Here is a 57,671-nt window from a genome sequence, read left to right on the forward strand (position 1 = left end):
TTCCTCGATCCACCATTGCGGAACAATCTGCTCTCCATTCCACTCCCCCTTCTGCAAGTAAAGCTGACCGAATCGTGCCATATCTCTTGCTGAGAGCTGAAATAAGTATGAGGGATGACGTGACCGGCGGTTCTCATATTTATAATTAGTATTGGCCAGATCAAAATCTTCCATTCCGAGCGGTTCCGCAATGCGGTCATTGAAATCTGCAAACACATCACGTTCGGGAATAGCGTTGTAAATCGTCCCAAGAACATTAAAATCCCAATTATTGTAATAATAAAACTCTCCAGGAAGATGACTCCCCCGGGATGGCCTTGCAAAGCGCATTCCCCAGGATTCTTCTCCTGCAGGCAGGTATACTCCAGAGCTCGAAGACATCAAATGCGACAGCTGCGCCTGTCTTTCAATTGTCGTAAGCGGAGGCTGATCATCGATTTCCAGCTGCTCGAGCGTATCAGTCAGAGCAGCATTTCCTCGATCAATTTCAATTCCGAACAAAGCTGATAGAAAGCTTTTACGGACAGAGTGCGCATTCGTATTCTTCGTTACATCTCCCCAGCTTAACAGCACTTTCCCCTCAGAAATCACCATTAGCGAGGTGCTGTTAATCGAATCGTAATAAATTCTTGCCTGATCGAGCGCCTCTCTGCTGAAACCTGCTTCCTCAACAGAATCGTGATACTCCCAGGTTGACTCTGCTCCTTCTTCGATTGAATAATATACGTACATAAATAATCCCACCAATACAGCGATGATGATCGTGAGAGCGGCAATTATCTGATTGAACAACCCTATCATTCCTCTGCCTGACATCGTGTTTCTTAAATATACCAGAATACGCAGTCCTTGACGAATAAGCGGGGGCCTGATAGGTTTATTATCATCTGTTAATACGTTGCAACGAAGGCTGTGGGGTTACTACAGCTGGAGCAGCTTCTGGAGAGACTGCCGGCTGGCAGCGCCGAAGGGTTCACAATCTCAGGCACCCGGACAGAAGATACAGCTGCCAGGAGGCGGTTTGTATGTTAATGCCGGCATTTTGCCGGCTTTTTTGATGCAGTTAGACTGAAAAGCAGAAAGGATGTTTATCATGGAATCAACCCGCGCCGTCATTAGTGTCGTAGGTAAAGATCAAGTTGGCATTATTGCTGATGTCACCGCTGTGCTGAAGGAGCATAAAATTAACGTACTCGATATTTCCCAAACGATCCTGCAGGATTTTTTCACGATGATGATGCTCGTAGACTTGTCGAAGACAGCATCAATGCAAGAAATTGAAGCAGCTTTGGAACAGACAGCTAAAAAACTCGGTCTGACTATTCATATTCAGCGTGAAGATCTGTTTAAGCATATGCACAGAATTTAAGGAGGACCCTGTCATGAATATCGGCTTCAATGAAATTCAGGAAACAATCAGAATGGTGCGAATGGAAGAGCTTGATATCCGCACTATTACGCTAGGCATAAACTTGATGGACTGTGCAGGAGATTCACAGGAAGCTATGCGTGCCAATGTCTATAACAAAATAACAACGTCAGCTGCCACCCTCACCCAAACGGCGGACAATATTTCACAGGAATACGGCATTCCTATTGCGAATAAACGAATTTCTGTGACGCCCTGCTCGCTGCTTCTTGGCGGAGCCTCAAAAGAAGACGCGATCAAACTGGCAGAAACGCTGGATGCAGCAGCACGCGATACAGGTGTAGACTTCATCGGCGGATTTTCCGCAATGGTCCATAAGGGCATTTCCAAAGGCGATGCGGTGCTGCTTGAAGCCCTCCCGGAAGCACTTAGCACGACGGAACGCGTTTGCGCCTCTGTGTCTGCCGCTACAACGAAAGCGGGCATTAATATGGATGCTGTATCAAGGTTAGGACACATCATTAAGCGGGCTGCTGATCTTTCCGCCGACAACAGTGGCCTCGCCAATGCCAAATTTGTCGTATTCTGCAACCCCGTGGAAGACAATCCATTTATGGCCGGTGCTTTTCACGGTACTGGCGAAGCAGATAAAGTGCTGAATGTTGGTGTAAGCGGTCCTGGAGTCGTGCTTCACGCGTTAAAGCGGCACCCGGATGCCGACCTCGGCGAGGTATCTGACATTATTAAACGAACAGCATTTAAAATTACGAGAGCCGGTGAACTGATGGCAAGAGAAGCCGCTGACCGGCTTGGGGTCCCTTTTGGGATCATGGATCTTTCACTCGCTCCGACAAATGCTGCCAATGATTCCGTAGCTGAAATTTTGGAGGAAATTGGACTGGAGCGCGTCGGCACCCATGGAACGATTGCAGCACTTGCCATGATGAATGACGCTGTAAAAAAGGGCGGTGCGATGGCAAGCTCTTATGTAGGCGGTCTTTCCGGCGCCTTTATACCGGTTTCAGAAGATAACGGAATGATCAAGGGTGTTCAGGATGGAGCGCTCTCTCTAGACAAATTAGAAGGCATGACGAGCGTATGTTCTGTCGGTCTCGATATGATTGCTGTTCCCGGTAACGTAGAAGCCGCTTCTCTTTCCGGATTAATCGCGGATGAAATGGCAATCGGGATGATCAACAAGAAAACGACTGCTGTTCGGGTCATTCCTGTACCGGGGGCGAAAGAAGGAGATATGATCGAGTTTGGCGGTCTCTTAGGACGTGCTCCGGTGATGGGCCTGAATCCATTTAAGTCAGATAAAATGATGCAGCGCGGAGGCCGAATCCCTGCCCCTCTTCAATCTCTTATCAATTAACGGCACCTTTTCTGCAAAGGTTATTGACAGATATCCAATTTTTCTGAATAATATATCTTAATCATTCCCGTTTGAGATAAGTATGCCTCCTCTCCCCCTTAGCAGAGAGCACTTTCACGGCTGAAAGAAGTGCAGGGTGCGATGAGTCTGAACCTGCTCGGAACGGACAACCTCATAAGAAACTGGAAAGCAGGGTCTGTAAAGACCAATAAAGGTGGTACCGCGGGAGGCCCCCGTCCTTTTTCAGGACGGGGGTCTCTGCTGTTTGTACCGGAAAGGATGTCAGCTAAGATGCAACGAAAACGTATTGTACTTAAAATAGGCTCCAGCTCATTAACAGAAGGAGATGGCACGCTCTCCCCTGTCAAAATGGCTGCTTTCTGTCACGCAATCGCTGGACTTCGGCATGCAGGACATGAGCTGCTCATCGTTTCATCCGGAGCAGTAGCGGCCGGTTTCCGGGATATAGGCTATGCCTCCAGACCTGCAACCGTCCGGGCACGACAAGCTGCTGCTGCAGCTGGCCAGGCACTTTTAATGCAGCATTACCGGTTCCAGCTCCAGCATTACAATATCATCCCTGCCCAGCTATTAGTGACACGCTCGGATTTTACAGAGGAAAAGCACTTTCAGAATCTTCATGCAGCAATCGAAGAGCTCTTGAGCAGAAAAATCCTTCCTATTCTGAACGAAAATGATTCCACGGCTGTTGATGAACTGACCTTCGGAGACAACGACATGCTTAGCGCCCTGGTAAGTGGTGCGATGCACGCTGATCTGCTCATGCTGCTTACCGATGCAGACGGTGTATATTCAGCAGATCCCAAGGAAGATCCTGAAGCATTCAAATACGACGAACTCCAAACCATTCCAGAACAGCTTTTACGTGCACCGTCCCGATCTGCGCTTGGAACCGGCGGCATCGGTACAAAGCTGTCGGCATGCCGCGCCGCTGCTGATACAGGAGTGGAGGCGTATGTCGGCACATTGAGCAGTACAGAAGAATTGATTCAGGCAAGCGAAGGAAATGGAACCGGTACCTACATCCGCCGCAAGTCCAGCCGCGTTATGCGGACCCGCCGACAGTGGATCGCTTATCACGCTTCAGCGTCGGGCTCTCTTTTTGTCGACGAAGGAGCTGCTGATGCTGTTCTAAACCGCGGTGCCAGCCTGCTGACTGTCGGCATCAGCAGAATCGAAGGTGACTTTTTCAGAGGGGACATCGTCGATGTATATGCCGGATCGCGAAAAATAGGCAGAGGCCGTGTGCTCATTGATCATATGCAATTGGCTGATACGAACAGCGAAGCAGCAATTGCTGTGCACCGGGACGAATGGGTTTCTTTCAGCTGATACATTATTTTAATTCCTTATAAAGGAGAGACGTATTATGACAGAAGTAGAACGTAAAGCTCCTGCAGCTCGCCAGGCATCGATAAAGCTGAGCACCACTTCCGATCAGCAGCGTCAAAACTTGCTGCATGCCATTGCTGCTGTCCTTTTGGAGCAGCAGGAACATATATTACATGCGAACAAACTGGATCTCGCTGAAGCAGAAAAAGCCGGGCGTGATGCTGCTTACCTGGACAGACTCGAAATAAACGATACGAGGCTTGCAGATCTTGCGGACGCCGTGACTTCTGTTGCTGAATTAGAAGATCCGCTTGGCACCACGCTTCGCAGCTGGACGCGGCCTAACGGTTTGTCGATCCGGGAAGTATCTGTACCGCTCGGTGTGATTGCGGCTGTATTTGAAGCACGCCCAAATGTTACCGCAGATATCAGTGCTCTTGCACTTCGTACGGGAAATGCTGTCCTGCTGAGAGGCAGCAGATCAGCCATCAACACGAATAAAGCTCTTACCGCGGCCATACAACGAGGTTTGCAGAATTCCTCCCTTCCACAAGAAGCCGTGCAGCTGATTGAATCACCAGAGCGCTCTGCCACGACAGAATTAATGGAGGCCTCTGAATGGATAGATGTTCTCATTCCAAGAGGCGGTAAAGAGCTCATTAATAAAGTCGTCCGTGAATCACACGTTCCGGTTATTGAAACTGGTGCAGGCAACTGTCATGTCTACATTGATAAGGATGCGGATGCGGAGCTTGCACGAAAAATAGCGGTAGATGCAAAGGTGCAGCGACCATCTGTTTGCAACGCTGCTGAAACACTTCTGGTCGAGGCTTCCTGGGCTGAACAGCACTTAGCTGAGCTCATTGATTCATTAAGCAGCCACGGCGTAACACTCAGAGGCTGTGAAACAACAACCTCACTGGACCAACGAGTGTATGCTGCTCAAGAAGAAGATTGGGAGACGGAATATTTAAACCTGACAGCGGCCATTAAAATTGTTCAGGACGTGCATGAAGCATGCGCACATATCAGTAAATGGGGCACGAAGCACTCTGAAGCGATCATTACTGAGAATCCGGAAGCAAAAGACCTTTTTTTCCAAACTGTTGATGCCAGCACGCTCTACCATAATGCTTCTACGAGATTCACCGACGGCTTCGAGTTTGGCCTGGGGGCGGAAGTAGGCATCAGCACTCAAAAGCTCCATGCACGCGGTCCTATGGGACTTCAGGCGCTGACTACCGTAAAATATCTCGTTGAAGGAAATGGACAGTGTAAAGGTAGTCTTTCTTATTAACTATGCTTGCCCTCCTACTTCTGAAAAAGTACGACGTGTTATTTCGCATTCTTTATGCTATACTTGTACGGATGTAAACTTATCGAAGACAGGAGCGTATGCGAAGCATGAAAGTACGAAACGATTTACGGAACATCGCCATTATTGCACACGTTGACCACGGGAAAACAACGCTGGTAGACGAACTGCTAAAACAGTCAGGCACTTTCGGCGATCATGAACAGGTATCTGAACGGGCAATGGACAACAATGACATTGAGAAAGAACGAGGAATCACCATTCTCGCTAAAAACACAGCGGTGAAATTTGAAGATAAGCGTATTAATATTCTTGATACGCCCGGACACGCTGATTTTGGCGGCGAAGTTGAACGGATTTTAAAAATGGTGGACGGCGTTCTTCTAGTCGTAGATGCATTTGAAGGCTGTATGCCCCAGACACGTTTCGTGCTGAAAAAGGCACTGGAACAGAAGCTTACCCCTGTCGTAGTGGTAAATAAAATCGACCGGCCTATGGCCCGTCCGGATGAAGTCGTTGACGAAGTCCTTGATCTGTTTATCGAGCTTGATGCAGACGAAGATCAGCTTGAATTCCCGGTCGTTTATACGTCTGCTGTCAACGGTACTTCCAGTATGACTCCCGAGGACCAGCAGCCAAGCATGGACGCTGTGTTCCATGCAATCACGGAACACGTGCCGGCTCCGGTTGATAACACAACGGAACCTTTCCAATTTCAAGTAACTATGCTTGATTATAATGACTATCTTGGCCGGATCGGTGTCGGACGCGTCTTTCGAGGTACAATGAAAGTCGGCGACCAAGCTAAACTCCTGAAACAAGACGGCTCGGAAAAATCATTCCGCATTACGAAAATGTTCGGCTTTTTCGGATTGAAGAAAGAGGAAATCCAATCTGCAGAAGCTGGTGATCTCGTTGCACTAGCCGGTATTGAAGATATTATGGTCGGTGATACGATCTGCCCTCCTGAAAATCCGGAGCGCTTGGAAGTCGTGCGAATTGATGAGCCTACGCTGCAAATGACGTTTCTCGTAAACAATAGCCCGTTTGCCGGCCGTGAGGGTGATTATGTCACATCTCGTAAAATCGAGGCACGTTTGCTTACGCAGGTGGAAACCGACGTCAGCCTTCGCGTTGATCCTACCTCCTCCCCTGACGCCTGGACTGTATCAGGCCGTGGTGAGCTTCATCTTTCCATCCTCATTGAAAACATGAGACGGGAAGGATACGAACTGCAGGTATCCAAGCCTGAAGTTATTATTAAAGAGGTTGACGGTGTTGACTGCGAGCCGTTTGAGAGCGTTCAAGTTGACGTGCCGGAAGACTATACCGGTTCTGTCATGGAATCTCTTGGTGAGCGAAAAGGCGAAATGCTCAACATGATCAATAAAGGAGACGGTCAGGTCCGCCTCGAATTCCTCGTACCTTCGAGAGGGCTTATCGGTTATTCTACTGAGTTTATGTCTCAGACAAAAGGCTACGGTATTATCAACCATTCGTTTGACAGCTACCGCCCTGTTGCTAAAGGGTATGTCGGCGGGCGACGTCAAGGCGTTCTCGTTTCGATGGAAACCGGTAAATCAACCGGCTATGGCATGCTGCAGGTTGAAGACCGCGGTATCCTGTTCCTTGAGCCTGGAACAGATATATACGAAGGCATGATTGTCGGAGAGCATAACCGCGACAACGACCTGACTGTTAACATCACGAAGATGAAGGCGCAAACGAACATCCGCTCCGCTACCAAGGAGCAGACTGTAACGATGAAGCGTCCTCGAGTTCTCACTCTTGAAGAAGCGCTTGAATTTCTAAATGAAGATGAGTACTGCGAAATTACACCGGAATCAATTCGGCTAAGAAAGAAAGTGCTCGATAAGAGCATGCGCGAACGTGAAGAAAAACGTAAAAAGCTGGCAGCGAAAAACTAGTCACTTAAAAACAGGAACCCAGCTGAGTCATCAGCTGGGTTCTTTTTTGCGCCTTCCCTCCTGCATATTGAGGCTTAGTTTCACTTAATAAAGGGAATCTATCTTTGTCGAATCTTTTTATTGAAAAGGGGGCTTCATATGGACGATTCCTCGACTGCTCTTCCCCTTCGCTGTGTCAAACCGGACCGGTCGCACGGCAGCGGGATGTGGGAGCTGGCGAAAAAAACATCGCTGGACCTTAATTCCGCGTATAAGTACATCATGATGGCAGAGTATTTTGCCGATACTTGTGTAGCAGCCATTGAGAATGAAGAAGTCGTCGGATTCATAACAGGATTCATTAAGCCTGATGAAACGGACGTGCTGTTTATTTGGCAGGTCGGCGTTGACCCTGGTCAACGCGGAAAGGGTCTGGCATTTACCATGCTGCGAAAACTTCTGCAGCGCAGCCAATGTAAAGATGTCCGCTACGTCGAGGCGACTATTACCGCAGACAATAAGGCTTCACAAGCTCTGTTCAAAAAATTGGCAGCTTCTTTTTCAACATCTTATGCGATACGGGAAACGTTCCCGGAGGAGATCTTACCGGGGGATGCAGCAACAGAATATACCTATCGAATCGGTCCCCTGCCCTTGTCTGTCCAATTGAAAGGAGACGAGTAGTATGAATGAAAAGCTGAAGCTGGTTGAGGATGTAGAATCCAGTGTACGGAGTTATGTCAGAAGCTTTCCTGCAGTTTTTACTAAGGCAAAAGGCCACGAAATCTGGGATGAAGAAGGCAACCGTTACCTAGACTTTTTTTCCGGGGCTGGAGCATTGAATTATGGACATAATGACGAAAACATGAAGCAGAAACTGCTTGATTACATTACAAACGACGGGATCACCCACTCCCTTGATATGGCAACAGATGCTAAAGTAAATTTCATGGAAAAATTTCGAGACGTTATTTTAAAACCGCGCGGAATGACATACCGGATGATGTTCCCAGGTCCGACAGGAGCAAACACGGTAGAGAGCGCATTAAAAATCGCCCGCAAAATGACCGGCCGCACTGACATCATCAGTTTTACGAACGGCTTTCACGGGATGACTATCGGTGCTTTATCTGTAACCGGGAATTCGATGAAACGTCAAGGCGCAGGCATTCCACTTAACCATACGGTTACAATGCCTTATGATCAGTTTACCGGAAACGAACAGGACAGCCTGAAATATTTTGAACGGTTCTTAGAAGACAATGGCAGCGGCGTTGCGATCCCTGCTGCGGTCATTCTTGAAACTGTACAAGGGGAAGGCGGCATTAACGCCGCCAGGATGGGCTGGATCCGTAAGCTGCAGGAGATTTGCCGTGAATGGGGGATCTTATTCATTATCGATGATGTCCAGGCTGGTGTCGGCAGAACTGGGACATTCTTTTCGTTTGAGCCGGCAGGAATCGAACCGGATGTCATTTGTTTATCGAAGTCGATCGGCGGATACGGACTCCCGTTAGCCGTTACCTTGATTAAACCGGAGCTTGATAAATGGAAGCCGGGTGAGCATAACGGGACGTTTCGAGGAAATAACATGGCGTTTGTTACAGCCTCGGAGGCATTGGAATATTGGCGTGACCCTGCTTTTGAAGAAGGCATACAGGAACGCGGAAGACGAATGACCGCTTTCCTGGAAAAAATGGTCGAAACTTATCCTGACATGACAGGCCGGCGCAAAGGACGCGGCCTTATGCAGGGAATTGCATCAGATGTCGACGGATTTGCTGAGTTAGTAGCAGAACACGCCTTCAAGCATCGGATGATACTGGAGACAGCAGGCGGAAATGATGAAGTTTTTAAGCTGTTCCCTCCACTTAACATTCCGCTTGATGCACTCGATGAAGGATTTGCTATTATTGAAACGTGTATAAAAGAGGCGCTGCAGGTACAGGACCAGTCAACTACGTCCTCCTGAGCCATTCAAAACTCCCGCCTGAAGCGGGAGTTTTTTCTTATCGAATCCGCACTCACAGCCTGCCGGTTATCCACACTTTTCTGACAACTGTGAAGAATCAGCCGATCCCATACGCTGTTTTATCCACATACAAAATAAACTACAAATTAACTACAAAGTAAAATGCACGAAAATGATAAGCACCGGCCGCGATAACACGACTGCTTCTATGTTGTATTGTCTTCGGATGGATAAGGAAGCTGAATATAGACTACAGACTAAACGTATCGTCGAGCGAATCCGCCCCTTCCCCGATCACACCTATGTATGACAACGTAACACTTTGAGAGGATTGCCTGAATAACTTTCGCAGAAATTCAACGTCACCTGAGGCCTGATAGTAATGATACCCAAACGTTTTACGTAACGAGTGAACACCAAAAGAAGGAATACCCGCCCTCTGCGCGCACCCTTTCAACAGTTTTGATGCCTGATCCCGCTGAAGAGGCCCTCCCCCTTTCCTGGACGAAAACAACCAATCATCCTGATCCATATTTGAGGTGTACGCAGCAAGCAGTTTTCGGACGGCGACATGGAGAGGGTACACGAATTCCTGGTCCGCTTTTATGCGGACCTTCTCCCTTCCCCGCACATCCCTAACCCGAAGCTGAAGCGCTTCAGACAGTCTCATACCAGTGTTTAATAGCAGTAGCCCAAGCATGTAATCTCGATCGCTCTGCTTCGCAAGTTCCCGTTTCCACCTTTCCAGATCTGCTTTATTCTTAATCGGCTCCATTTCTCGAGGCTTCGACCTGTGATTCCCTCCCATAAAGGACTCTCCTTTCAATCATTCTTTTAATCTCATATTGAATGATAATTTAAAAAGAGTCAACTCACCTATATATCATACAAAACGAGACTTAAGGTATGATTACATATAATTGTTAAGGGGAATAGAATGGCGAGGTGATGGGCATGAGACATTTACTGCTGTATGACGGAGAATGCAGCTTGTGCGATGGGGCTGTTACCGTTATATTAAATCACAATGCGAAAGAAACGATCTATTTCGTTTCACTGCAAAGTGATAAGGCGAAGCAGCTTCATAAAGAATTTGAAATTGACTCTGAAGTCGACTCTATCGTCTTTATTCGTTCGGACGGACGCGTATTTTATAAAGCTTCAGCTGCAGCTGAAGTCTGCCGTCAGTTGCACGGAATTTATACGTTTGGCAGAATTCTCCCCTTCCTGCCTTTTTCGGATCGTCTATACGACTGGATCGCTCGGAACCGGTACAGGATTTTTGGCAAAAAAGAATCGTGCCCGCTTCCATCAGCGGAAGTCAAAGCACGATTTATCAATTATTAAATTTCCTGCAGCAGCTTTTCATCCTCGCGCCCGGTAGGCTCCGGATAAACGTCTGGATGCAGCAGGTATGCAAGCTTTGCCAGTCCGATCATAAGTCTTGGTGACGGCCGGCAGAAAAACGGCTCTTCCATCACATGAAGCTGGTTCGTTTTCAAAGCCTGCATATCTGTCCAGCCCGGCCGTTTCTTAATTACGGAAGGATTCACTTTAGCTGGTTCCACCCCCACCCAGGCTGCGAGAATTACATCTGGATCGTGCTCGCGAATGTCCTCCCAGTCTGTTTTGACACTTGCACGCTCATCATGGTGAAACATATTAATGCCTCCTGCGAGCGCAGACATCTCAGTCAGCCAATTGCGCCCGCCTGGAGAAAAGACGGGCTTTGGCCACCATTCCCAATACAAGGAGGGTTTTCTTGAAGTGATCGTATCCGCTAATGACTGATAATGGTTTAAAAAGGATTCATATTGATGTTTCAAATCAGCTCCCCGTTGATGAAGACCTGCTGCTTCACAAATTTCAAGCAGAACCTCCCCTACCTGGCTCATTGATTCCGGGTTCGTTACCGTCATATACGGTATTCCGCGGTCTTTCAAGCCTTCTATGTTTTTCTCCATCCCCGGAACAGACAGCGATGCATAAACAAGATCCGGGTTAAGTGCCTCGACTTTATCTAGGTCGATTGATAAATCCGGGCCAAGCCGCTCAAGTCCAGTAATGCTTGACGGCCAGTCCGAGTAATCATCTACTCCGCACAGATAAGTCGAGAGACCGCAGTAGTGCAGCAGTTCCGTATTGCTTGGACATATCGAAACGATTCGCATGAATGAACTGCCTCCTTCCTTAAGAGAGTGTAAACGGGTCCTTTAGAATTTGGTAGTGCTCAAGTACATTTCTAAATTGAGCTTGAGACGGGGATTGCAGCGTATCCAAATCCACGGCATGTACATCTTGGAGGTCGCAGTGAATTTCAACAAGCTCACGGCTGATCATGACAGATTCACGGCCATTCTCTAGCTTTTTTCTGTAGCGGTTGAAGGCCGGATCCAACTCCTCTAAGTGATGGTAAACGCCCTCGACGCTCCCATACATTTGAATCAACGGAAGGGCCGCCTTGGCTCCGACCCCGGGGCAGCCCGGAATATTGTCACTAGGATCCCCAAGCAGAGCTTTTACATCGATCCACTGTGCCGGCTGAATTCCGTAGTCTTCCTGGAAGTGATGGAGCTGATAGTGAATCTCTTTGCGTTTTTGCACGAAAAGCTGATCCGTTTCTTCAGTTAGCAGCTGAAACAAGTCTTTGTCATTGCTGTAAATGACTTTCTTAACGGGCAGAGATGTTCTTGTGAAACTTCCGATAATATCGTCTGCTTCATACCCTGCTACCTGCATCTGATGCAATTCCATATCAGCGCAAATTTCAGTAGCGGTATGATATTGCTCAATAAGCGGCGCTGGAAGGTCTTTGCGCTGGGCCTTATAAAACTGGTGATCCTGGTTACGAATCGTGTCCTCCCGTTTCCCATCCCAGGCGATGACGATCCCCCCGGGAAACCGTTCCTGCAGATTACTGATTCTAGAGAAGAATACTTTCAGGGCATGTATATACCGGCCCCCGCTGTTTTTTTCCAGTTGATGGTCATCGCGCCCGTATGAAGTCGCGAAGTAGGCTCTGCTGAGTAAATTAAAACCGTCAATTAAAACAAGGTGTTCATTCAATGATAGCAGCCTCCTTAAATAACTGTTCCCAAGCATCCCGTTTTTGCTCAAATGTCTTTACGTTCCGACCTGGCACCGGACTAGTTGACGGTAAATAACTTATGTAAACTTCATTATGAGTGGGCAGGTGTCGAACTAAGGACTCATATGCTTTTCTGCCATTGCAGCCTATCGTCCGTATGTGCGGATGTTCTCGAAGAAACGATTGTACATCATTGGGAACCTCATCGCGTATAGCTTGATCCAGGCTTCCTTCTCTTTCGCAGTGTTTAAGCACATCCCACACTGCAATGTGATGATCCATCATAATTTTCTGCTTCGTCTGATAGGAAGCATCATATAACGAACACCCTAGCAGATCACCGATAATCTTCCAAAAATGATTACGAGGATGTGCGTAGTATTGTTGCTCGGCAAGCGACCTCACTCCTGGCATTGATCCAACAAGTAAAAGCTTAGGTTCAGGACCAACGATCGGCTTCATCGACTCAACCTGCATCAGTTTCCCACCTTTCTCTGTGCAGCGGTATACGTGCATCGACCGCCTCCTGAAGCAGATGCAGAATATCACCAATGCCCCGTGCACCACTTAATGGACGGAGAACCGTTTCGCGCTGCAAAAGCGGTTTTAGCTTCTCTTCGTACTTTTTACCGGTAAGCAAAATGATGCGCTTTTCGGGAAGCAGCTGCGAAAATTGATGGGAAAGACTCTCACTTGCTACGCTCATTGAGCGACTTCCAAATGTCTCATCATAATTGGTAAACAAGAGATCATCCGGGTGAAGAAAACCGTGTCGTGCAGATAAAATCCGGTAGCTGTCTGTGAAGAGATCTGCATATGCTTGACATTTCCGGTGAAGCGTACCAATATATGCCTCTGATGCTTTAACGGCCCCAGTCTGAGGCTCCACATCCCAAATTTTCTTTTTTCCACATGGGATAATACATATATCCATCGAACATCTCTCCTCTGCCCCTCCATACTAGCACAAAACGGTGATTTCTTACATTGCGTTTCTTTACGAAAGAAGGGCTTACCCGATGAACAGGTAAGCCCTTCTTCCAGCAGTGCTAAGAAATCGTTCTCGTCCACCCAAACGGATCTTTTACCTGACCAGTCTGAATGCCTGTCAGCGTTTGATAAAGCGATTTTGTGATTTCACCGGTTTTTCGGCCGTTGATAATCATCGGTGTTCCTTTCCAAGTGAGCTCACCGATCGGGGAGATCACCGCAGCAGTACCAGAACCAAACGCTTCCTCTAACTCACCATTTTCGTAGGCTGCGAGCACTTCTTCCATTGATATTCGCCGCTCAGACACTGGAACGTTCCAGTACTCCAGCAGCTCAATCACAGATTTTCTCGTGACACCCTGAAGGATGCTGTCATTGAGCTCGGGCGTCACGATCTCCCCATTTATTTTGAAGAACACGTTCATGCTGCCGACTTCCTCGACGTATTTCTTCTCAACACCGTCAAGCCACAGCACTTGTGCGTGCCCCTCTCCAGAAGCTTTCGCCTGGGCGTTGTAGCCGGCTGAATAGTTGCCTCCTGTTTTTGCAGTTCCAGTACCTCCCCGGGCTGCACGGGTAAAGTGGTCTTCAACCATAATGCTGACCGGATGAATCCCTTCCGGATAATAAGACCCTACAGGAGATAAAATGATAAACAGCTTATAGGCCTTCGCAGGAGCTACTTGAAGACTTGGTTCGGTTGCGATAATAAACGGCCTTATATACAGCGATGTTCCTTCAGTATCTGGAATCCACTCTTTTTCAAGTTCAAGCAGCTGGAGCAGGTACTCCATCAGCAGTTCTTCATTCACCGGCGGTATGCTGAGCCGTCTGTTTGAGCGGTTTAATCGTTTGAAATTTTCGTCCGGGCGGAAAAGCACAGCTTCCCCTTCAGGACTGCGGTAAGCTTTCAACCCTTCAAATACGCTCTGACTGTAGTGCAGAACCATTGCAGCCGGATCGATTTCAACCGGTGCATATGGAATAATTTCAGGTTTAATCCAGCCTTTTCCTTCTTCATACTCCATCGTAAACATGTGATCAGTAAATGTTTTGCCGAATTGAAGTGTTTCCGGATCCGGCTTTCCCTTCTTGTGCTTCGCTTCTGTAATTGCCACTGTCGCTTCCATCGTCAGCATGCCTCTCTTTCCTTCTTTAAAAAATCGGATAATGTGATATATTGTATCACGAAAAGAGATAGAAGAACATGAAATAGTTTGAAAATTCCATGATTAATCACTTGAACTAAACATGATATCTTTTCAGTGCTTACTGTTGCTGATGTAGCACTTTTTCGGCCTGTTCAAGCTGAATCAGCACCTGATTCTGACCAGTGCCTCCGTAGCTGCTTCTGGCTGCCACGACGTTTTGCGGTTTAAGCACGTCATAGATGTCTTCTGCAAATTTATCCGAAAACGACTGATATTCCTCCAGGTCTAAGTCCAACAGAAATTTGTTTTTCTGAATCGCTGTAAGTACGATCCGGCCGATGATCTCATGCGCCTCCCGAAAAGTCGTCCCTTTGTTGACAAGATAGTCCGCGATATCGGTAGCGTTTGAGAAGTCTTCTGAAACCGCCTGTTTCATATTCTCCGTGCGTACCTGCATCGTTCCGATCATCGGAGCGAGCATCTGCAAGGAAGCTGTAAGTGTTTCTACCGTATCGAACATCCCCTCTTTGTCCTCCTGCATGTCTTTATTATAGGCAAGAGGCAGCCCCTTTAACACGGTCAACAGTGCCAGGAGATTGCCATAAACGCGTCCTGTTTTTGCTCGTAACAGTTCAGGTACGTCCGGATTTTTCTTTTGAGGCATAATGGAAGATCCGGTGCAGAACGAGTCGTCAAGCTCGATGAACTGAAATTCCTGACTGCTCCATATCACCAGCTCCTCCGACAATCTGGAAATGTGCATCATCAGCGTTGAGGCTGCTCCCATAAATTCCAGAATAAAATCCCGATCACTTACTGCATCCATGCTGTTTTCGTAAATGGCATCAAAGCCAAGCTGTTCGGCTGTATAATGCCGATCGATCGGAAATGTGGTTCCTGCAAGTGCTCCAGCTCCGAGCGGCATGAGATCGGTTCGCTTTAAGCTGTCGAGAAATCGTCCTTTATCCCGCTCAAGCATCCAAAAATAAGCGAGGAGATGGTGGGCAAACGAAACTGGCTGTGCCCGCTGTAAATGGGTGTAACCAGGAATGATCGTATCGACGTGCTGCTTTGCCTGCGCGACTAACGCCTGCTGCACATCTTCAATCATCGCAGCCGCTGCTTTCGTATGGTCTTTTAAATATAAATGCATATCGGTCGCCACTTGATCATTTCTGCTTCTTCCTGTATGAAGCTTTCCACCGACAGGACCGATTTCATCAATCAGGAATTTTTCGATATTCATGTGAATGTCTTCATTTTCATCACTGTATTCCAGTTCCTGATTGTTAATCTTGCTCTTAACAGCTTGAAGGCCTTCTATGATGAGGGTTTTATCTTCCTCTGAAACGATCCCTTGTTTGGCAAGCATGGTAACATGTGCAATACTTCCTTGAATGTCGTATTCCATCAGCTTTTGATCAAACTGAATCGATGCTGTCTCTTTTTCTACAAGCTTATTTGTATCTTTAGTGAATCTTCCGCCCCAGAGCTTAGACATAATCAATCCCTCATTTCGTTTTGATGTCATTTACTTTACCAGCTCTTTCATCGAAACGCCAATAGAGCTTCTGGCAGGAAAATACCGCCGCTCCGGTATGAAGCGGCGGTACATCCTTACGTTTCGGAAGTGAGTACCGGCTTTTTCTGATTAACCTGGGAATACGTTTTCGTCGAAAGCCCCCAAAGTTTAATAAAGCCAAGTGCAGCGTGATGATCGAACGCGTCCCCTTTGGAATACGTCGCGAGCCCTTCGTTATAAAGACTGTTTTCAGAGTGTCTCGCTACAACTGTATGCGTTCCTTTCCAAAGCTTCAGCTTTACCTTACCGTTAACCTGCGCCTGTGTTTCGGAAATAAATCCGTAAAGCGCATCCTTTAATGGAGAATACCACAGACCATCGTAAATCAGCTGCGTGAATTTTTGTTCGATTGTTGTTTTAAACTGTGTCACTTCTTTTGTAAGCGTCAGAAACTCTAATTCTTTGTGTGCATTGATAAGCGCAAGAGCGCCAGGGTTTTCGTACACTTCTCTTGCTTTAATGCCCACGAGTCTGTTCTCGATATGGTCAATTCTGCCGACACCATGCTTGCCGCAGATCACATTCAGTTCTTGAATAATGGAAACGAACGATTTTTTCTCGCCGTTTATAGAGACCGGCTTACCACCTTCAAATGCGAGCTCGACGTACTCAGGCTCATCCGGTGCGTCTGCAATAGAAGCTGTCCAGTCGAAAGCTTCCTCCGGTGCCTCTGCCCACGTATCTTCCAGCACCCCTGCTTCGCAGGCTCTTCCCCAAATGTTCGCGTCAATCGAGTACGGCTTTTCAACATTTACCGGTACATCGATGCCTTTTTTCTTCGCGTACTCGATTTCTTCTTCACGGTTCATGCCCCATTCTCTAACTGGCGCAATCACTTCCAAATCGGGATTAAGCGCCTGAATGGATACTTCGAATCGAACCTGGTCGTTTCCTTTTCCTGTGCAGCCGTGTGCTACTGCGACGGCACCTTCCTCTTCAGCTACTTCTACGAGCAGCTTGGAAATAAGCGGTCGGGATAAAGCAGATGAAAGCGGATATTTGCCTTCATAAAGCGTATTGGACTGGAGAGCGGGCAGCAGGTATTCCTCTGCCAGCAGTTCCTTGGCATCAATGATTACTGCTTTTTCCGCGCCTACTTTCAGTGCCTTCTCTTTTAATGCTTCGAGATCTTTCCCTTCTCCAATTTCCAGCCCCAGCGCGATTACTTCATATCCATATTCCTCTTGCAAATATTTGATGCAGACTGACGTATCCAGTCCGCCTGAATATGCGAGTACTACTTTTCCTTTGCTCATGTGTAAAACCTCTCCTCAATTAGTATTTATATAGATACTAACGTATCTTTATGCATAATGCAACAAAAAAAGAAATTAAATCATTAATTTTTTGAGGAGTGCTTTTTGTGCGTGCAGTCTGTTCTCTGCCTCATCAAATACAACGGAGTGTGCGCCATCGATCACAGCGGCTGTCACTTCTTCTCCTCGATGAGCAGGCAGGCAGTGCATGAATATATAATCATCCGCGGCTAGTGAAGCCAGCTCTGTGTTGATTTGATACGGCATGAATGTCTTTTTACGAGTTTCAGCCTCTGCTTCCATGCCCATGCTGGCCCATACATCTGTAATCAACACATCTGCACCTGTGACTGCTTCTTCTGTGTCTTTCGTTATCATCAGTGATCCGCCATGAGCTGCGGCTAATGCAGAAGCCTTTTCTGAAATCGTCTGATCCGGCTCATAGCCTGCCGGGCACGCCACACGAAAGTCGATTCCTGCCAGTGCCATTCCCTGCATAAGTGAATGTGTCATGTTGTTGTAGCCGTCCCCGGTAAATGCTGCAGTCAATCCTTGCAAGGTTCCTTTCTGCTCTTTGATCGTAAGCAGATCCGCAAGCACTTGAGTAGGATGATGGGTATCGGTCAGCCCGTTTATGACAGGAACGCTGCTGTAGGCTGCAAACTCCTCTACCATTTCATGAGAAAACGTACGGATCATGACGGCGTCTACGTACCCTGACAGAACCCGGGCGGTGTCTGCTGCAGATTCGCCGCGTCCGATTTGTGTATCCTCCGGGGAGAGAAAAATAGCGTGCCCCCCCATCTGTGTCATTCCGGCTTCAAACGAAACCCTGGTCCTCGTAGAAGATTTATCAAAAATCATTGCCAAGGTTTGCCCTTCCAACTCTTTGTTAATTAGCTTCTCATGATGCTGTTTTTTTAATACAGCTGCCTCATCCAGCAGCTGATGCAGTTCGTCAGCGGTTAAATCTGTTACTTCTAAATGATGCTGTACCTTTGTTTTAATCATTGTATTTCCTCCTTTATAAACAGGTCCTGCACGGCGAGCGGCTCATGAGCGGTCCCGGCGTAAGTACGGTAAAACCGAAACGTGTCAGGGTGAGTAAACAGCATCGTTCCATGAGCGATACATGTCTGCCTTAAGCGGAATCCGGCTGACTCCGCCATGCGTCCTGCGGTGGGGACGTTAAGAACAGCATCCAGCTTTCCTTCTGCTGCTGCCTGCTCTGCTTCATCCAGCGACATGTCTGTTACATGCCAGTTATTGGCACGAAGACTTTCTGCTGTAGATTTAGAAGCAAACAGTTCAAGATGTTCAAGCGGCAGATCCGCCGTTTCCATTTTCCACGCGTCAGCTGCGCTGATATAGCACGTTTGAAGGCTGTTTGCATCCAATACTTTAGCAGCTGCTTCTGCGAGCGTACTTGCAATGCCTATTTTTTCCCCGGTTGATTTCATTTCAGGCGAGAGCATCGGATCAACCTGCTTGAGCTTTGCCGACGAAAACACGGGTGCTTTCACCGTGATATGCGGTAGATCATCAATAAGTCCGGTTTTACTCAGCTTGAAATGCAGCTGAGCAGCCACTGCTTCACGGACCAGGTTTGTGCCGCTCACTTTACTGATAACAGGGACCGTTCTGGAGGCCCGCGGATTTACTTCCAGGACATACAATACTTCATTGTCATATACGAACTGGATATTCATCATTCCTGAAACGCCAGCTTTTCTGCAAATTAACTCGCATATGTGTGCTGCTTCAGCTTTCACATGCTCAGGAATCGTTGTTGAAGGGTAAATCGTAAAGCTGTCACCTGAATGGACGCCTGCCCGCTCCACGTGCTCCATAAATCCAGGAATAAACAAATTTGTCCCGTCGCTGATTACATCAGCTTCAAACTCTTTACCCGCGATAAAAGCATCCATCATCAGCGGCCAGCATCGCGCATCTGTTGTCCATTCCAGCCGGTCGAGGTATGCTTGAAGGTCATGCTCGTTATGACAGATATACATGGCCTGACCACCGATCACGTAGGATGGTCGCACTAGAACGGGATAGCCCGTTTTTTCAGCTTTTAATAGCACGTCTTCCTTTGAATCCGCTGTAGTCCCCTTAATATGTGCAACATTCAGTTGATCAAGCATGTGATAGAAGGATTCCCGGTTCTCCAGCAGTTCTATTGCGTCAGCTGATGTGCCGGCTACCGGAAGTCCGTGCTCCTCCAGCGCCTGAGCCAGATTAACCGCTGTCTGACCGCCGAACTGCAGCAGGACAGCTTCAACCTGTTCCTTCTCAGCAACGTGAATGACATCTTCCGCTGTAAGCGGCTCAAAGTAAAGCCTGTCAGCAGTATTAAAATCCGTGCTGACTGTTTCCGGGTTATTATTAATCACGACAGCTTCATAACCGAGTGCTTTCACTGCTTCAGCAGCATGAACAGAGCAGTAATCGAATTCAACGCCTTGTCCGATCCGGATCGGGCCGGATCCGACGACAAGGACTTTTCGAGCAGGAGTTGGCGTCACTTCGTCTTCTCCATGCCAGGTGGAATAATAATACGGGGTGACCGCTTCAAACTCTCCTGCACACGTATCCACCAGCTTATACCCGGGCTTCAGATTATCGTCCTTTCGCAGTTGACGCACTTTTGATTCTGATACGCCCTGCAGATCACCGATCAGTTTATCTGAAAAACCTGCCTGCTTTAGTTCTGTTAAAAGGCTTGTCGAAAGCTGTTGCGAAGCTGCTTTTTTCTCCAGCTTGCAAAGCTTTTCGAGACGAGTTAAAAACCAGGGGTGAATACCTGACAAATCCGTTATTTGCTGGGGACGCCAGCCGCGGATGAGCAGTTCATAAACAGCGTAAACCCGCAGGTCTTCAGGATGCATTACCATCTCTTTCAGTTTTTCCTCCCTGTAGCTCGCGAGCAGGTGATGCCTCGGGCTGTGACTTCCGGTTTCCATTGATCTCATTGCTTTTAAAAATGCACTTTCAAACGTTCTTTCCAAAGCCATGACTTCGCCCGTTGCTTTCATTTGTGTGCCAAGGGAACGGTCTGCCTCGGAAAACTTATCGAATGGGAACCTTGGCAGCTTTACAACAATATAATCGAGCGCCGGCTCAAAGGAAGCAAACGTGTTTCCGGTAATCGGATTGGGAATTCGGTCAAGCGTCTGTCCGCAAGCTGTAAGAGCGGCAATTCTTGCGATAGGATATCCGGTCGCTTTCGAAGCAAGCGCTGATGAACGGCTGACACGCGGATTAACTTCAATAATCGCATATTCATCCGTCTCTGGGTGCAGCGCAAACTGAATATTGCAGCCGCCTACCACATCAAGCGCACGGATTACCTTCAACGATGATTCTCTCAGCATCTGATACTGTGAGTCTGTCAGCGTCTGAGAAGGTGCTACGACGATCGAATCGCCGGTGTGGACCCCGACCGGATCCATGTTCTCCATATTACAAACGATGATACAGGTGTCATTTGCATCCCGCATGACTTCATATTCCACCTCTTTCCATCCTTTGATACTCTTTTCCACGAGTACTTGATGGATCGGGCTTTCTTTAAGTGCATACGCAAGCATCGACTTCATTTCCTCTTCACTGTGTGCGAATCCTCCGCCTGCTCCGCCTAGCGTATAAGCCGGACGAAGAATAACTGGATAGCCGATAGACGCTGCGAAATGAAGTCCTGCTTCCACTGACTCAACGATTTCAGATTCGATGACAGGCTCTTCAATCTCGATCATGAGCGATCGAAACAACTCCCGGTCTTCCCCTTTCTCAATCGACTCCACTGACGTGCCCATCACCTTTACTCCATATGCATCCAGAATACCTGAACGGTAGAGCTTGGCTGTCAGGTTAAGGCCTGTCTGGCCGCCGAGCGTCCCGATCAGTCCGTCCGGGCGCTCCTTTTTAATAATCGATTCCAACGTGGAAACCGTCAGCGGCTCCAGATACGTTTTATCTGCAAATGCAGTATCCGTCATTATAGTAGCCGGATTGTTATTCACGAGTATGACCCGTTTGCCGGCTTCTTTTAATGCAAGACAAGCCTGCGTGCCTGCATAATCAAATTCTGCTGCCTGTCCGATAATAATCGGGCCTGACCCGATCACTAAAACGGTGTTTATGTTGCTGCACATACTTTGCTACCTCCAGAAACCAGACTGTTAATAAATTGCTTAAAAATAAAATGCGTGTCGCTTGGACCAGGGTGAGCCTCAGGATGAAACTGGACAGACTGCACCGGAAGACTCTTGTGCCTGAACCCTTCACATGTGCCGTCATTCACATTTTCAAAAAGCCGTTCAAAAGGAAATGCTTCGTCTGACGGCTCGCTGACAACATACCCGTGATTTTGCGAAGACATGTATACTTTCCCGTCCGGAATATGCCTGACCGGATGGTTGCTGCCTCTGTGGCCGAACGGCAGCTTTATCGACTCTGCTCCATAGGCTAAAGCAATAAGCTGATGCCCGAGACAGATGCCGAGAACCGGATAGGATTCCGTCAGTTCTTTAATGTGAGGCAGCTCCTTTTGAAGCTTAAGCGGATCGCCAGGACCATTGCTTAGCAATACACCGTCAGGCTTTAATGCATGTATGTCAGCTGCTGAACTCGAATGCGGCATCATCGTCACAGCACACCCTTCCTCCAGAAGTGAATGAACGATAGATGATTTACAGCCGTAATCCAATACAGCAACATGAGGGCCTTCACCAGGAAATGCGACCGGTTCCTGAACAGACACTTCCGGGACAGGATTCTCATTAAAATGAAAAACGGGAGCAGCGGGCTGATTGACGGAGATGAAGCCTTTCACCGTTTTCTTCGTACGAATAATCTTCACGAGCTTGCGTGTATCAACATTAGTCATGCCAGGGATACCGTGGTGCTGCAAATAGGCGTCAAACTCTTCTGCACGCTCATCGCACCCGGTAGAACCTGTCACGACCGCTTCCACAGCTGGAGCGCCGCCTTCATTAAATTTGTCCTGAAAACCATAGTTGCCGATCAGTGGATACGTAAACGTCAGCAGCTGCCCTTTATAGGATGGGTCCGTCATCATTTCCTGATAGCCGGTCATTGCGGTATTGAAGACGAGTTCACCGGAGCTTTCCGTATCAGCGCCAATTTTTTTTCCTGCCAGCACATCCCCTGTATCCAATATTAGATAAGCGTTAGTCATGACTAATTTCTCCTTCTTGTAAAATCTCCTCAAATAGTTGAACAAACGTCGATAATGCTTCATCAGAAGCTGTCAGCGGCGGCAAAATGCGTATCACCTGCGGACCTGCCGGAAGCGCCAGAATCTGCCGGTTTCGAAGCTTCTGCAAATATGGGGCGGCCTCTTCTACGACGATGCCGATCATTGCGCCGCTTCCGCGTACTTGCTTCACTTGACTGTACGAAGATGCCAGCAGTTCCAGCTGCTTGCGAAATATGGCAAATCGATATTGGACTTCCTTAAGAAATCCCTCTTCCTGAATGACACCCATTGTCGCCTCTATTGCTGCACAAGCTGCAGGATGTCCGCCGAAGGTTGTCCCATGCGTTCCTGGAGAAAAGGAAGCAGCAACCTCTGCTGAGGCGAGACAGGCACCTGCCGGAAAACCGGATCCAATGCCTTTCGCAGCTGTAACAATCTCTGGCTTTACGTTGAACTGTTCAAACGCATATAGTGAGCCGGTTCGTCCAGCGCCGGTCTGAATCTCATCTGCAATGATCAATATGCCGTGTGTTCTGCAGTAATGGACGAGTTCATTAACCCATTCCTGGTCAGCAGGTACGACTCCGCCTTCACCTTGAATCAATTCAAGCATGACAGCAGCTGTTACTTGCGGATTTATGTTCGTGATGGCCTGCGTATCATTAAACGGTAAGTGCGTGAATCCGGGCATCAGTGGTGCAAATCCATGTTTAATTTTATTCTGGCCTGTTGCTGCCATAGCACCGCCCGTACGGCCGTGAAACGACTGTTCAAAGGTTATAATTTCCGATTTTTGAAGCGCCCCCTTGTCGAACCAGTATTTTCTGGCAAGCTTAATCGCAGCTTCATTGGCTTCTGCTCCGCTTCCACAGAAAAAGACTTGATCCAAATGAGTGCCTTTTATGAGGGAAGTCGCTGCACGCTCCTGAATGTCCTGCTGAAATAAATTAGATACGTGCCAATATTCCTGGAGCTGATTCTCGACTGCTTTCTGCACCACCTTGGGACGATGACCGAGATTGCATACCGCAATTCCTGATGTAAAGTCTAAGTAGTCGGTCCCGTCATAATCCGTCAAATAACTCCCGTCAGCTTTCGCTACAGAGATTGGGAAACGGGCGTAGGTGTTCATGAGCGGAGACTTTTGCTTAATATTCTGCATAGATATTCTCCTTTCGGAAAATAGTACCGGCCTCACCTTTGTGAAAGTAATTTAACAGCGCATTACCGTTCGAACCATTTACCATGACTGCTTCTGAAACCCCTTCGTTAAGAGCCCGAAGGACAGCCTTTGTTTTCGGAATCATCCCACCATAAATAATGCCGTCATGAATCAGTGTTTCTACCATTTCTGGATCAAGGTGCCGGCAAAGATCACCGGATCGGCCGTCTATCACGCCTTCAACATCTGTAATAAACAACAGCGGAGCAGCCAGGGCACATGCGCAGGCTCCGGCAGCTTCGTCCGCGTTAATGTTATACGTTACCGTGCCTGATGCTGCAATTGGTGAAATAACCGGGGTTATTCCTGCCGCTGTCAACAACTTGATCAAATGTGGATCCACTTGTTCAACAGAGGCTACCTGTCCGTATCGGACTTCATTCACTGGTACAGGCTGGAACAGCCCGGCATCGACGCCGCTGATTCCTGCCGCCTTTACCCCTGCGTTTTCCAGGAGCTTGACGATGTGTTTATTGGCAGATCCGCTCAGTACCATTTCAGCAGATTCAACGACTTCCGGAGTGGAAACACGCAGCCCATCCGTAAAAGAAGCGCTGATGCCGCGATCCTGCAGCAACCGGTTGATGGCGGGTCCTCCACCATGAACGATCACCGGGAAGCAGCCTGCCTGCTTCAATGCGTTTATTTCATTAAAAAAGCTGCCGGGAAGTTCCTCGATCGTGCTGCCTCCAAGCTTGATTACGAGATAAGCCATTTGTTAACCTCCTTTACATCACGTTCGGTACGAGGCATTGATTCGGACGTATTCATACGACAGATCGCATCCCCACGCCTGAGCAGCGCCTGTTCCATCCTCAAGCTTTACTTTTATATGAATATCGCTCTGCGTTAAATAAGCAGACGCTTCCGGCTCATCAAAGTCGAGCGGCAGCCCTTCGGAAACAACCTGGATTGGACCTAAGTACACGTCCACTGCTTCAGATTTCATTGACGCTCCGCTGTATCCAGCCGCACATACAATCCGTCCCCAGTTTGGATCAGCACCGTGAATGGCCGTTTTCACCAGATTTGAAGAAATAATCGATTTAGCAATTTTTCCAGCATCTGCCGGAGTCGCTGCCCCTTCGATCTGAACCTCAATCAGCTTTGTAGCCCCTTCACCGTCTCTGGCAATTTTTTTAGCCAGCTCCTGTGACAGCTTTGTAAACGCCTCTTCGAAGGCACCCCATTCAGGATGAGACTCATCGAGTTCAGTTGTCCCGGCAGCTCCATTTGCTAAAACGACAACCGTATCATTCGTGGATGAATCACCGTCCACCGTGATTTGATTGTAGGTTTTATCCGTGGTTTTTTTTAGCAGACTTTTCAGTGCATCTTGTGACACATCCGCATCTGTCGTAATATAAGCGAGCATTGTGGCCATGTTTGGATCGATCATGCCCGAGCCTTTTGCGGCTCCGCCGATGGTAACCTGCTTCCCTTCAATTTCGCATTCGACAGAAGCATGCTTCGTACATGTATCTGTCGTTAAAATCGCTCGTTCAAATGAAGCTGCATCCTGTGATGCAAGGTTTATCGAGCGAATTCCTGTTTCGACTTTATCCATTGGAAGCTGCACGCCGATCAATCCAGTTGATTGAACAGCAACCAGATGTTCAGGCAGACCAGCTTCTTCAGCGGCATATTTCCGGGTTAAACGGGCGTTTTCGAGCCCCTGCTTACCGGTACAGGCATTTGCATTGGCCGAGTTAACGACGATCAGCTGCAGCTTTTGCTCCTCAGCAATCGATTCCTGCGTCACTTTAAGCGGCGCTGCCTGAAACGCATTTTGCGTATATACGGCAGCTGCCTTTGCAGGAACGCTGGAATAAAGCCAGCCGAAATCGAGTTTCTTGCGCCTTAGGCCGCAATGAGTGCCTCCTGAAAAAAAACCTTTTGGACTCGTCACCCCGCCTTTTATATTGATAGATGAAACGATATTGACCAGCGTCATGCTAATCTCCTGCCTTTCCTTACGGATATTGGGGTACCATTTGTAGACCGGAATATTCAGCCCATCCATTCATAATGTTGCAGTTTTGAACGGCTTGACCTGCCGCCCCTTTCATTAAATTATCAATAACGGCGACCGTCATCAGCGTACCGCTGCGTTCATCAGCGAATACACCAATATCACAGTAGCTGCTTCCATATACATCTTTTGTCTGCGGCATTAGACCGCTTTTTCGAAAGCGGGTAAACGGTTCATGCTCATAAGCTGTTTCATAAGCCTGCTGCAGTTCGGTAGCCGAGCCTGCGAGTCGACCGTATGAAGTGACCATAATCCCTCTCGTCATCGGCATCAAATGCGTCTGCAGGTAGACAGGTGTTTGGATGCCAGCAGCTTTTCCAAGATGCTCTTCGATTTCTGGCACATGCTGGTGTGCTCCGGTACGATACGCTTTTATGTTTTCATTCGTCTCGGAAAAGTGGGTCATCATAGACATTTTACGTCCGGCACCCGAAACGCCTGTCTTGCCATCCATCATGATCGTGCCCGGCTCAATCAGCTGCTGTTTTACCGCTGGATACATCCCGAGAATAGCAGCAGTTGCAAAACATCCTGGATTAGAGATGAGCCGTGCCTCCCGTATAGTCTCCCTGTTTACTTCAGGAAGCCCGTAAACGGCATGTTGCTGCATCGCTTTATCCGGCGGCTCCAGACCGTACCACGCTTCATATACGTCACTGTCTTCAAGCCTCAAGTCGCCAGATAGATCGATAATCTGGCTTTTACTTGCTGAAAGCGTTGGAATCAGTTTGCTTGCTACTCCAGCAGGAGCTGCAATAAAAATAACGTCGCACGCCGCAGCAGCTTCCATATTTTTGAATGAATCGGTACGAATTGTTTGGAGATGCGGATAGCGCTCCCCTATATCGTTTCCTTCTTCTGACTGAGATATGACCGTAGTGAGCTCCAGAAAAGGATGATTTTCTAAAATTCGGATCAGCTCAAGGGCTCCGTATCCAGTTCCACCAACAACCGCTGCTTGTTTCAATCCTGTCACGTCCTTTATGAATGATGAATTAATTCATTATTATACTTATAGATTTATTAATATGCAATAATAATTATAAGTTATTATGATTTTTTATACATTACGGCTTTTGTTCTGTACTTCAGGCAAACAAAAAGCGTTCTCCTGGAGAACGCTTAATCGACAAAACTGTGCTGCTCACTAGTTATTCGCTTATTCCGTTTGTTATTTTAACCATCAACGTCGTAAGATCTCCTTTTCAGAGAAAGCCCTGCAAGATGCTGCAGCACCAGTAGGCATATAGTGAACGAACTACAAAACAGGTGAAAGCAGCCGTGAAATAGACTCTTTAAAGCGGACGACCTTAGACCGTGCATCATACTTCTCTTTAGTCAGTTTATCAGCATGCATCATGTCCTGTTCGAACTCAGCTGCCAGCTTTTCAGCGGTAAGCTGATCATATATAAAGGCATTTACTTCAAAGTTCAGCCGAAAGCTCCGCATATCAATGTTAGCGGTGCCGACAGAAGCAGCTGCCCGATCCACTACTACAACTTTAGAATGTATAAAGCCGCGCTGATAAATGTACACACTGACACCGCTTTTCATCAGCTGTCCGATATGTGAAAGTGTCGCCCAGTATATAAATGGGTGATCCGGCATGCTCGGAATCATGATTCGAATATCTTTCCCTGATAATGATGCAATCCGGATTGAATCCAGCAGACTTTGGTCAGGGATGAAATATGGTGTTTGAATATAGACGGACTCTTTTGCATTGTTAATCAATTTAATATACCCGTTTTTAATCTGCTCCCACTCAGAGTCAGGGCCGCTGGAAACGATCTGTACTGCAGCATTGCCTTCACTCTGCTTCATTGGAAAATACCTCGCCTCATAGGCAATCGCGTGAGATTTTGCCGCCTGGTTCCAATCCAGGATAAACCGTGTCTGCATCGGATCAACTGCATTTCCAGTGATTCTAAGGTGGGTATCCCTCCAATAACCGAAACGCTTGCTTTTCCCCAGATACTCATCCCCAACATTAAAACCGCCTACGTATCCGACTGCTCCATCTATAATCGTCAGCTTACGGTGATTCCGGTAGTTCAGTCGGATATTAATCAGCGCAATTTTAGACGGGAAAAAGACGCCGACCTCTCCTCCTGCTTTTGTCAGCTGATCAAAATGACGTCTGCGAAGTTTTCTGGACCCAAGCTCATCGTAGAGAATGCGTACCTTAACTCCTTGAGCAGCTTTCTCTGCAAGCAGCTGAATCAGCTCTTTGCCTAATTCATCATGGCGAAATATGTAGTACTGCATATGAATATGATCCTGCGCCTCCCGAATATCCTGCTTCAATTGTTCAAACTTATCTTGACCATCAGAGAAAACATCTATGTCGTTATTCTTTGTCAAAATAGCGTCGTTATTAATCAAATGCATATATATCATATCCCTGTAAGGATCGATATTGTCATTATGATACGAAAAAGACGGGTTGCGAATCTGCTCGATCTGATGCTTCAGCACATCGGTAATTCCAATTCTGCTAATACCCTCCCAATCAAATAAACGCCTTCGAGTCAAATTTTGGCCTAAAAATATATAGATGATGAAGCCAAGAAACGGAATGAAGAAGAGGATGAGCACCCAGGCCCAAGTAGCCGTCGCATCTTTTCGTTCAATAAAAATAATAATGCCAGCGAACAATATATTAGCAAAAAACAATAGCACAAGCAGGACGGACATTATATCCATGAATGGCTGCCTCCTTTCTGATAACCAGTAAAACCGTCGTGATCTGTCACACATTGATAACGTAAGTTTACCGTACATTTCCAAAAGTTGTACAGTCCAGATAGACTCTGATGAAATGGATCTGCCAATAGAAATGCCGCAGAACCAGTCTGCGGCATCATTATCACTCAGCCTTAATCGGCTTCAGCTTCTGTTCAATTTCATCGCGCCTCTGTTCGAGGAAAGGCGGCAGGGCAAGCTTTTCACCGAGCTGCTCTATCGGCTCATCCATATGGAATCCGGGTCCATCCGTTGCGAGTTCAAACAATATTCCATTGCCATCACGGAAATACAGCGAGGTAAAATAATAGCGTTCCACAATGCCTGAATTTGCATAACCTGCTTCATCCACCGTATGTTTCCACGTGCGAAGCTCTTCTTCATCTTTTACCCTTAGAGCAACATGATGTACGCTTCCTCTTCCCGGACGTTCCTTCGCTTCAGACGATTGGATCACGTGCACTTCGGCGCCATTGCCTCCAGATGCAGTTGAATAAATGATGAGTGTCCCTTCTTTTACTTCTTCCTCAGATATTTTCGTAAAGGACAAAACGTTCAGCAGCACATTTTCTGTTTTAGATAGTGAACGGACCGTAAGCTCGGAAGGCCCAAGACCGATAATTGCCATTTCTTCAGGAATATCGGGATGCTCCCACGGTGTTCCAGCAGGCGTTTCGGCACCGTTCCGATCAGAAAAAAGGCGGATCCGCTGTCCCTCATGGTCTTCAAACGCGAGGGTGAGCCTGCCAGCCCTCTTTTCGGGGTCGCCAACTGTAATTTGAAGCGCATCCAGTCTTTTTTTCCAGAAGGATATTGCTTCATCTGACTGGACGCGTAATCCGGTGCTGCTGATGCTTTGAGAGCCGCGGTGTGTTCTCCCGGCCATCGGTATTTCAAAAAATGTGAAATCTGTTCCGGGAGAGCCGTAGCGGTCTGCGTAAAATAAATGATACATGCTCGGATCATCCTGGTTGACGGTTTTTTTAACTAAGCGCATGCCTAAGACGTTTGTATAAAATGCATAATTGTCGGCTGCATTTGCAGTGAGCGAAGAAACGTGGTGAATTCCTTTAATCAGCTTCATGCTATCTTCCTTCCTTCCACTTACTTTTTTATAGTATATCGCTCTTTTTGTTCTTATGCAACGATGAACGCTTACGACTTTATTGGGCGGGCATACTCGTTGAACGGAGTTGAACTACAGCCTGCCGAATAAACCATCTACATAATCGTTCGTCATCATCAATTTGAGAATAAAGTCTATCATAGGCAGGGTTCCATCACTTCCTAAGAAGCTCGAACCTAACATAATCAGGCTTTTGAAATGTCCTGCCAGCTGCTGACATCGGTGGGCCTCTACTCCGGTGGATCAAGATCGAGGTGAAGATCCGGAGCTTCCGACAGCAGGAGGGAAAGCTGAGCCCGTCCATCCGGAAAGCGGGTGTCCGCAGATAAAGAAAGATGCAACGTTATTCATTTAAATTGACTTTATTCACGCGAAAGCACAGGCAGAAGCCTGTGCTTTCATTTGGGTACCTATGTTATTTGTTCCAGGTTTCCTGAATAAAACGTTCACGTCCAGAGTCGATCCGTTCTTGCTGGTACGCTTCCGGATTTTTTTTGTAAAACTTCTGATGCTCTTCTTCAGCAGGATAAAATGCTTGAGCAGGCAGAATTTCCGTTACAATAGGTTTTTGAAATGGTCCATGCTTCTCAAGCTGCTCCCGCGATGCTTCAGCTTCGGCCTTTTGATCATCCGAATGATAGAAAATCGCCGTACGATATTGAGAGCCGCGGTCAAAAAACTGGCCGCCGTCATCTGTAGGATCCACCTGCTGCCAGTAAATGGTCAACAGCTTCTCATAGGAAAAAACTGCCGGTTCAAATTCAATTTGAACTGCTTCTCTGTGTCCGCTCGTACCTTGCTTGACCTCTTCATAAGACGGATCTGCTGTATCTCCTCCTGTATAGCCAGATACAACACTTACAATACCAGGCTCTTCATCAAACGGCCGTACCATACACCAGAAACAGCCTCCTGCAAAAGTAGCAAATTCGTTTTTAGACATCCAACCCCACCTTTAGTTATTGCTCCACAATGTCAATATAGTCTCCATACCCTTCAGCTTCCATCTCTTCAACCGGAATAAATTTCATAGCCGCTGAGTTCATACAGTAACGAAGTCCATCCGGCTCTGGACCATCTTCAAAAACATGCCCTAAATGAGAGTCAGCATAGGCACTCCGTACCTCCGTCCGTTTGATCAGCATGGACCAGTCTGCCTTCGTTTCAATAAACTCCTCTGCAATCGGCTTTGTAAAGCTCGGCCAGCCAGTGCCGGAATCGAATTGATCTTTTGAACGAAAAAGCGGTTCTCCGGAAACGATGTCAACATAAATCCCTGTTTCCGTGTTGTCCCAGTATGGATTGTGATAGGCTGGCTCTGTAGCATCCTCCTGAGTTACTTCGAATTGAAGGTTTGTCAGCCTTCCGCGCAGCTCTTCCTCTGTTTCAGGCTCATATTGCCGCCAAAACGGAAGGTTCGATGATCCGGCTGTTTCATACTCTGCTTCTTCACCCCAGTGATCGTCAATGAACTCATCCCGTCCTGAATTCGACCTGTAAAATTCATAGCGGACAGGATTTTCTTTATAAAAGTCCTGGTGGTAATCCTCTGCCACATAAAATGTATCCAGCTCCCGAATATCCACGACGATCGGATCACTAAATCTGCCGCTTGCTTCCAGGTCTTCTTTTGAAGCTTCAGCCGCTTCCCGTTCTTCATCATTCTGATAAAAAATGTGCGGCGAATACTGGTAGCCCCGGTCTACAAATTGCCCTTCATCATATGTCGGATCAATCTGTCTCCAGTAAATCTCCAGTAACTCCTCATAGCTGACAAGCTCAGGATCATACGTTACCTGGACTGCTTCCACATGTCCAGTTTCTCCTGAAGCGACGTCCTCATACGAAGGGTTTTCTTCCGGACCGCCCGTATACCCTGATACAGCTTTGTCTACGCCCTCTACCTTTTCAAAGGGCGGCTCCATACACCAGAAACACCCTCCCGCAAACACCGCTGTCTCCCATGGTCCTTCCACATCTGCTTCCACTGCTTCGCTTCCGTAAGACCGATTCATGAAATAATCATACATAATAGGAATAAAAATAAAGCCAAGTACAGCAACCAGAAGTAAAAATCCGCCTGTAAGCCATTTTTTCATGATGTCACCTCTTTTCCCGTAACTTGATTATATAGCATTCATCGCTGTAAGGCATGAATAAGCTTTTACATTACCTGCTTCTTTTTGTTTTCGGCTTTCAGAAAAACAAAAGGAATGAAGCAGAAAAAGCCGCCCAATGTAATGGACGGCTGCAGCTACTGCTTATAAAAAAGGTTTCAAGCTTCTGCTAGCGGGAAGTAACTTGTAACTCGACTTCAATATTGCCTCTGGTAGCTTTGGAGTAAGGACAGAAATCATGAGCTCGGTGTGCCAGTTCTTCTGCCTCTTCCTGAGACACTCCGCTCACATGAACATGAAGTGTTACGCCGAGCTTAAATCCGTTATCCTCCGGGTCTTTCAGCAGGCTTACTTCGGCAGTCGTCTCAGACGTAATGTCCTTCTGCGCTTTTGAAGCCATTAAATTGAGGGCGCCATCATAGCAGGCGCTGTAGCCGGCTGCAAAAAGCTGCTCCGGATTGGATGCATCTTCTGGAATGCCGTTGTTATCCGGCATTTTTAAATCAACGTCTACTACTTTGTTGTCAGAGGTTACATGTCCTTCTCTTCCTCCCTGAGCGGTTGCTTTTGTGGAAAACATTTTATCTGCCATAATCGTAAATCCCTCCTGAGGTATAGTAGAAACACTTCTTTATATTCACGTTTCCATCGAAATGTAAACATCTATTTCAGTACGAGGAGCGAAAACAGTGAACAGGTATATTATTAAAACTACTGACAAAAACGATTTGACACTTTATACAATCGAACGTAATCCTGACATACAAGTGATTTGGGTCCACGGCATCACGTCAGATTTAGATACGATGCAGGCCGGAGCGCTCGAACTTGGAAGAGCAGGTTGGAATGCCGCTCATTTTTTTCCTGTGTTGAGGGGATATGAAGGCAAAGACAGCCTCATCCACACTCCAAACCGCAACCGGCTGATTGAAGATTTAGCTGAGGTAATGCGTTATACAAAAGGAAAACGACTGATACTTGCCGGGCATAGCATGGGATGCGGAACCATTTTACGATTAATCGAACAGCACGGCTGGCCCGCCTCTGTGATTCACCTTGTGCTGTTGGCTCCTTTCCTTCATCCTACGCTTCCCGTTTATCAAAATGGAAATGATGAATCAGATGACGGAATGTACCGCTTATATATGAAGCGTGCGGCTGCCGCAGGTATCTTAGATCGAACGGGGCTAAACCTGCTGCGGCGTATGCCTGTTATTGATATTCCCTCCAGACTGGAGCCGTTTAACCCTTATTCTGAAGTCATCAAAAAATCCATCACGTATGAATACATGATGGGGCGCTTCATTGAGAAACCTGCCGCTTTAAAGCAGCTGCCATGGGAGAAAATTAGCGTGCTGATCGGAAGTGACGATGAGATTATCGCAGCTAAGGAGTTAAAGCTGTATTTACAAAAAGAAGCCGGAGTCCTGATCAGGACGGCTCCGGCTGAAAATCATAACTCATTGTTGACAAGCTCATATGTGACTGAGGTCTTTCAGCACGCTGGCTCATTTAAGCTGTAGAGAAAGCCTTTTTAAAATCTGCCATCACTTTTCGCTGTCTCTCAATATAACGCCATACCCAGAAAACAAATCCGGCTGCAGCTGCGAAAAGTGCCAGGGATATCAGTGTTCCAATGTTCGGCATAATCAGCGTAATTGCAGCCAAAAGTCCTGTCATTAAGTGAAATATAGCTGTATGAGCGTTGCCCGGCACCAAATCAGTCGCACTGCTGTCATAATGTGCACGAATATACCTGACAGCCTGAAATAAAAACGGCACAGCCAGCAGAACGAGATAAAAGCTAAACGGAACAGCTGTCACAAGTGGAAGTAAAAGAACGGATACGACAGCTAAGCCGAATAATCCAAAGACTACGTTTTTTGCCTGACGGCGTCCAATCCGAACGACAAGTGTGCGCTTATCGGTACGGCTGTCACTCTCAGCATCAGGGAACTGGTTAATGAGGAGCACATTAGTAACAAGTGCCGCGATCGGAATCGATAACAACCATATTTCCGCCGAGAAATACCCGGTTTGAATATAAAAGGTACCGGCCGTCATAGCCGCACCGTACGTTGTCGCAATAAAGAACTCGGCCAGGCCGGGAGAGGCGTTAATGAAGGAAAATCGTCCCTCCCTGCCAGTATAGAAAAAGCCGGCTGTCAGCCCGTAAGCGATCAGCAGAAGCAGAAGCGGTCCAGAAACAGCAGCCAAACCAATTCCTACGACTGCAGCTGCCGCAGTAAGTAAAACCCCGAAAAAGCCCATGTCCTGTTTTTGAATAAGGCCTAGTTGAATCATTCGGGATCCGCCTGTAAATGGACGAAGGGAGCCGGTGTTTTCAGCGTCTCTTTCTGCATCCAAATAGTCATTGATCATGTTCGTTCCAGCCTGTACCGCGAGTGCTGCAAATAACGTTAACAAGAATAAAGTCCAGCTGAATAGCCCGGCAAGACCGAAGGCCGCAGCAGCACCTACTAAGACCGGCACCAGCGAGGCTGTCAGTGATAGAGGTCGGAGCGCCTCCTTCCAAACTGAGGCTCTGGATATTAAATCCTGCATGTCACTGCCTGCTTCTGACGCTTGTCCAACATCCAGCACGGTCGGTTTTTCTCCCTGCAAAATTTCAGGAACAAATCGGTATTTCACTACAGAAGGGACAATTTTAATAAATTCAAGCCTGTCAACAGCATCCTGCTCGACAAAGCTTCCTACAATCGGAGAACGATGCTGGAGCAGGTGAACCGCTCGTTCGCGTTCCTCATTTGAGCGGACGATCTCTGCGCGACCGATTATTTCACATTCTTCCATTTCCATAAAGGTGCTGCCCTGATGAATCAGCATCGCCGTTTCCGAAATGTTACTCCACTGGATAACCTTGGGATCACCTTTCATACTCGACAGGTAAATATGAAATCGCTCGTCTGAAGCAAAGTGCATCATTCGCTGCCGAGGTTTGCCCATATTGGAGGTGCCGACAGAGGCGACTTCAGCTTTATCAAGATAGTTCAATATATCTTCAGCGCTGCGCTGTGCCATGAGATTAACTCCTTTCGGGGACTTGTATCCCCAGATGCTCCATGCCATCCTCAAATTCTATTTGTCCTCTAAGCTTTTTTACAATAAAACGGCTGCCTTTCAGCCAGTCGGAAAATGAGATTACAACGGGAACAGCGTCTGTGCCAATGCCTATTGTTACTTGAAGATTAGTCGTATCATAGACCGCCGTATGAATCGTACCGGACCAGTTTCCGTATTCTTTCTTTGCTATTTTATGCTTCGTGCTGTTCAACAGCTCAAACGTGCCGGCTTGCGCAGCTGCTGTTTTTTTTAATTCGAACAGTCTTCTCAGCCTCTGCTCCGATTCCATTGTCATATGACGATTTTCGCGCTGCTTTTCCTCTGCCCGGAAATGATTGGTGCAGGCACCGCCATTGTGATTTAGTTCAACAGCACCCTTCGCAGATGCCTCTACAACAGCCGTACGACCATCCGAATCGGCCAGCGAATAATTAAATGAATGCCTGTGCGGAATTTCCTGAAGCAGCTTGACTGCTTCAGGAACAGAGGAGCAGGAGTCTAAAACCAGCCTTGCAATAGAACAGCAAATAAATCCGTCTTCAGGAGAGATTCTATTTACAAAATGATAACCGATCGCGAGACCTTTTTCGTTCATACCATCCATTCTGCCAATGATACGCTGGGCAAACCCGACGGATGCATATCCGGACAGCGGCTGATACATGACGAAGCGTCCATCATACGTTTTCGGATGGTAGTCATAATTACGCCCATAAATCCCCTCTCCCATTAAAGCACTGCAGCCGCTTTTGATCCACGACTGCTGGTAGCCGGCGTATTCGTGAACAATATCCTCGAACCTCCATCCAAGTCCTTCCGACAAGCCTTCAAGCTCAGCCCAAAGGTCTGGCGAGATTTCCTGTATCCAAGCTTTCGTCGCAAGAAAATCCGTTGTATACCGTCGAATTGATTTTTTTCGTCTGCGCACGTGCTTATGATAAAGAACGGTTTGTTTTAACCGCTCTGCCTGTTTTAATCCAAACTGGTAGGCATCGCCCCTGCCTTCAAGTGCTTCTATGCTGATTTTCATCACGTCACCTGCTTTCTTCACCGTTCATTATAAAATCAACGTGTGAAAAAGAAAAAGATTTTGACTTGAAAACTCTGCGCACCTTTAGTAGAATGCAATATTTGAGTGTGAGGCTGAACACGTACTATTTTTACGCAGGAGGTGCCGCATATGCAATCTGCATTTGAGCAGCAGCCAACTACCGAATTGCCCGAATTGGAATTGGCGCACGCGTATGATGAACTTCAAACGCAGTTTTTACGCCTGCAGCAAAACCTTGAAACAATCGCAAAACGGTTCGATATCCGCGGTGTCGAACAGACGAAGCACAGTGTGATGACAATCGTTTATGAATACGACGACGGGAAAACGTTTCGAATCATGGCTGACGACTGCCGGTTTCCGCACCGGGGCCATTGGGATTTTTCCCTGCATGGAACTTATGAGCAGGACGCTCTTTATATTGACGACATACGTGGAGAGGCTGATTCCGGATTTGGATCCATCATCATGAAACACTTAAAGAAAAAAGCCGAAGAAAAAAACATTCCTGAGATCCGGGGACAGTTGAAAGAGCGGGATTATGACCATCAAGATCGCTTAGTTCATTTTTATACGAAGCATTCTTTTTCTGTTATGCTCGATTCCTCGGGACGGGAAGGACAAATCAAATGGCCCGCGGCCAATAATTTCAATAACTCCGTATAATCAAGTTCCAAAAAATCTCTTCAGTATCGCTCATGACAATTAATCGGTAACCAACTGATGCAGGCTCCCTGTTCATAAACGAGAAAAGCTTCCAGCGACTGCCGGAAGCTTTTCGGTATTGATGGTGCTCTGAGCAGGATATTTTGGATCATCTTGCTTCAGAAGGCGTTCACTTTCGCCCAGATGATGTTTATTCAACAGGAATACAGCGGCACTTCCAGCATACTAAAGCTTTGTCAGCTGCCGGATATACGGTGGGTTTTCCAGCTCCCGGACGCAATCCTTTTTTCTGCCTTTACCGGTTTATTGTAATAGTAAACAAGCGCTCTCTCCGTTCCGTTTTCAGTAAAAGCGTCAACTGTCTCCCGGGAGTACAGATTCCATGTGCGGCCATCCTGATAGCCTTCCAGCTCATCGATAGCGGGAAGCTGTGATGAGGTAATCGCATACAGCTCGCCCCATACTTCTCCCGCTCCTCTAACAAGCGCTGGATAGCCTAGTCCAGTATCGTACAGGCTTCCATTTACTCTTGCTTGACGATTAAGCAGCTTGGCACGTCGTAAAAAGAAATGGTTTCCTTCTCCGGTCATCAGCGTTCCATACACAAACAATTTCATGACTCAAGCTTCCTTTAAGAGCTGGATACGTTTTTCAGAGAGAGTCTGCTTCTCCTGTTCTTTTTGCCGCAGATCTGTTTTCAGACGATTGACGGAGGTTGAGACGAGATCCTGCAGTTCAGCTGGAAGCAGCGATGCGTTCGATGGATCCTTTTCCAACAGCCACATACGGAGAACTATTTCAAAAACATCTTCATTTTGATCATGAAAGACACTCGGATCTACATCTGAACCGTAATCCGGCAAACTCTCGATCTCATCCCGGAACTGTCTCAAATGCCGGTCTGCCCTGTGAAGGGCTCTCAGTACATTTCCTACATGAATACCTTTTAAAAAGATAGGAACGGCTCCTTCCAGATAATCCGCCGCAGGGGTCCAATCCGCCTGTTTGTCAAATGCTTTCATCACTTCTTCAAGGGAATAATAAGCCTGCTCCCCTGCATCAACCGCTTCACGTAAATTTTGTATGGCACCCATCGTTCTTACCTCTGATGCAGCAGCTTCATAGAGCTTGTCAGACCAGAATGACTCCTTGTCTTCAATCAGCGATTCCTTCATGACAGCAAGCTGTTCTTCCTCTGCTTCAACGGTTTCCACCTGCTTTAGATGCTCCTTGTACATCGTATATTCAGCCATTAGCTCTTTTTGGAGTTCTTTTATATGAGCATCCGTGTACCGGCTGTATAATTGCTCCCCTTCAGCGTGCTCATCTGCTGTTGATCCAGCTTCATATAGACTAAATGACGTTTCTTGCCGCGGCTCAACTGCCTGCTGACGCAGCTGTACGTAATGATTTTTCTCATAAAGGAGCAGCGTATGTTTCAGCCACTTATCATACACCCTTCTTTTTTCAAGCACGTCCATTATTTTCTCATTTAAGCTTTGCATGTTCTTCACCTGCCTTCTCTATTAGTTTACCTGTTTATTAGAACATCGGGCAACTGCGGATCAACGTTGAAAACAGCCTGCAACAGGCTTTTAACCTGACGCAGGCTGTTCATGATACGATTCGGACGCTTGATTGGTTACCCGGTTACAGAGACATTAGCAGAGGCTTGTTTTCGGCAAGCTTCTACGAGGATAGAGGTTGAAATAACTCGTTGGATCAGCTGTTCAATTAGTCCTGCATCTGGAGCTTCAAAGGGAATAACAAGTTCTTTTGAAAATCCCCATTTTTGCAGAATAACATCAATGCGCTTTTTATTGTAATCGTTCAGTTCGTCAGGATCGTATAGGCTTCCGAACGAAAGCGATGTTCCCCGTTCTGACAGCCAATCTGCCAGACGAATGCTGAACACATAATCATTTACAAGTGAATTTTCTGTGCTGCCTCGGCGAATTTTATTGTAACGAACCTGCAAATACGTATCTTCAGGCTTCTCAAGGCTTTCAGAAGCCTTCCATATTAAGCTTCCTTCGTATGTCAATTTATGACGGTAATAAATTTGAAAGCTTCGCTCTTTTTGAAGCAGATCACCGTATGCTGAGGCAGTTGTTCCAGGATCACACAGCATAGCAAATTCGTGCCACGAACTGTTTAAATCTGCATGGACCATTTGTTCAGTTAAAAAGAGCAGCTGATCTCTCTGTATATAACTCATGCTCTTCATCTTGTTCACTCATTTCTCCTTAGAATACCCACTTTAAAACTATAGCCGAAAAATGTCATTTTAAAACCATGTATAAATCACTGTCGTAATTTACTCTCGTAAATGGTATAATCCTCATCAGTATGTCTAAGGAAAGAGGATGAAACTAATATGCTTCAAGCTCAAGATATCAGTCTCCGATTTGGAGATAAAAAATTGTTCGAAGATGTAAACATCAAATTTACTGCAGGAAACTGCTACGGCCTGATCGGTGCTAACGGTGCAGGTAAATCAACGTTTTTGAAGGTGCTGTCCGGTGAAATAGACTCACAGTCCGGTCACGTTTCCATGGCAAAAGATGCCCGGCTTGCTGTGTTAAAGCAGGATCACTATGCTTATGAAGAGGAACAGGTTCTCGAAGTCGTTATGATGGGCTATGAACAGCTTTATAACGTTCGTAAAGAGAAAGATGAAATTTACATGAAGCCCGACTTCTCCGATGAAGACGGCATGCGCGCAGCTGAACTAGAAGGTGAATTCGCAGAAATGAACGGCTATGAGGCTGAGTCTGATGCAGCCGTTTTGCTTCAAGGATTAGGCATTTCAGAAGATAAGCACTATGTAACAATGAATGCTTTAAGTGAAGGCGATAAAGTAAAGGTCCTTCTTGCTCAGGCTCTCTTCGGCAGCCCGGAAGTTCTTCTACTTGATGAGCCGACGAACGGCCTCGATGTGGAGGCTGTCCAGTGGCTTGAAGAATTTTTGATTAACTTCGAGAACACAGTCATTGTCGTTTCCCACGACCGCTATTTCCTGAACAATGTCTGCACGCATATTGCAGACCTTGATTTTGGTAAGATACAAATTTACGTCGGAAACTATGATTTCTGGTATGAATCCAGTCAGCTCGCTCTTAAAATGGCTCAGGAGCGGAATAAAAAGAAAGAAGAAAAAATTAATGATCTGAAAAATTTTGTTGCCCGATTCAGCGCAAATGCCTCTAAATCGAAGCAGGCCACTTCCCGGAAGAAACTTTTGGATAAAATTGAATTGGAAGACATCCGCCCGTCCTCCCGCAAATATCCCTATATTGCCTTTAAACCGGAGCGTGAAATCGGCAATGATCTTCTTACGGTGGAGAACCTTTCTAAAACGATTGATGGTGTGACGTATTTCAAAAACGTATCGTTCACGCTGAATCCTGGTGATAAGGTAGCTCTGGCAGGGCCGAATGAACAAGCTAAAACGGTATTAATGCAAATTTTAACTGGTGAAATCGAGCCTGATGAAGGCACGTACAAATGGGGGATTACAACCAGTCAGTCTTATTTCCCAAAAGACAATACCAGCTATTTTACCGGTAAGGAATCTGATTTAATCGACTGGCTCCGCCAGTATTCCCCAGATGATCAGTCCGAGCAGTTTGTACGTGGTTTTCTGGGACGCATGCTTTTTTCCGGTGAAGAAGCGAAGAAAAGTCCGGCTGTCCTTTCTGGTGGCGAGAAAGTTCGCTGCATGCTCTCAAAAATGATGCTTTCCGGAGCAAACGTGCTAGTGCTTGACGAGCCGACAAACCATTTGGATTTAGAATCCATTACAGCGTTAAACAACGGTCTTGTCGACTTCAAAGGGTCTATGATATTTGCAAGCCACGACTTTCAGTTTAACCAATCCCTTGCTAACCGCATCATTGAATTAAAAGATGACGGCGTTTACGACAAAGAAATCACCTATGAAGAGTACGTGGAAGAACGACTGAAAGCAAAAACCGTCTAACAAGTTTAGCCGGCTCCCATTCGGGAGCCGGCTTCAGAGTGTTGATAAAGTCATTTCAGGTGAATGACTTTGCATTTGCCTGCATCTGCGGACACTCGCTTTCCGGAGGGAACGGCCTCAGCTAACCGCTTCTTCCTTTCGTCAGAAGCGCTGGATCTTCGCCTCGTTCTGATCCTCTCGGAGTCGAGTTTCCTCCGATTTAGCAGCTGGCTGTCCGGTTAAAACCCTGGTGATGATTCACACGAGCTTGTTCCATCTAGAGGGAACCTTTCGTTAGGCAGCGCTTCGATGTCGAATCGGGATGAAACGTTTTTCTCCATCAAACAAATTCATTTTCCCTTTGTGTCCGGCGGGGACGCCTGTGGAATTAGCGCAGCCTGAAGATCCTTTCTCAGAGGTTTATCCTGAGAAATAGCTGAAGGCAAGCCCACGGCAAACTTCCGCCGGTAAACAGAGGGGAAAGTCAATCAATCGAATAAACATGTAAATAAATTGACTTTATCAACAGCCTGTAGCCGGCTCCCATTCGGGAGCCGGCATTTTTGTTTTCTGCTAAATCGTTTGTCTTTTTCTCTATGGAGATATCGCTGCCGTCAGTTGCTTTTCATCCTTCACAGTCAGCCAGTCTGCCGTTAATTGTCTATTACAAGGCGCGTTCCGGTTTCGCCAGGTACAGCCGGGATTACACGCAGCCTTTTTTGAAGGCGTTCCTGCAGCTCCGGTACGTGTGAGATAACACCTACCGACCCCGCTTCAAGCTCCAGTTTTTCCAAAGCTTCCATAACAGTCTCTAAAAGGCCGCTGTCCAGTGTGCCAAATCCTTCATCAAGGAAAAAGAATTCCAGCGGGTAGCGCCCTCTCAGCTGAATGGATTTTGAGAGCGCAAGCGCAAGCGCTAAGGACGTCAAAAACGTTTCTCCTCCTGATAAACTGGATACCGGGCGTCGAATACCACCGCTGCTGTCATCTCTGATCAAAAAGCCGCCGCTTTGATCCACTTCAATTGCGTACCTGCTCCTCGTCAGCTTTTTCAGAACATCCGTGGCTTCACGGCAGACGTGATAAAGATGTTCTTCCGCCAGGAATTCAACAAATTGCTTGCCCCTGAGCACCTGCTCCAGCTGCTGATGGAGCTCTGCCTCATGCCGAAGGCGCTTTTCTTCCTTTACAACTTCTGCAAACCGCTCAAACCGCTTTGCTCTGTCTTCATAAAGCTGATGCGCTCTTCCTTCAGCATGTTCTGCATCACGCAGATCCGATCTTAGCGCTGTTTTTCTGTCCTCAGCAAGCATCCAGGCATCTTTTGTAACCGGGCTGCCAATTTCACGTTTCAGGCTATTGACCCGGTCTCCCATCAACTTCATCTTTTCTTCATACTGCTGCACAGCCTCGAACTGATGTTCTACTGCTGACGGCTCTGCATAAGCAGACAATACATCATCAGGCAGCCTCTCTCCTGCGTGGCTGTGCCACGCTTGTTCAGCTCTGCTGATTCTTGCATCAGCCGCTGTTTTACGCTCTGATACGCTGTGGAACGCCAGTTTTTTTTCATCCAATTCTTCAGCAGCTGCAGTGATTTTTTCTTCCAGGTCTGACAGGCTTTTGCAGCATGTCGACAACGCTTGTTTCTCCTTCAGCAATTTAGTTTGAAGTAGTTCATTGCCGGCCACAGACTTTATCCGTGCTTCACAGACAGCTACGCGCTCATGAATATCTTTTTCTTTATCCCGCAGCTGATGGATCTTGGTCGATGATGCAGTTTTCTTTTCAGAAGCCTGCCATTTCTTAGTTTGCAGAGCGGAAATAATATCGTAGCTCTTCCGTATCCGTTCTGCCGTATTGTCCCGCTTCTCTTTTAATTCCGCAAGCGTCTGATACGCCTGAGCGATAGTATCCAAGCTGTGTGCATGATAGGTCTGCTGCCATTTCTCCCGCTTCATTTGCATTTCATTGCGAGCTGACAAATGTGCTGCTTGAGCTTCTTTCAAGGATTGGTCTTCAGTCTGAAGACGCTGGCTCAAATCGCGATATGCTTGGGACGCGTTTTGCTGATCCTTTACCTTCTGCTGCCAGATGGAAATTAATCGATGCCAGGCCTGTACTTTTTCTTCTATGTGATCAAGAACGGGTTCTTCCTCTTGCTGCACTACCTCAGGCAGTAAAACGGGGGAATTTTCGATTCTTACTTCCATATCCGATCGGATTTTTAACAGCTTTTGCATAGGGAAATCTTCTTTTTCTCGTGAAGACACGTTGTTTGAGGATGCAAGAGACGAGTGCCCGCAAATGGGACACGGGCTTCCTCGTTCCACGCGCTCTCGATGTGTTTCAATCCATTGGCTCTCCTGACTGCTCACAAAATGTGTATGAATGTGATGAACGATTTCAGAAACTTGATTGTAAGCGGCGATCAGCTGTCTGCCGGTTGTTTTTAGCTGGTTTTCCACTTCAAGCTGTCTTGATTCCTGATCCGTTGCAGCTTTTGATGCCATAAAGCGCCTCTTTTCGGATTCTTCCAGCGCTTGCGCTTTTTCTTTAGCCTTGCTCTCCGCCTGTCTCACCGACTCTGCCTCTTCAAAGGCAGTCCTCACGTCACCTAATGGCTTGAGCTGTTCATCGTACGCACGTACATCTCGTTCCAACTGGTTCTGCAGCTCTTCAGCCTGTTGAAATTTTGTATCCGCAGCTTGAAGCTCGTTCCCCTCTTCCTGCTCGCGTTTAAGACTGATGTCGAGCTCATCGTGTATCTTTCGAAGCTGGTTTTCCAATTCTGATTTTTCACGGTCCGTTTCCTGAAGAGCTTCAAGCTTTAAAATAGCTGCCTCTTTTTCGCTTTTTTGCTGCTCAAGCTCTTTTTTCGTATACGTAGCGTGCGCAAGCAGCTCCGTTCGTTTTCTTTCCGCTGCTTGTAAACCGGCCTCAGCTTGTTTGAATAATTTTACAATATTTTGTTGGGCATGATTGGCTTCTGTCCATTCATCAGCGAAGGGCTTTAAATGCGCTGCAAGCCGGGCCCGCTCAATCCAGGCTTTCATCTCCTGCATCTCATTTTCTTTTAGCTGAAGCTGATGAAGCTCTTGTTTTGCTTTATCCAGCTTATGCTGTTTGTTCCATTGGTCAGCCAGTTTACCAGCGAGCTCCTCTGCACGCTGATGCAGGCTCGTAAGCAGATTTTTCTCACCTTCGGCTTCATGAAGAGCGCTTGCAGCTTCTTCAACTGCACGTTCATCGGCGGCACCAAGTCCGTCCCTCTCACTTTCCAGCTGATTTAATGATGCATCAATTTGTTTTCTGGAAGCAGATACTTTTCTATTTAATTCGTCCCCATATTTTTCAAGCTGAAACAACCGCTGCAGCATTTTTCTGCGGTCTTGCCCTTTTAAGGATAAAAACTCTGCGAATTTTCCCTGTGGAAGAACGACTGCTCTTGTGAAATCTTCCGAGGAGAGCCCAAGAAGTTTTCCAACCGCCTCGTTCACGTCTTTCGCTTTTTCTGCTTCTACAAGAGAGTTGCACATAAAACGGGCGGATGTCTGTCTAACAGCGCCTTCCTTATCTTTTTTAAAATTTCGTTCAACTGCGTACGTATCGCTTCCAAGCATGAAATCCAATCGGACATAAATCTCTTTTTCATGCTGATTCATGATGCCATCAAACTTCTGCGCGCGCTCTACCTTTGCATATAAAGCAAGAGTTAAAGCATCGAGAATACTGGATTTCCCGCTGCCGGTCGGGCCAAATATTCCAAATACTCCGCTGCCTGCGAGTGCTTCAAAATCAACGTGTTGTTCGGAACGAAAGCTGTGTAACCCTTTAATCGTCAGTTTGAGCGGCCTCATGGTCCTCCACCTCCACCATTCGCAAAAACAACTCTTTAAGTTCAGCAGACGGTTCCGCACCATCCAGCTGTTTCTTATAAAATTCTGTAAATAGATCCTCTATTGGACGCTCCCGACGCCTGATTTCCACGTCCCGGTCTCTATCCGGAAAAATAGGAATGATAGATAGGAGGCCATTATACGCTTTTTTCATGTGATGAACGGTTTCAGCTGACAGCGGCTGATCTGTATGCACTTCAATTTCCAGCCAGGAACCAGCATCTCGCTTTTCATCCATCCATTGCAGCACCTGCTGCGCGCCAGCTTCCGCCTTCCATCTCACGAGTGGTTTCCCGCAGGAAAGCGGGACGGTTTTGACTTTGGGAGAATCCTCTTCTCCAAGCGTCACGATAGACACGGATTTAATATCCGCACGTTCTGAGAAACTAAATCCCATCGGAGATCCGGAATAACACGAAGGAGCAGGAGCTGTTTTGACAGCTTGACTGCGGTGCAAATGTCCTAATGCGTGATAATCAACGGCAGGCAGGCTCGCGCCTCTAACCGTATAAGCTCCGCCGAGCTGAATCGGACGCTCGGAATCCGTTTCCGCTCCTCCCGCTGCGAATAAATGGGAAACTCCGATAATTGGAGCGCGGGGGTCAAGCTGCCGGAGCTGAGTTTGATAAAGTCCGCTGACAGCCTGGTCGTATTGCTCCCGCAAATCAAATTCGTTAAGTTCGTCTGAAAGTCTGCGCTTTAATCTCGCTTCCGACGGATACGGCATTACCACTGCCTGCAGTAGTCCGCGCTCTGTCTGAACACTCACAGGTTCGATACCCGGAAATGCACGTGTGTGCACATTCAGCCTTTTCATGATAGAACTTGTTGCCTCCAGCCGTTCCGGGCTGTCGTGATTTCCTGCTGCGACGATGACCGGTCTGCGGCCTCCATCACTTAGTGCTTCCATGCCATCGTAATAAAGCATTTCACCTCTTGCAGGCGGGTTAACGGAATCGAATACATCTCCTGCCATAACGACCGCATCGATCGTCTCATCTCTGCAAATCCGCTGCAATTCCTCCATCATCGCTTCGTGTTCGTTTATTCGATCCCGCCCCTCAATGGTACGGCCGATATGCCAATCTGCTGTATGCAGGATACGCATTTATTTTTCCTCCAAACGTATACGTTCTCCAGTACGCATGGCGATAATCACGGCTTCCGTGTTCTTTTGTCCCCACGCTTCTTCCAGTGCCTGTTGGTACATCTTTAATTGAAAATGATACCGAGCCCTTAAGCTTTCTGCATCCTGAGCGCGGTCGGTCTTATAGTCCAGAATAACCCAATCCCCATTTTCGTTTTGGTAAACGCAGTCTATAATCCCCTGGATAAACAAATTCTCATCCGGTCCCGTCCAATTAGGGTAAAAGCCGGATGCCGGAATACGAATATTAAACGGGAGCTCCCGATAGACGTAGCGGGCTTTTCTAAGCGCCAGACCAGTGTCACTTTTGAAAAAACGTTCAATCCACTCGGGCGGTACTGCATCAGCTTCTGCTTTAGTCAGCTTCTCCTCCTGTACGAGCCTTTCCAACTCCTGCAGGATACCATCCCTGTCGAAATCAGCATAGTGAATAAACTGCATGACGGTGTGCACAGCCGTACCGATATCCGCACCGGATTGTTGTTCAGCTGAAGCAAATGAAGGTTTCTCCGCAAGTTCCTGTTTGTTTGTCGTAATGAGTTTCGCATATGGATCCGGCTCCTGCATCCGCTTCAACTCCGTAACGGAATGCTTCACCGGTGTGCGAACTGCTGCAGCATGCTCATACCGCCATTCCAATGAATGCTGAATTTCTTTTTCGGGTGCTGCAAACGGTTCCAGCTTCTGAACGTGTTGAAGAAGCTTTTTTCGTTCCTCGTCTCCATTCTCTGTCTCAGGCGCAGGCAGGGTCTGAACGCTCTCTGAAGAAATAATCCAGCGAGTACCGGACTCTGCTTCATGGAGCGGCGCTTCCGGAGCGAACTGCGTTAAATTAGCGCGGTACGTCATTAAAACAGGGACGAGCCAGTCAGCTGGTGAGCCGCTTTTAAGCAAGGAAGCCTCCGCTACCCTGCTGCCTTCCACACTCATCTTCCAAGCTTCTACTGCTTTTGCTGTATCTTTCACACTTAATGTGCAAATAAGCTTTTGCTCTGCTCTGGTCATGGCGACGTAGAGAACACGCATTTCTTCTGCCAGCTGCTCCCGTCTGAGTTTTTCACGCATAACGTAATAAAAAAGAGTTGGATACGATGTCCTCTTGTCCGGGTCAACAAGTCTGACAGCCAGTCCCATTTCTTTATGTTTTAGATACGATTGATTTAAATCCTGGAAATTAAATCCTTTATTTAATCCGGCCAGCATAACGACTGGAAATTCAAGTCCTTTGCTTTTATGCACCGTCATCAAACGAACAACATCCTCTGATTCACCTGCTGCTCCCGCCTTGCCTAAATCTTCTCCTCTTTCTTTCATGCGTTCGATAAAGCGCAAAAAGCGGAACAATCCCCGAAAGGAGGTCGTTTCATACTGAACGGCTCTGTCATAAAGAGCTGTGAGATTAGCCCGGCGCTGCCTTCCACCGGGCAGACCTCCGCAATATTCTAAGTAGCCGGTGTCACTGTACAGCTGCCAAATAAACGAGGCAAGGCTTTTTTCTACCGCATCGCTGCGCCAGATCTCCAGTTCAGATAAAAAGCTGGCTGCCCGGCTATCCGGATTGTTTCCTGCGTACATTCTTAAAGCAGTAAAGAACGACCCCTCCGGATGACAGGCCCGGATATGAGCCAGCGCCTCTTCATCCAATCCGCCTATTGGAGAACGTAAAACCGACGCCAGCGGTATATCCTGGTAGGGATTGTCAATAATTTGCAGCAAGCTCAGCATCACGCGAATTTCCACCGCATCAAAATAGCCGGTAGACAGATCTGCATAGAGCGGAACGTTATAAAGACTGAATTCTTCAACGTAGGTTTCGGCCCAGGGCATCGATCGCATCAGCACAGCTATATCGCTGTATCGTACCGGGCGCTGAACACCTAATTCTTTATCAATAACCATAAAGCCGCTGTCGATCATACGGCGTATTCTCACCGCTGCAGCTCTTGCTTCTAATCGTGCAGCTTCTGCGTCCTCTTCATCCCCATCGCCTTCACGGCTGCATATGACGAGCTCAGGCTCCATCCTCTCCAGACTCGGCTCATTCTCTGCCCCCTGCCTTAAAAAAGAGCGTTCGTCATAATCAAGTTCTCCGAGACGCTCACTCATTAATTTTCGAAACAGATCATTAACCGCACCCAGAATTTCATGCCTGCTTCGGAAATTGGCGGCAAGGTCAATACGGGTCCCCGCGCCATCTTTTTCGTAACGGTGAAACTTACTTAAAAACAAGCCGGGTTCCGCAAGTCGAAAGCGATAGATGGACTGCTTGACGTCACCGACCATAAACATCGAGTCTGCGCTGGTAATTCGCAGCAGCAATTCTTCCTGAACGAAATTTGTATCCTGATACTCATCAACGAGGACTTCCTTGAATCGTCTTTGGTAAGACCGCACAGCATCTGTTTCTTCTCCGAACAGTTTCAGACAGTAGTGCTCCAAATCATGAAAATCCAGCACATTAACCGATCGCTTCCTCGCTTCGTAGCGCTCCGCAAAGCTGGTTGTATACTCAGCCAGCAGCTCAAGAAGTGGTGCTGCAGCGGCCATGTCATCAAGTACGAATTCTGTTTCCTCTTTCAAAAACTGTTCATAAAGCTTCTTCCATTCGTCCTTAACTGTATCGCGGCCGGATTTTACAACATGTTGTTTGTCAGCATCAAGAAGCTCTTTATCCGCTTTTTTCACCGCAGGCAGCCGCTTAAATGATGGACTTGCAAGAAGCCTCATACTTTCTCTGTCTGTTGCTGCAAGGATCCGGTCTATGGTCCCGGCCTCTTCTTCCAATACTGGCAGATAAGCCTGCGGGCCGTCTTCCTCCCGGCAAAGAACAAGCATCCGCTCATATAATGCGCTGAGCGACTGAAACCGGTCTTTTACAAATTGCTGAGCGTCATGAAGCCACTCCGGCTCGTCTGAGGCAGACCGATAGACGTCAACCATATTCGCGAGCCACTTCTCTGGATACGGATTAGCACGAGAGAAATGATATAAATCCAAGATCAGCCGTTTTAACGCATCATCATCTTTGTCACCGGTGAAATAGTCAACGAGGCTGTAAAATCGGTCATCGTCCCGGTATGCATCTTCAAACAATTCTTCTATTACCTCATCTTCCGTCAGCTGGGCTTCTGTTTGATCTAAAAGCCGGAACCTCGGATCGACTCCAGCTTCATAGTAGTAGGTTTGCAGTACGCTTTTACAAAAGGCATGAAGTGTAGAAATACTTGCCCTGGAGAGCAGGCTCAGCTGTCTTCGTAAAAGAGGTGAATTCGGCCGCTTCTTTAACTCATGTTCCAGTCCTTTGCTGATCCGTTGGCGCATTTCAGCAGCTGCTGCATTCGTAAAGGTCACAACGAGAATTTCACTGATTTCAAGCTCTCCGCTTACAAGCCGCTGAATAATACGTTCGACGAGAACGGCTGTCTTCCCACTGCCGGCCGCGGCGGCTACAAGAATCGGGCCTTCCCGCTGCTCAATTGCCTGCTGCTGGGAAACAGTCCATTTTTTAGCTGTCATGGCTGTTGTCTCCTTCCTGCTTCATCAGCTCGATAATATCGTCCTGCTTTTTTTCTGGAAGGACTCTGTAGCTGTTACCGGGAAGCGATTGATCAAATTGGCAGAAGGAACGGTAGGCACAATACGTACACGGTACCTCCTGCTTTTTTCGGTAAGGCTTCAGTGATGTATCGCCACCCATAATCTTTTCAGCATAGCGCTTCATGCTTCCCCTGATATAGTCGCGAAGCAGATTGAAATGCTCAGCGGCAATCGTTTTTGACCTTGCCCCTTGAGAGCCGTCTTTTTTAACATACAAAGGTGCTATATCAGATGCCCCTTCTTTCAAGGTGTGATCATGAGCATCCACCGCTCCTTCTTCAGCAGACAGAAGCCCTTTCATTTTGAACGCCTTTAACAGTTCTTTTTCGATCTGCTCAAGCGTCATTTTCTGATCGCTTCTCAGCATCGGATTGTGAACGTGGAAGTACAGAACTCCTGCCGGATCCGCTTCCACGTGCAGCCAGTTGACTGCAAAGCTCGTCACCACGTCAAGATAGACGAGCATTTGCAGGGCCAGCCCGTAATAGACATCCTCCAGCTTAATATCTTTATCACTGGATTTATAATCAATGACACGCAGATAAGTGCCCGTATCCATATCCGCTCGATCAACGCGGTCAATTCTTCCGGATATTTCCACAAGCGCTCCGGAATCGAGTGTAATCATCAACGGCGGCAGTTCTTTGCCTGAACCGAAGCCGACTTCCCAGCCTGCCGGAATAAAATGAGATCGTTTCGACTGTTCGTTCAGCATGACCGCTGCTCGTGCCACAACTGCTTTTAACTTATGAAGAATGTAGGCATATCTGTCCGAACTGCGTAATATGTCTCTCTGAATGGCCGGTGCCAGCTTTTCTACTGTCTGCTCTGCCTGATGGATAATTTCTTCTTGACGGAGGCTTTCGGGATCTGTGGAGCGCTGTTGGAGCTGTTCGGATACTTCTTTCAGTGCATCATGAAACAGCATCCCGATATCCGGTGCCTCAAGTTTATAGCGCGCACGTTCACGCAGCTTTAACCCGTACCGTGCATACTGTGAAAATGGACAAGCATTAAACTGTTCAAACCTGGAAACGCTCGCCTTTAGTTTCTTTCCGTAAAGAGCGGCAGCTGCTCCTTGAGAGAGGCTGACAGGTTTATTTTCATGGTGCAGACTCCCGAGAAGCATCGCAAAGCGTGTATCATTCTGATTCCGAGCGAGCCAGTTATAGGCTGACCACCAGACCGGATCAAGTGAGTATCCCTCTTTATAACGCTGCAGCTGAAGCGCAAGCAATCCCGCGGTTCGTTCCGGTGTCGTAATGAAAGTTGCTGCCGGTCCGCTCTCATCCTCAGGGACTGTGCCCTTTACATAGCGAGGAGCAGCTGGGAGTCTTTCTTTCAGCTGTTCGATGAACAACGACGGCTGAAGCTTTTTACCGGCATCGTCTGCAATCGCATATGCACAGTATAATTTCTCAGCCGGCTGGGAAATAGCACGGTAAAACAGAAAATTCTCATGCAGAAGCTGTGCATTAACGCCTGGAGCCAGCTCTACTCCAGATTGTTCCAGCAGTTCACGCTCTTCTTCCTGAAAAAAGGAATGCTCTTCAAGCTTTTTCGGGAAAACATTCTCATTTATGCCAATCAAAAATAACGCATCGACTTGCTGAACTCTGGATATCTCTGCATCTCCGATCAGCACCTGATCAAACGCTGGAGGAATGATCGAATAGGTTAATGCATCAAGAGCGGTTTCCATCGTTTCTCTAAAGACGTGCAGCTCTGTTTTCCGTCCATCGCCGACAGCGTGTAAATCGTCCAGCAGCCTGACAATTTCACGCCAAATCTGTTGATGTTCCTCTGCCTGCTCCGGCTTGCCTTCATCTGTTCGTAACCGATGCCATGAAGCGAGTCTGTCCGGCACACCCAATGCAGTGAGCAACTGATAGACTGCTTCCACATAATCCGAAAGATACACAGCTTGCTTCATACTTTTTTCAAAAGCGGTCATCTGATGCAAGGCTATCTGCCGGATATCTTCCATCGTACGCTCAGAACCTTCCCCAGCCGATTCAACAGCGTCATCCCAGCTAACAGCTTCTCGCCAACGCCAGCTCTTGATGCCTCTTGCCAGAAGGTAGTTCTCAAACTGATCGATTTCTGAACGTGTCACGTCCTTTTGGAAAAACAATTCGGTTTTAACCATTCGAAAAAAACTTTCATAAGGCCAGTTAAATTCAATTGTTTCCAACGCAGATTTGATCAGCTCGGAAAGCGGGTGTTCCTTAGCAGGCCGCTTTCGATCAAGAAAGTAAGGAATACGCTCCTGCTGAAAAGCTGTTTCTAAAACGGGACCATACAGCTCAAGATCTCTCGTGATCAGCGCAATATCCCTGTACCGTTTTCCCTCTTTGACAAGCCGTGCTATTTCACGCGCGGTTGCTTCACATTCTGCTCGGCGGCTGACCGCTTCCCAGATTTCTACTCCTTCGCCTTCTTCCGCTGTTTGCGGAGGGTAGCGAAAGACAGATGTTTCAAGATGCTGAAGTGCCGGCTTTTCTGAACGTCTCCCCCCGGAAGCAAATTCGATTGAAAACGGAACCCCTTCCTCTTCAGCAGCTGCTTTTAATTTATGTACGAGCTGATGTGATCTGAAAAACAAATGAAGTGGATCCGGTTCTTCCCAGCTATTTTCATCAGCAACGACAGCGCTCCAAACGTCTGTCTGAGCGATGATTGGTACGAGCAGCTCTAATTCGATTGGCGTCAGTTCATGAAAGCCGTCAGCAAAAACAAGCCAATTTTCTGCTGTTCGCCCTGACTGAAGTTTTTCAGCTGCCAGCCTCAGCAAATCTTCTGACTCAATAAATCGGCCTTCCAGCTGTTCTTCTGTTTTACGCTGAATCAATGTAAAATCATGCAGCTTAGCCACGAGTTTTTCTTCCAGTGCTGATCTATTTGTCTTTTGTTGAAGCTCGTGAAATAAGCTTTCAAGACTGGAGCACGTTACCGAATAGCGTCTGCACTCCGTCATCATCTCTTCTACCTGATCAATAAATCCGGAAGCCTCATAGGAGGTCCGGAACAGCTTCAGTTGATCTCCTGATTCAGCTGCATTTGATTTGAGCAATCCGTGAATTCCTGCTTTACTCAGCTGAGGATGGATCATGCCGCCTTCGAGCTCCAAAATGTGATAGGCAAGCCTTGTGAAACTGAATACACGGACTCGCGTCAAGGCCCCTCCTGCACGCTGAAGCAATTCACGCTCCATTTGAAACGTCATCTGTTCAGGAACAAGCAGTATAATCGGCGGGCCTGCAGGATCCTGCTTCACGTGACTGATCAATCGCTGCAGCATATTTTCTGTCTTGCCGGTACCTGCTCTTCCGCCTATAACTGTAAGTGCCATTTGGCGACCTCCCTCTGCCTTATACAAGCATACGTTCGTACTTCCAGTTTAGCATATTCCGTTTGCCCGTGCGACTTGAGATGACAGTTCAGCTCATCCATACATTCACGTCAAAAGCCTGAGCGAGAAGTCTTCCAGACTGTTATTAACCTCAGCATGCTTAACCGCTATTCGCACTCCTGCCGATCTTTTTAGCTTATATATTCTGCCTTAGACGTATTTTAAGTTACTTCATAAGGGGGTCTCAACGTCTATTAAATCAACTAACATTTAGGAGGGCACGCCTTCATTCAGATACAGGCTTCCCCTAAAAAGCATTCGACACCCCGTCCAGCTTATTTCACACGATCTGCGTCCGTCATGCGCGCGGCGAAGGATTCTTGGGCTGCTCGTAACACACTAGCGAATGCTGCGAAACACTGGCGCACCCTTTCGTAAGTATTGCGTCGCATAAAAAGCGGCAATTCTATCGATGCAAGCTCGTCCCAGCACTTTATCAAGTGTTTCAATAATCGTCTCAGCTGCTGAAATCGGCTGACTCAAATCTAAAAGAATCAGCGTTAGGGAAAGATTTGGTTGTCATCAGACGGAAAGTGAATGTTTCCAAATAAAGATTAATGAAGGGTGCTTTACTTGCAACTATGTGATCGATACGCTAAAAAACCGGTACAGGTCGGAAGCTGTACCGGTTTTTTAGTCATCATTCAAATACCCTTTTCACTCAGAAAGGTTTCAGTCCTCTTCAGAGCTTTGTCTTTTTTTACGCCATGGATAATCATCCTGATCAGTGAAAACTGCTTTTTGACTGCGCTTTTTAAACCGAGATCGCATGTACATAGAAGAAGGGCCTAAAAACCGGGCAGCGTCCATTGGCGTATACATCCACCAGCCTACCCCGGAGATATTCAGCATATGCTTGTAGTGGAGAATCGGATGTCGTTCAAAACGCTTCAGCGCAAACATCCGGCCCCACTGATACCACTTAAATGACCAAGCATACCCGAGCGCAGAAAAATGACTGAGCAGCGACAGCCGGTCTGCTCTCTTTTTTCTTACTTTCTCAAACATCCGCAGATGCTTAGGCTCAAGATTATTCGTTTCAAACATCCAGTTCAGCAAATCTCCAAGAATCGCCCCATCCTGAATAGCCAGGTTCATTCCCTCTCCAGCCATCGGATGAACGGCGTGAGCGGCATCTCCAATAATCGCTGCATTCCCTTGAACATATTCGTGAATGTTATGACGGATTGGAATCATGAGCTGTATTTTCTTCCATGATTCGATCTGCGTGACGCAGTCTTTCAACTCCGGTTCAAACTGAATAATTGGATCGTAAAACGTATGCAGGCCTTCCTTTTTCATCCTGTTATAATCACCTGGTTTGATCAGCAGGACACACCGTACTTCATTGTCAGGAAGCGGAAACAACCCAATAAATGATTTATGTGAAGCGTACATTCTAGCTTCTGTGTAGTTTTCCGGTCTCGGGAATGTTACTGTAAGAAAGTGATGGTTGTACTGTGTAGTGACAAGCTGCTGCTCCATTGCCTTGCGCATCAGCGACGACCTGCCTTCAGCTCCTACAAAGAAATCAGCCTGTATCTCAATTTCCTCACCTTCTTTCTTCACCATGGCCCGATTGAATTGTTTCACTTTACTGTCCATCGATGTAAACTTTTGAAAAGCTGCTGGATTCCAGTAATGAAACGAATCATGCTTAACTGCTTCCTCTAAAATGATGTTTTTCAGCTTTTCGTGAGGTATCATGCGTGCTTCCGGAAAGGTTACAGGCAGGCGGTCATAATGAAGCGGAATGTACATGCTTTCCTCTACCGTGCCGTCCGCTGCTTCTTTCATTTCATAGGTATGAATAGTCGGGAGCGGGTGACTCGTCTTTACAATACGATGGTCGATCCCCATTTCTCTGAAATGAAGCAGCGACTTTGGTTGAAGCAGCTCGCCTTTATAGATTTTGCCAGGGTTTTTATCTTTTTCGATGACGAGCACCTTTGTATTTTGCTGCGCAAGCCGGAGAGCAAGCGTCAGCCCTCCAACGCCTCCGCCAATCACTACTACCTGGAATTGTTCCACAGAACCACCTTCTTCATAAGCTGTCATGTTAGTTCTTCTAGGTCAACGTTTTTCTTTTTCAGCATTCGTTTTACGATATAAGGAATAATAAGCGCGACAGCGAATACTCCGGCTGTTGCAGCAATCATGCCTGCACTTAAATCCGCAAGCGATGCTCCAAGGAGATTGAATGCCAGCGTGCCCGGAATAATACCGATCATTGTAGCGCCGAGAAACGTTTTCAGTTTAATAGAGGATGCTGCAGCCAGGTACGTTACCAAGTCAAAATTAATTACTGGAAGAATTCGCAAAGAAATGATGTAAAACATGCCGTTCTCTTCAATTCGTTTTTTTATAACCTCTCGTTTAGCTCCGGAAAGTTTTTGCTTTTTTCTGCCCCCTAATTTACGAATAAATAGAAAAGACAGCAGCGCTCCAGCTAGGGACCCTGCGTATGTGGCAGCCGGACCGATGATTGGTCCAAAGGCCAGTCCCCCGGCTACTGCCATGACAGAGGCGGGAAAGAGAAGAAACGGCCTCATTGCGAACATCAACACGAATACGGCCGGACCAAGAAGTCCGAATGACAGAAAAAAGTCCTGCAGCTGTTCCGCTTCAAAATTCAAATAAGTAGCATTTATATAAATCAGAAGAGCAGCCGCCGCAATAACTGCAGCGGCTTTAATTAGCGTTTGAACATTCATAAAGTGGCTCCTTTTCCTCCTATATCCGTTTTCGATGCTCTCTAATCTAAAATCGTATCAGCTGCTGCTTTTTCAAGCGGATAATCAGCCGGATCAAGCTCCATCGGTTGTCCAGTCGCCAGATTTGCAAGCTCTCTACCGAGGTATGGGCCGGAAGTCAAGCCGGAAGCTCCCAGTCCATCCGCTACGATAATATCCGATCCGCCCTTCAACGGTCCAAAGACAGGTAAAAATCCGGGTGTGAACGGCCTGAGGCCTGTACGGACACCGGTTATTTCTGCATTCTCAAGACTTGGCGCTACATGAAGGAGCGCTTGAAGCAATTCTGCCTGACTGCCTGCAGAGACCTCTGTATTATAATCGGTAATTTCTTCTTTCGATGCACCAAAAGCCATGTTTCCTCCTCCGAAGTGTATCAGATAGTATTCTCCGTGCGGTATGACAACTGGGTAGTGCTTATTTTCGTCCCGTTTCTTGAGATGAATAATCTGTCCTTTTTGTACAGAACTTCTGCTCTCAAAGCCTGCTTGCTCGAGGAGAGGACGAGTCCAGGCACCTGCAGTAATGATCAGCTTATCTGGATAAAATGTTTCAGGACCGACAGTTACTGCAGGTCTGCCGTTCTGCAGGTGGAGAGCTGCATGATCATGAACGAGATGTAAGCCTTCATTGACCGCTGCTTGCAGCAGGGCCTCTCTCAGTTCTGCTCCGTTCACACGGGCAGATCCTTCCACATGAACGGATTGAAAACGCTCGTGCGCTTCTGGGAAATAAGCTCTTGTTTCTGCGTGGTTAAGCAGCGTTATCTTCCCCATTTCATGAGCTGTTTCTTGACGCTTCAGCAGATGGCGGTGCTTATGATCCAGCCTCTCATCTATATCATGCAGATGGAGAGAGCCAACTTTTTGGTATCCTGCGCCTTCCTGCCCGCTGTCGCGCAGCATGTCGATCAGCTCCGGATAATAGATAGCTCCTCCACGTGCAATTGCATACCATTTTTTATTGCGGCGCTGGGATACCCATGGTGCGATGATACCTGCTGCTGCATCAGCTGCACGTCCTTTATGACCTGCATCGAACAGCGTTACCTTGCAGCCGCTGCGCGTCAGATGATAAGCGGTAGAAGCACCCAGGATGCCTCCGCCGATAATAAAATAGTTTTCCATAAGAAACTCCTTTCGTGCCGACAGGCTATCGCTATTTTAAAACAGCAGAGTAGACGTGACAAATTTATTTACCTGCTTGCAACTTCAGCCACAGTCTGATACGCTGTCAACAGTTACACATTACTTCAACACTTGAAGTGAGTTTAGAGGTGCGCCTTTTATGAGTAAGCTGCCGGAGAATCAGGGGATTCTTTGAAAGCAGCTGAAAGGAAGCGGCGCCGAAGCCTGATCCTCTCCCGGAGGCTGAGGCTGGGGCTGACACCGAACAGGTGCAGCACTGTCATACAGCTAATGCTGTGTGAAGGGCTATCTCACGCTGGAAGGATTATTTTCAGCAGCAGGCCCTCCGCCTGCTGCTTTTTTAACTTTTCGGCCAATGATTTAGCTCTATTCAACTATCTTATTGAATAGAGGGATACAATGAATTTTGGCAGAATTATCACCGCAATGGTTACACCTTTTGATGAGAATGGTCACATCGATCTTCAAAAGCTTCGGGAGCTCGTTCAGCACTTAATTGACACTGGTTCAAACGCGATCGTTGCCGGCGGAACGACTGGGGAAGCCCCTACCCTTAGCCACGAAGAAAAAGCAGCTCTTTTCAAGAATACGGTAGATGCCGCAGCAGGCCGAGTTCCGGTTATTGCAGGCACCGGTACGAACAGCACGTACGCTGCCTGCCAGCTGACACAGCTTGCAGAACAGGCTGGCGCGGATGCTGTTATGCTGACTGCTCCATATTATAACAAACCAAATCAGGAAGGGATGTATCAGCACTTTATGGCAGTCGCGGAAGCGACGTCGCTTCCGGTTATGCTGTATAATGTCCCGGGCAGAACGGGCGTACACCTGACGGCGGAAACAACGATCCGCTTGGCTCAGGATGCGGACAATATCGTGTCGATAAAAGATGCAAGCGGAGACCTGGACCATATGAACGCTGTCATGTCAGATGCTCCTGAAGGATTCACTCTCTACAGCGGCGATGACAGTTTGACGCTTCCTGCCTACGCAATAGGCGCATCCGGTATTGTTTCAGTTGCTTCGCACATAGCTGGTTCCGCTATGAAAGAGATGCTAGATTTATTCGATGAGGGACGTCATCAGGAAGCCCGAAGTCTCCACAGACAACTCGTACCGCTTATGGAT

The 57,671-nt window shown here is 47.3% G+C and carries 45 protein-coding genes and 2 riboswitches (2 of these 47 cut by a window edge); of the genes, 12 read left to right on the forward strand and 33 right to left on the reverse strand.

Annotated features, from left to right (window positions below):
* Positions 1-732 carry the 5' portion of a serine hydrolase domain-containing protein gene (locus ACFO4L_RS04085; RefSeq protein WP_377908396.1) on the reverse strand. The gene continues 273 nt to the left of window position 1, outside the view, so 732 of the gene's 1,005 nt are visible here — the first part of the coding sequence; its start codon is at positions 730-732; its stop codon lies beyond the left edge, outside the window.
* Positions 733-929: 197 nt separating this feature from the next.
* Positions 930-1,007: riboswitch (glycine riboswitch) on the forward strand.
* A gap of 86 nt (positions 1,008-1,093) precedes the next feature.
* Between ACFO4L_RS04085 and ACFO4L_RS04090 the strand changes: the two genes are divergently transcribed.
* The 7 genes from ACFO4L_RS04090 (at position 1,094) to ectB (ending at position 9,291) form a co-directional block, all read left to right on the forward strand.
* A complete protein-coding gene (locus ACFO4L_RS04090) occupies positions 1,094-1,369 on the forward strand; it encodes an ACT domain-containing protein (protein WP_377908397.1) in 276 nt (91 codons plus the stop codon).
* Positions 1,370-1,382: 13 nt separating this feature from the next.
* Positions 1,383-2,744 (forward strand): PFL family protein, encoded by a 1,362-nt coding sequence (locus tag ACFO4L_RS04095; protein WP_377908398.1) that lies wholly within the window; start codon positions 1,383-1,385, stop codon positions 2,742-2,744.
* Between the two features lie 291 nt (positions 2,745-3,035).
* Positions 3,036-4,097 carry a glutamate 5-kinase gene (gene proB / locus ACFO4L_RS04100; RefSeq protein ID WP_377908399.1) on the forward strand — a complete coding sequence of 354 codons (1,062 nt, stop codon included), beginning with the start codon at positions 3,036-3,038 and terminating at the stop codon, positions 4,095-4,097.
* Positions 4,098-4,134: 37 nt separating this feature from the next.
* The gene (locus tag ACFO4L_RS04105) at positions 4,135-5,394 is read left to right on the forward strand and encodes a glutamate-5-semialdehyde dehydrogenase (RefSeq protein WP_377908400.1); all 1,260 of its coding nucleotides are present in this window, start codon (positions 4,135-4,137) and stop codon (positions 5,392-5,394) included.
* Between the two features lie 107 nt (positions 5,395-5,501).
* Positions 5,502-7,340: a translational GTPase TypA gene (gene typA, locus ACFO4L_RS04110; protein ID WP_377908401.1), complete on the forward strand. Its 1,839-nt coding sequence runs from the start codon at positions 5,502-5,504 to the stop codon at positions 7,338-7,340.
* Between the two features lie 138 nt (positions 7,341-7,478).
* Positions 7,479-8,003 carry a diaminobutyrate acetyltransferase gene (gene ectA, locus ACFO4L_RS04115; protein ID WP_377908402.1) on the forward strand — a complete coding sequence of 175 codons (525 nt, stop codon included), beginning with the start codon at positions 7,479-7,481 and terminating at the stop codon, positions 8,001-8,003.
* A 1-nt stretch (position 8,004) separates the two neighbouring features.
* Positions 8,005-9,291: a diaminobutyrate--2-oxoglutarate transaminase gene (ectB, locus tag ACFO4L_RS04120; protein WP_377908403.1), complete on the forward strand. Its 1,287-nt coding sequence runs from the start codon at positions 8,005-8,007 to the stop codon at positions 9,289-9,291.
* A 250-nt stretch (positions 9,292-9,541) separates the two neighbouring features.
* Here ectB and ACFO4L_RS04125 read toward each other — a convergent pair whose 3' ends face one another.
* Positions 9,542-10,099, reverse strand: coding sequence for a tyrosine-type recombinase/integrase (locus tag ACFO4L_RS04125; RefSeq protein WP_377908404.1), 558 nt, complete (start codon positions 10,097-10,099; stop codon positions 9,542-9,544).
* A 146-nt stretch (positions 10,100-10,245) separates the two neighbouring features.
* Here ACFO4L_RS04125 and ACFO4L_RS04130 point away from each other — a divergent pair, with 146 nt between their 5' ends.
* The gene (locus tag ACFO4L_RS04130) at positions 10,246-10,638 is read left to right on the forward strand and encodes a thiol-disulfide oxidoreductase DCC family protein (RefSeq protein ID WP_377908405.1); all 393 of its coding nucleotides are present in this window, start codon (positions 10,246-10,248) and stop codon (positions 10,636-10,638) included.
* Here the strand turns inward: ACFO4L_RS04130 and ACFO4L_RS04135 are convergent.
* From ACFO4L_RS04135 to ACFO4L_RS04225, 19 genes are all read right to left on the reverse strand, one after another.
* Positions 10,635-11,462, reverse strand: coding sequence for a cobalamin-binding protein (locus tag ACFO4L_RS04135; RefSeq protein WP_377908406.1), 828 nt, complete (start codon positions 11,460-11,462; stop codon positions 10,635-10,637). The genes ACFO4L_RS04130 and ACFO4L_RS04135 overlap by 4 nt on opposite strands.
* Before the next feature lie 19 nt (positions 11,463-11,481).
* Entirely contained in the window at positions 11,482-12,357 is an 876-nt protein-coding gene (locus ACFO4L_RS04140; protein WP_377908407.1) for a 5'-3' exonuclease, read from the reverse strand.
* Positions 12,350-12,841: a DNA-deoxyinosine glycosylase gene (locus tag ACFO4L_RS04145; RefSeq protein WP_377908409.1), complete on the reverse strand. Its 492-nt coding sequence runs from the start codon at positions 12,839-12,841 to the stop codon at positions 12,350-12,352. Before ACFO4L_RS04145 ends, ACFO4L_RS04140 begins: the two co-directional genes overlap by 8 nt.
* 4 nt (positions 12,842-12,845) lie before the next feature.
* On the reverse strand, positions 12,846-13,313 hold the full coding sequence (locus ACFO4L_RS04150; RefSeq protein ID WP_377908410.1) for a DUF6884 domain-containing protein: 468 nt from the start codon (positions 13,311-13,313) through the stop codon (positions 12,846-12,848).
* A gap of 115 nt (positions 13,314-13,428) precedes the next feature.
* A complete protein-coding gene (locus tag ACFO4L_RS04155; protein ID WP_377908568.1) occupies positions 13,429-14,499 on the reverse strand; it encodes a branched-chain amino acid aminotransferase in 1,071 nt (356 codons plus the stop codon).
* Between the two features lie 139 nt (positions 14,500-14,638).
* The gene (gene argH, locus ACFO4L_RS04160; RefSeq protein WP_377908411.1) at positions 14,639-16,021 is read right to left on the reverse strand and encodes an argininosuccinate lyase; all 1,383 of its coding nucleotides are present in this window, start codon (positions 16,019-16,021) and stop codon (positions 14,639-14,641) included.
* 116 nt (positions 16,022-16,137) lie between these two features.
* Positions 16,138-17,358, reverse strand: coding sequence for an argininosuccinate synthase (locus tag ACFO4L_RS04165; protein ID WP_377908412.1), 1,221 nt, complete (start codon positions 17,356-17,358; stop codon positions 16,138-16,140).
* A gap of 75 nt (positions 17,359-17,433) precedes the next feature.
* Positions 17,434-18,369: an ornithine carbamoyltransferase gene (gene argF, locus ACFO4L_RS04170; protein ID WP_377908413.1), complete on the reverse strand. Its 936-nt coding sequence runs from the start codon at positions 18,367-18,369 to the stop codon at positions 17,434-17,436.
* Entirely contained in the window at positions 18,366-21,515 is a 3,150-nt protein-coding gene (gene carB, locus ACFO4L_RS04175) for a carbamoyl-phosphate synthase (glutamine-hydrolyzing) large subunit (RefSeq protein ID WP_377908414.1), read from the reverse strand. Before carB ends, argF begins: the two co-directional genes overlap by 4 nt.
* Complete coding sequence (locus tag ACFO4L_RS04180; protein WP_377908415.1) at positions 21,500-22,561, reverse strand: carbamoyl phosphate synthase small subunit; 1,062 nt, start codon at positions 22,559-22,561, stop codon at positions 21,500-21,502. Before ACFO4L_RS04180 ends, carB begins: the two co-directional genes overlap by 16 nt.
* Positions 22,554-23,744 (reverse strand): aspartate aminotransferase family protein, encoded by a 1,191-nt coding sequence (locus ACFO4L_RS04185; protein ID WP_377908416.1) that lies wholly within the window; start codon positions 23,742-23,744, stop codon positions 22,554-22,556. Before ACFO4L_RS04185 ends, ACFO4L_RS04180 begins: the two co-directional genes overlap by 8 nt.
* Positions 23,731-24,519 (reverse strand): acetylglutamate kinase, encoded by a 789-nt coding sequence (gene argB / locus ACFO4L_RS04190; protein ID WP_377908417.1) that lies wholly within the window; start codon positions 24,517-24,519, stop codon positions 23,731-23,733. Before argB ends, ACFO4L_RS04185 begins: the two co-directional genes overlap by 14 nt.
* A gap of 18 nt (positions 24,520-24,537) precedes the next feature.
* Complete coding sequence (gene argJ / locus ACFO4L_RS04195; protein ID WP_377908569.1) at positions 24,538-25,764, reverse strand: bifunctional glutamate N-acetyltransferase/amino-acid acetyltransferase ArgJ; 1,227 nt, start codon at positions 25,762-25,764, stop codon at positions 24,538-24,540.
* A gap of 13 nt (positions 25,765-25,777) precedes the next feature.
* Complete coding sequence (gene argC, locus ACFO4L_RS04200; protein WP_377908418.1) at positions 25,778-26,812, reverse strand: N-acetyl-gamma-glutamyl-phosphate reductase; 1,035 nt, start codon at positions 26,810-26,812, stop codon at positions 25,778-25,780.
* 282 nt (positions 26,813-27,094) lie between these two features.
* Positions 27,095-28,543: a cardiolipin synthase gene (gene cls, locus ACFO4L_RS04205; RefSeq protein WP_377908419.1), complete on the reverse strand. Its 1,449-nt coding sequence runs from the start codon at positions 28,541-28,543 to the stop codon at positions 27,095-27,097.
* A 163-nt stretch (positions 28,544-28,706) separates the two neighbouring features.
* Positions 28,707-29,666, reverse strand: coding sequence for a ring-cleaving dioxygenase (locus ACFO4L_RS04210; protein WP_377908420.1), 960 nt, complete (start codon positions 29,664-29,666; stop codon positions 28,707-28,709).
* 457 nt (positions 29,667-30,123) lie between these two features.
* Positions 30,124-30,651, reverse strand: a complete 528-nt coding sequence (gene msrA, locus ACFO4L_RS04215) for a peptide-methionine (S)-S-oxide reductase MsrA (RefSeq protein ID WP_377908421.1) — start codon at positions 30,649-30,651, stop codon at positions 30,124-30,126.
* Between the two features lie 16 nt (positions 30,652-30,667).
* Positions 30,668-31,807: a peptide-methionine (R)-S-oxide reductase MsrB gene (gene msrB / locus ACFO4L_RS04220; RefSeq protein ID WP_377908423.1), complete on the reverse strand. Its 1,140-nt coding sequence runs from the start codon at positions 31,805-31,807 to the stop codon at positions 30,668-30,670.
* A gap of 187 nt (positions 31,808-31,994) precedes the next feature.
* A complete protein-coding gene (locus tag ACFO4L_RS04225; protein ID WP_377908424.1) occupies positions 31,995-32,417 on the reverse strand; it encodes an organic hydroperoxide resistance protein in 423 nt (140 codons plus the stop codon).
* 97 nt (positions 32,418-32,514) lie between these two features.
* Between ACFO4L_RS04225 and ACFO4L_RS04230 the strand changes: the two genes are divergently transcribed.
* Complete coding sequence (locus tag ACFO4L_RS04230) at positions 32,515-33,348, forward strand: alpha/beta fold hydrolase (protein ID WP_377908425.1); 834 nt, start codon at positions 32,515-32,517, stop codon at positions 33,346-33,348.
* Here the strand turns inward: ACFO4L_RS04230 and menA are convergent.
* Together menA and ACFO4L_RS04240 are read right to left on the reverse strand one after the other, a co-directional pair.
* On the reverse strand, positions 33,338-34,867 hold the full coding sequence (menA, locus tag ACFO4L_RS04235) for a 1,4-dihydroxy-2-naphthoate octaprenyltransferase (RefSeq protein ID WP_377908426.1): 1,530 nt from the start codon (positions 34,865-34,867) through the stop codon (positions 33,338-33,340). The genes ACFO4L_RS04230 and menA overlap by 11 nt on opposite strands.
* A gap of 4 nt (positions 34,868-34,871) precedes the next feature.
* Positions 34,872-35,939, reverse strand: a complete 1,068-nt coding sequence (locus ACFO4L_RS04240) for a C45 family autoproteolytic acyltransferase/hydolase (RefSeq protein ID WP_377908427.1) — start codon at positions 35,937-35,939, stop codon at positions 34,872-34,874.
* 150 nt (positions 35,940-36,089) lie between these two features.
* Here ACFO4L_RS04240 and ACFO4L_RS04245 point away from each other — a divergent pair, with 150 nt between their 5' ends.
* Positions 36,090-36,626, forward strand: coding sequence for a hypothetical protein (locus ACFO4L_RS04245; RefSeq protein ID WP_377908428.1), 537 nt, complete (start codon positions 36,090-36,092; stop codon positions 36,624-36,626).
* 236 nt (positions 36,627-36,862) lie between these two features.
* Here the strand turns inward: ACFO4L_RS04245 and ACFO4L_RS04250 are convergent, their stop codons facing one another.
* The 3 genes from ACFO4L_RS04250 to ACFO4L_RS04260 all read right to left on the reverse strand — a co-directional run bounded on the left by ACFO4L_RS04250 (position 36,863) and on the right by ACFO4L_RS04260 (position 38,844).
* Complete coding sequence (locus ACFO4L_RS04250; RefSeq protein WP_377908429.1) at positions 36,863-37,243, reverse strand: gamma-glutamylcyclotransferase family protein; 381 nt, start codon at positions 37,241-37,243, stop codon at positions 36,863-36,865.
* Positions 37,244-37,246: 3 nt separating this feature from the next.
* Positions 37,247-38,131 carry a hypothetical protein gene (locus ACFO4L_RS04255; protein WP_377908431.1) on the reverse strand — a complete coding sequence of 295 codons (885 nt, stop codon included), beginning with the start codon at positions 38,129-38,131 and terminating at the stop codon, positions 37,247-37,249.
* Positions 38,132-38,268: 137 nt separating this feature from the next.
* Positions 38,269-38,844, reverse strand: coding sequence for a hypothetical protein (locus tag ACFO4L_RS04260; RefSeq protein WP_377908432.1), 576 nt, complete (start codon positions 38,842-38,844; stop codon positions 38,269-38,271).
* Positions 38,845-39,003: 159 nt separating this feature from the next.
* On the opposite strand from ACFO4L_RS04260, the gene ACFO4L_RS04265 reads away from it, so the two are divergent.
* Positions 39,004-40,608: an ABC-F family ATP-binding cassette domain-containing protein gene (locus tag ACFO4L_RS04265; RefSeq protein WP_377908433.1), complete on the forward strand. Its 1,605-nt coding sequence runs from the start codon at positions 39,004-39,006 to the stop codon at positions 40,606-40,608.
* Positions 40,609-41,240: 632 nt separating this feature from the next.
* Here the strand turns inward: ACFO4L_RS04265 and ACFO4L_RS04270 are convergent.
* The 7 genes from ACFO4L_RS04270 to ACFO4L_RS04300 all read right to left on the reverse strand — a co-directional run bounded on the left by ACFO4L_RS04270 (position 41,241) and on the right by ACFO4L_RS04300 (position 56,522).
* The gene (locus ACFO4L_RS04270) at positions 41,241-44,447 is read right to left on the reverse strand and encodes an AAA family ATPase (protein WP_377908434.1); all 3,207 of its coding nucleotides are present in this window, start codon (positions 44,445-44,447) and stop codon (positions 41,241-41,243) included.
* The gene (locus tag ACFO4L_RS04275) at positions 44,422-45,594 is read right to left on the reverse strand and encodes an exonuclease SbcCD subunit D (RefSeq protein WP_377908435.1); all 1,173 of its coding nucleotides are present in this window, start codon (positions 45,592-45,594) and stop codon (positions 44,422-44,424) included. The genes ACFO4L_RS04270 and ACFO4L_RS04275 overlap by 26 nt, the downstream gene beginning before the upstream one ends.
* Positions 45,595-49,149: a helicase-exonuclease AddAB subunit AddA gene (gene addA / locus ACFO4L_RS04280; RefSeq protein ID WP_377908436.1), complete on the reverse strand. Its 3,555-nt coding sequence runs from the start codon at positions 49,147-49,149 to the stop codon at positions 45,595-45,597.
* Positions 49,139-52,582 (reverse strand): helicase-exonuclease AddAB subunit AddB, encoded by a 3,444-nt coding sequence (gene addB / locus ACFO4L_RS04285; RefSeq protein WP_377908437.1) that lies wholly within the window; start codon positions 52,580-52,582, stop codon positions 49,139-49,141. Before addB ends, addA begins: the two co-directional genes overlap by 11 nt.
* A 732-nt stretch (positions 52,583-53,314) precedes the next feature.
* A complete protein-coding gene (locus ACFO4L_RS04290; RefSeq protein WP_377908438.1) occupies positions 53,315-54,700 on the reverse strand; it encodes an FAD-dependent oxidoreductase in 1,386 nt (461 codons plus the stop codon).
* Positions 54,697-55,356 carry a TVP38/TMEM64 family protein gene (locus ACFO4L_RS04295; RefSeq protein WP_377908439.1) on the reverse strand — a complete coding sequence of 220 codons (660 nt, stop codon included), beginning with the start codon at positions 55,354-55,356 and terminating at the stop codon, positions 54,697-54,699. The genes ACFO4L_RS04290 and ACFO4L_RS04295 overlap by 4 nt, the downstream gene beginning before the upstream one ends.
* A gap of 41 nt (positions 55,357-55,397) precedes the next feature.
* A complete protein-coding gene (locus ACFO4L_RS04300) occupies positions 55,398-56,522 on the reverse strand; it encodes an NAD(P)/FAD-dependent oxidoreductase (RefSeq protein ID WP_377908440.1) in 1,125 nt (374 codons plus the stop codon).
* 136 nt (positions 56,523-56,658) lie between these two features.
* Positions 56,659-56,839, forward strand: a riboswitch (Lysine riboswitch).
* A gap of 103 nt (positions 56,840-56,942) precedes the next feature.
* On the opposite strand from ACFO4L_RS04300, the gene dapA reads away from it, so the two are divergent.
* Positions 56,943-57,671 carry the 5' portion of a 4-hydroxy-tetrahydrodipicolinate synthase gene (gene dapA, locus ACFO4L_RS04305; RefSeq protein WP_377908441.1) on the forward strand. Its footprint extends 162 nt past the window's final position, so 729 of the gene's 891 nt are visible here — the first part of the coding sequence; it begins with the start codon at positions 56,943-56,945; its stop codon lies off the right edge, out of view.

The sequence above is a fragment of the Bacillus daqingensis genome (assembly GCF_042654445.1).
In the GTDB taxonomy this organism is placed as follows: Bacteria; Bacillota; Bacilli; order Bacillales; family Salisediminibacteriaceae; genus Alkalicoccus; species Alkalicoccus luteus.

Coding starts and splice junctions, on each gene's coding strand:
- ACFO4L_RS04150 (WP_377908410.1), bottom strand. CDS start 13,313: ATGGATATATGTATTATCCCATGTGGAAAAAAGAAAATTTGGGATGTG.
- ACFO4L_RS04225 (WP_377908424.1), bottom strand. CDS start 32,417: ATGGCAGATAAAATGTTTTCCACAAAAGCAACCGCTCAGGGAGGAAGA.
- ectA (WP_377908402.1), top strand. CDS start 7,479: ATGGACGATTCCTCGACTGCTCTTCCCCTTCGCTGTGTCAAACCGGAC.
- ACFO4L_RS04275 (WP_377908435.1), bottom strand. CDS start 45,594: ATGCGTATCCTGCATACAGCAGATTGGCATATCGGCCGTACCATTGAG.
- ACFO4L_RS04155 (WP_377908568.1), bottom strand. CDS start 14,499: ATGGAAGCGACAGTGGCAATTACAGAAGCGAAGCACAAGAAGGGAAAG.
- typA (WP_377908401.1), top strand. CDS start 5,502: ATGAAAGTACGAAACGATTTACGGAACATCGCCATTATTGCACACGTT.
- ACFO4L_RS04300 (WP_377908440.1), bottom strand. CDS start 56,522: ATGGAAAACTATTTTATTATCGGCGGAGGCATCCTGGGTGCTTCTACC.
- ACFO4L_RS04185 (WP_377908416.1), bottom strand. CDS start 23,744: ATGCAGAATATTAAGCAAAAGTCTCCGCTCATGAACACCTACGCCCGT.
- ACFO4L_RS04135 (WP_377908406.1), bottom strand. CDS start 11,462: ATGCGAATCGTTTCGATATGTCCAAGCAATACGGAACTGCTGCACTAC.
- ACFO4L_RS04145 (WP_377908409.1), bottom strand. CDS start 12,841: ATGAAGCCGATCGTTGGTCCTGAACCTAAGCTTTTACTTGTTGGATCA.
- proB (WP_377908399.1), top strand. CDS start 3,036: ATGCAACGAAAACGTATTGTACTTAAAATAGGCTCCAGCTCATTAACA.
- addB (WP_377908437.1), bottom strand. CDS start 52,582: ATGGCACTTACAGTTATAGGCGGAAGAGCAGGTACCGGCAAGACAGAA.
- ACFO4L_RS04130 (WP_377908405.1), top strand. CDS start 10,246: ATGAGACATTTACTGCTGTATGACGGAGAATGCAGCTTGTGCGATGGG.
- msrA (WP_377908421.1), bottom strand. CDS start 30,651: ATGTCTAAAAACGAATTTGCTACTTTTGCAGGAGGCTGTTTCTGGTGT.
- ACFO4L_RS04250 (WP_377908429.1), bottom strand. CDS start 37,243: ATGAAATTGTTTGTGTATGGAACGCTGATGACCGGAGAAGGAAACCAT.
- ectB (WP_377908403.1), top strand. CDS start 8,005: ATGAATGAAAAGCTGAAGCTGGTTGAGGATGTAGAATCCAGTGTACGG.
- msrB (WP_377908423.1), bottom strand. CDS start 31,807: ATGAAAAAATGGCTTACAGGCGGATTTTTACTTCTGGTTGCTGTACTT.
- ACFO4L_RS04105 (WP_377908400.1), top strand. CDS start 4,135: ATGACAGAAGTAGAACGTAAAGCTCCTGCAGCTCGCCAGGCATCGATA.
- ACFO4L_RS04265 (WP_377908433.1), top strand. CDS start 39,004: ATGCTTCAAGCTCAAGATATCAGTCTCCGATTTGGAGATAAAAAATTG.
- menA (WP_377908426.1), bottom strand. CDS start 34,867: ATGGCACAGCGCAGCGCTGAAGATATATTGAACTATCTTGATAAAGCT.
- argB (WP_377908417.1), bottom strand. CDS start 24,519: ATGGCTTATCTCGTAATCAAGCTTGGAGGCAGCACGATCGAGGAACTT.
- ACFO4L_RS04125 (WP_377908404.1), bottom strand. CDS start 10,099: ATGGGAGGGAATCACAGGTCGAAGCCTCGAGAAATGGAGCCGATTAAG.
- ACFO4L_RS04090 (WP_377908397.1), top strand. CDS start 1,094: ATGGAATCAACCCGCGCCGTCATTAGTGTCGTAGGTAAAGATCAAGTT.
- ACFO4L_RS04260 (WP_377908432.1), bottom strand. CDS start 38,844: ATGAGTTATATACAGAGAGATCAGCTGCTCTTTTTAACTGAACAAATG.
- ACFO4L_RS04180 (WP_377908415.1), bottom strand. CDS start 22,561: ATGACTAACGCTTATCTAATATTGGATACAGGGGATGTGCTGGCAGGA.
- ACFO4L_RS04165 (WP_377908412.1), bottom strand. CDS start 17,358: ATGAGCAAAGGAAAAGTAGTACTCGCATATTCAGGCGGACTGGATACG.
- ACFO4L_RS04295 (WP_377908439.1), bottom strand. CDS start 55,356: ATGAATGTTCAAACGCTAATTAAAGCCGCTGCAGTTATTGCGGCGGCT.
- ACFO4L_RS04210 (WP_377908420.1), bottom strand. CDS start 29,666: ATGAAGCTGATTAAAGGAATTCACCACGTTTCTTCGCTCACTGCAAAT.
- argH (WP_377908411.1), bottom strand. CDS start 16,021: ATGTCTAAGCTCTGGGGCGGAAGATTCACTAAAGATACAAATAAGCTT.
- addA (WP_377908436.1), bottom strand. CDS start 49,149: ATGACAGCTAAAAAATGGACTGTTTCCCAGCAGCAGGCAATTGAGCAG.
- cls (WP_377908419.1), bottom strand. CDS start 28,543: ATGGATATAATGTCCGTCCTGCTTGTGCTATTGTTTTTTGCTAATATA.
- ACFO4L_RS04245 (WP_377908428.1), top strand. CDS start 36,090: ATGCAATCTGCATTTGAGCAGCAGCCAACTACCGAATTGCCCGAATTG.
- ACFO4L_RS04095 (WP_377908398.1), top strand. CDS start 1,383: ATGAATATCGGCTTCAATGAAATTCAGGAAACAATCAGAATGGTGCGA.
- ACFO4L_RS04240 (WP_377908427.1), bottom strand. CDS start 35,939: ATGAAAATCAGCATAGAAGCACTTGAAGGCAGGGGCGATGCCTACCAG.
- carB (WP_377908414.1), bottom strand. CDS start 21,515: ATGTGCAGCAACATAAACACCGTTTTAGTGATCGGGTCAGGCCCGATT.
- ACFO4L_RS04270 (WP_377908434.1), bottom strand. CDS start 44,447: ATGAGGCCGCTCAAACTGACGATTAAAGGGTTACACAGCTTTCGTTCC.
- ACFO4L_RS04290 (WP_377908438.1), bottom strand. CDS start 54,700: ATGACAGCTTATGAAGAAGGTGGTTCTGTGGAACAATTCCAGGTAGTA.
- argF (WP_377908413.1), bottom strand. CDS start 18,369: ATGATTAAAACAAAGGTACAGCATCATTTAGAAGTAACAGATTTAACC.
- ACFO4L_RS04255 (WP_377908431.1), bottom strand. CDS start 38,131: ATGCAAAGCTTAAATGAGAAAATAATGGACGTGCTTGAAAAAAGAAGG.